52 protein-coding genes, 1 tRNA gene and 3 riboswitches (1 of these 56 running past the window's edge) are annotated in these 55858 nt (G+C 67.2%); of the genes, 18 read left to right on the forward strand and 35 right to left on the reverse strand.

Features of this window, described 5'->3' with window-relative positions; genetic code table 11:
* On the forward strand, window positions 1-117 hold the 3' end of the coding sequence (locus AC50X9_RS02495) for an SRPBCC family protein (RefSeq protein ID WP_494889833.1). It extends 366 nt beyond the left edge of the window; only the last 117 of its 483 coding nucleotides appear in the window; its start codon lies beyond the left edge, outside the window; it ends in the stop codon at window positions 115-117.
* Between the two features lie 190 nt (window positions 118-307).
* Here AC50X9_RS02495 and sucD read toward each other — a convergent pair whose 3' ends face one another.
* The 6 genes from sucD to AC50X9_RS02525 all read right to left on the reverse strand — a co-directional run bounded on the left by sucD (window position 308) and on the right by AC50X9_RS02525 (window position 8323).
* On the reverse strand, window positions 308-1210 hold the full coding sequence (gene sucD / locus AC50X9_RS02500) for a succinate--CoA ligase subunit alpha (protein WP_018776033.1): 903 nt from the start codon (window positions 1208-1210) through the stop codon (window positions 308-310).
* A 12-nt stretch (window positions 1211-1222) separates the two neighbouring features.
* Window positions 1223-2392, reverse strand: coding sequence for an ADP-forming succinate--CoA ligase subunit beta (gene sucC / locus AC50X9_RS02505; RefSeq protein ID WP_494889835.1), 1170 nt, complete (start codon window positions 2390-2392; stop codon window positions 1223-1225).
* Window positions 2393-2616: 224 nt separating this feature from the next.
* Window positions 2617-2961 carry a hypothetical protein gene (locus AC50X9_RS02510; protein WP_494889837.1) on the reverse strand — a complete coding sequence of 115 codons (345 nt, stop codon included), beginning with the start codon at window positions 2959-2961 and terminating at the stop codon, window positions 2617-2619.
* 299 nt (window positions 2962-3260) lie between these two features.
* On the reverse strand, window positions 3261-4595 hold the full coding sequence (locus AC50X9_RS02515) for a glycosyltransferase (protein WP_494889839.1): 1335 nt from the start codon (window positions 4593-4595) through the stop codon (window positions 3261-3263).
* A 165-nt stretch (window positions 4596-4760) separates the two neighbouring features.
* Entirely contained in the window at window positions 4761-7277 is a 2517-nt protein-coding gene (gene pcrA / locus AC50X9_RS02520; protein ID WP_494890178.1) for a DNA helicase PcrA, read from the reverse strand.
* A gap of 188 nt (window positions 7278-7465) precedes the next feature.
* On the reverse strand, window positions 7466-8323 hold the full coding sequence (locus AC50X9_RS02525; RefSeq protein ID WP_494889841.1) for an inositol monophosphatase family protein: 858 nt from the start codon (window positions 8321-8323) through the stop codon (window positions 7466-7468).
* Window positions 8324-8446: 123 nt separating this feature from the next.
* Here AC50X9_RS02525 and AC50X9_RS02530 point away from each other — a divergent pair, with 123 nt between their 5' ends.
* Window positions 8447-9100 (forward strand): hypothetical protein, encoded by a 654-nt coding sequence (locus AC50X9_RS02530; RefSeq protein WP_494889843.1) that lies wholly within the window; start codon window positions 8447-8449, stop codon window positions 9098-9100.
* 109 nt (window positions 9101-9209) lie between these two features.
* Here the strand turns inward: AC50X9_RS02530 and AC50X9_RS02535 are convergent, their stop codons facing one another.
* On the reverse strand, window positions 9210-10232 hold the full coding sequence (locus tag AC50X9_RS02535; protein ID WP_494889845.1) for a hypothetical protein: 1023 nt from the start codon (window positions 10230-10232) through the stop codon (window positions 9210-9212).
* Window positions 10233-10442: 210 nt separating this feature from the next.
* On the opposite strand from AC50X9_RS02535, the gene AC50X9_RS02540 reads away from it, so the two are divergent.
* Window positions 10443-10595 carry a hypothetical protein gene (locus AC50X9_RS02540; RefSeq protein WP_494889847.1) on the forward strand — a complete coding sequence of 51 codons (153 nt, stop codon included), beginning with the start codon at window positions 10443-10445 and terminating at the stop codon, window positions 10593-10595.
* Window positions 10596-10692: 97 nt separating this feature from the next.
* Here the strand turns inward: AC50X9_RS02540 and AC50X9_RS02545 are convergent, their stop codons facing one another.
* The 4 genes from AC50X9_RS02545 to AC50X9_RS02560 form a co-directional block, all read right to left on the reverse strand.
* A complete protein-coding gene (locus AC50X9_RS02545) occupies window positions 10693-12228 on the reverse strand; it encodes a putative bifunctional diguanylate cyclase/phosphodiesterase (protein WP_494889849.1) in 1536 nt (511 codons plus the stop codon).
* A complete protein-coding gene (locus AC50X9_RS02550; protein WP_494889851.1) occupies window positions 12218-12682 on the reverse strand; it encodes a DUF7793 family protein in 465 nt (154 codons plus the stop codon). Before AC50X9_RS02550 ends, AC50X9_RS02545 begins: the two co-directional genes overlap by 11 nt.
* Window positions 12679-12816, reverse strand: a complete 138-nt coding sequence (locus AC50X9_RS02555; RefSeq protein WP_494889853.1) for a hypothetical protein — start codon at window positions 12814-12816, stop codon at window positions 12679-12681. The genes AC50X9_RS02550 and AC50X9_RS02555 overlap by 4 nt, the downstream gene beginning before the upstream one ends.
* Before the next feature lie 168 nt (window positions 12817-12984).
* The gene (locus AC50X9_RS02560; protein WP_494889855.1) at window positions 12985-13800 is read right to left on the reverse strand and encodes a DUF998 domain-containing protein; all 816 of its coding nucleotides are present in this window, start codon (window positions 13798-13800) and stop codon (window positions 12985-12987) included.
* 86 nt (window positions 13801-13886) lie between these two features.
* Here AC50X9_RS02560 and AC50X9_RS02565 point away from each other — a divergent pair.
* The 3 genes from AC50X9_RS02565 (at window position 13887) to AC50X9_RS02575 (ending at window position 14859) form a co-directional block, all read left to right on the forward strand.
* A tRNA-Arg gene (locus tag AC50X9_RS02565) sits at window positions 13887-13959 on the forward strand.
* A gap of 1 nt (window position 13960) precedes the next feature.
* Window positions 13961-14458, forward strand: coding sequence for a DUF6314 family protein (locus AC50X9_RS02570; RefSeq protein ID WP_494889857.1), 498 nt, complete (start codon window positions 13961-13963; stop codon window positions 14456-14458).
* On the forward strand, window positions 14455-14859 hold the full coding sequence (locus AC50X9_RS02575; RefSeq protein WP_494889859.1) for an NUDIX hydrolase: 405 nt from the start codon (window positions 14455-14457) through the stop codon (window positions 14857-14859). Before AC50X9_RS02570 ends, AC50X9_RS02575 begins: the two co-directional genes overlap by 4 nt.
* On the opposite strand, the gene AC50X9_RS02580 is transcribed toward AC50X9_RS02575, so the two are convergent.
* On the reverse strand, window positions 14856-16769 hold the full coding sequence (locus AC50X9_RS02580; protein ID WP_494889862.1) for an ABC transporter ATP-binding protein: 1914 nt from the start codon (window positions 16767-16769) through the stop codon (window positions 14856-14858). The genes AC50X9_RS02575 and AC50X9_RS02580 overlap by 4 nt on opposite strands.
* Complete coding sequence (locus AC50X9_RS02585) at window positions 16766-18436, reverse strand: ABC-F family ATP-binding cassette domain-containing protein (protein ID WP_494889864.1); 1671 nt, start codon at window positions 18434-18436, stop codon at window positions 16766-16768. Before AC50X9_RS02585 ends, AC50X9_RS02580 begins: the two co-directional genes overlap by 4 nt.
* A 241-nt stretch (window positions 18437-18677) precedes the next feature.
* Here AC50X9_RS02585 and AC50X9_RS02590 point away from each other — a divergent pair, with 241 nt between their 5' ends.
* Window positions 18678-19424, forward strand: coding sequence for a hypothetical protein (locus AC50X9_RS02590; RefSeq protein WP_494889866.1), 747 nt, complete (start codon window positions 18678-18680; stop codon window positions 19422-19424).
* The gene (locus AC50X9_RS02595) at window positions 19421-20149 is read left to right on the forward strand and encodes a hypothetical protein (protein ID WP_494889868.1); all 729 of its coding nucleotides are present in this window, start codon (window positions 19421-19423) and stop codon (window positions 20147-20149) included. The genes AC50X9_RS02590 and AC50X9_RS02595 overlap by 4 nt, the downstream gene beginning before the upstream one ends.
* A gap of 419 nt (window positions 20150-20568) precedes the next feature.
* On the opposite strand, the gene AC50X9_RS02600 is transcribed toward AC50X9_RS02595, so the two are convergent.
* From AC50X9_RS02600 to AC50X9_RS02640, 9 genes are all read right to left on the reverse strand, one after another.
* A complete protein-coding gene (locus tag AC50X9_RS02600) occupies window positions 20569-23592 on the reverse strand; it encodes an alpha-mannosidase (protein ID WP_494889870.1) in 3024 nt (1007 codons plus the stop codon).
* A 102-nt stretch (window positions 23593-23694) separates the two neighbouring features.
* Window positions 23695-24570, reverse strand: coding sequence for a formate dehydrogenase accessory sulfurtransferase FdhD (fdhD, locus tag AC50X9_RS02605; RefSeq protein WP_494889872.1), 876 nt, complete (start codon window positions 24568-24570; stop codon window positions 23695-23697).
* A 76-nt stretch (window positions 24571-24646) separates the two neighbouring features.
* On the reverse strand, window positions 24647-26152 hold the full coding sequence (locus tag AC50X9_RS02610) for a molybdopterin molybdotransferase MoeA (RefSeq protein WP_494889874.1): 1506 nt from the start codon (window positions 26150-26152) through the stop codon (window positions 24647-24649).
* Complete coding sequence (locus AC50X9_RS02615) at window positions 26149-26436, reverse strand: DUF6457 domain-containing protein (protein WP_494889876.1); 288 nt, start codon at window positions 26434-26436, stop codon at window positions 26149-26151. The genes AC50X9_RS02610 and AC50X9_RS02615 overlap by 4 nt, the downstream gene beginning before the upstream one ends.
* Window positions 26420-27175, reverse strand: a complete 756-nt coding sequence (mobA, locus tag AC50X9_RS02620; RefSeq protein ID WP_494889878.1) for a molybdenum cofactor guanylyltransferase — start codon at window positions 27173-27175, stop codon at window positions 26420-26422. Before mobA ends, AC50X9_RS02615 begins: the two co-directional genes overlap by 17 nt.
* Window positions 27176-27282: 107 nt before the next feature.
* Window positions 27283-27783: an HNH endonuclease gene (locus AC50X9_RS02625; protein ID WP_494889880.1), complete on the reverse strand. Its 501-nt coding sequence runs from the start codon at window positions 27781-27783 to the stop codon at window positions 27283-27285.
* Between the two features lie 217 nt (window positions 27784-28000).
* Window positions 28001-28765: an NlpC/P60 family protein gene (locus AC50X9_RS02630; protein WP_494889882.1), complete on the reverse strand. Its 765-nt coding sequence runs from the start codon at window positions 28763-28765 to the stop codon at window positions 28001-28003.
* A 309-nt stretch (window positions 28766-29074) separates the two neighbouring features.
* Window positions 29075-29233: riboswitch (cyclic di-AMP (ydaO/yuaA leader) on the reverse strand.
* A gap of 146 nt (window positions 29234-29379) precedes the next feature.
* On the reverse strand, window positions 29380-30198 hold the full coding sequence (locus AC50X9_RS02635; RefSeq protein WP_494889884.1) for a M23 family metallopeptidase: 819 nt from the start codon (window positions 30196-30198) through the stop codon (window positions 29380-29382).
* 2 nt (window positions 30199-30200) lie between these two features.
* Window positions 30201-30416, reverse strand: a riboswitch (cyclic di-AMP (ydaO/yuaA leader).
* A gap of 145 nt (window positions 30417-30561) precedes the next feature.
* Complete coding sequence (locus AC50X9_RS02640; RefSeq protein WP_494889886.1) at window positions 30562-31257, reverse strand: iron-dependent transcriptional repressor DtxR; 696 nt, start codon at window positions 31255-31257, stop codon at window positions 30562-30564.
* 260 nt (window positions 31258-31517) lie between these two features.
* Between AC50X9_RS02640 and serC the strand changes: the two genes are divergently transcribed.
* Window positions 31518-32645 carry a phosphoserine transaminase gene (gene serC / locus AC50X9_RS02645; protein ID WP_494889888.1) on the forward strand — a complete coding sequence of 376 codons (1128 nt, stop codon included), beginning with the start codon at window positions 31518-31520 and terminating at the stop codon, window positions 32643-32645.
* A gap of 27 nt (window positions 32646-32672) precedes the next feature.
* Here serC and AC50X9_RS02650 read toward each other — a convergent pair whose 3' ends face one another.
* Genes AC50X9_RS02650 through AC50X9_RS02660 form a run of 3 tightly spaced genes read right to left on the reverse strand, consistent with a single transcriptional unit; the run spans window position 32673 to window position 35154 of the window.
* On the reverse strand, window positions 32673-34022 hold the full coding sequence (locus AC50X9_RS02650) for an MFS transporter (protein ID WP_494890180.1): 1350 nt from the start codon (window positions 34020-34022) through the stop codon (window positions 32673-32675).
* A gap of 44 nt (window positions 34023-34066) precedes the next feature.
* Window positions 34067-34762: a DUF3027 domain-containing protein gene (locus AC50X9_RS02655; RefSeq protein WP_494889890.1), complete on the reverse strand. Its 696-nt coding sequence runs from the start codon at window positions 34760-34762 to the stop codon at window positions 34067-34069.
* An 8-nt stretch (window positions 34763-34770) separates the two neighbouring features.
* Window positions 34771-35154: a cold-shock protein gene (locus AC50X9_RS02660; RefSeq protein ID WP_494889892.1), complete on the reverse strand. Its 384-nt coding sequence runs from the start codon at window positions 35152-35154 to the stop codon at window positions 34771-34773.
* A gap of 178 nt (window positions 35155-35332) precedes the next feature.
* Here AC50X9_RS02660 and AC50X9_RS02665 point away from each other — a divergent pair, with 178 nt between their 5' ends.
* The 6 genes from AC50X9_RS02665 to AC50X9_RS02690 all read left to right on the forward strand — a co-directional run bounded on the left by AC50X9_RS02665 (window position 35333) and on the right by AC50X9_RS02690 (window position 42565).
* The gene (locus AC50X9_RS02665; protein ID WP_494889894.1) at window positions 35333-35566 is read left to right on the forward strand and encodes a hypothetical protein; all 234 of its coding nucleotides are present in this window, start codon (window positions 35333-35335) and stop codon (window positions 35564-35566) included.
* Between the two features lie 10 nt (window positions 35567-35576).
* Window positions 35577-38069, forward strand: coding sequence for a helicase-associated domain-containing protein (locus AC50X9_RS02670; protein ID WP_494889896.1), 2493 nt, complete (start codon window positions 35577-35579; stop codon window positions 38067-38069).
* Complete coding sequence (locus AC50X9_RS02675) at window positions 38066-39712, forward strand: DNA repair helicase XPB (protein WP_494889898.1); 1647 nt, start codon at window positions 38066-38068, stop codon at window positions 39710-39712. Before AC50X9_RS02670 ends, AC50X9_RS02675 begins: the two co-directional genes overlap by 4 nt.
* Before the next feature lie 184 nt (window positions 39713-39896).
* Window positions 39897-40607 carry a response regulator transcription factor gene (locus AC50X9_RS02680; RefSeq protein WP_494890182.1) on the forward strand — a complete coding sequence of 237 codons (711 nt, stop codon included), beginning with the start codon at window positions 39897-39899 and terminating at the stop codon, window positions 40605-40607.
* Window positions 40608-40612: 5 nt separating this feature from the next.
* Entirely contained in the window at window positions 40613-42109 is a 1497-nt protein-coding gene (locus AC50X9_RS02685) for a sensor histidine kinase (protein ID WP_494890184.1), read from the forward strand.
* A 168-nt stretch (window positions 42110-42277) separates the two neighbouring features.
* Complete coding sequence (locus AC50X9_RS02690; protein ID WP_494889900.1) at window positions 42278-42565, forward strand: WXG100 family type VII secretion target; 288 nt, start codon at window positions 42278-42280, stop codon at window positions 42563-42565.
* A gap of 27 nt (window positions 42566-42592) precedes the next feature.
* Here AC50X9_RS02690 and AC50X9_RS02695 read toward each other — a convergent pair whose 3' ends face one another.
* The 6 genes from AC50X9_RS02695 to AC50X9_RS02720 all read right to left on the reverse strand — a co-directional run bounded on the left by AC50X9_RS02695 (window position 42593) and on the right by AC50X9_RS02720 (window position 48621).
* The gene (locus AC50X9_RS02695) at window positions 42593-43612 is read right to left on the reverse strand and encodes an RNase H family protein (RefSeq protein ID WP_494889902.1); all 1020 of its coding nucleotides are present in this window, start codon (window positions 43610-43612) and stop codon (window positions 42593-42595) included.
* Between the two features lie 231 nt (window positions 43613-43843).
* Window positions 43844-45481, reverse strand: coding sequence for a chaperonin GroEL (gene groL / locus AC50X9_RS02700; protein WP_160667642.1), 1638 nt, complete (start codon window positions 45479-45481; stop codon window positions 43844-43846).
* A 315-nt stretch (window positions 45482-45796) separates the two neighbouring features.
* A complete protein-coding gene (locus tag AC50X9_RS02705) occupies window positions 45797-47062 on the reverse strand; it encodes an ABC transporter substrate-binding protein (protein ID WP_494890186.1) in 1266 nt (421 codons plus the stop codon).
* Window positions 47063-47169: 107 nt separating this feature from the next.
* Window positions 47170-47385: a cold-shock protein gene (locus AC50X9_RS02710; RefSeq protein WP_494889905.1), complete on the reverse strand. Its 216-nt coding sequence runs from the start codon at window positions 47383-47385 to the stop codon at window positions 47170-47172.
* A 184-nt stretch (window positions 47386-47569) separates the two neighbouring features.
* Window positions 47570-48220 carry a LytR C-terminal domain-containing protein gene (locus tag AC50X9_RS02715; protein ID WP_494889907.1) on the reverse strand — a complete coding sequence of 217 codons (651 nt, stop codon included), beginning with the start codon at window positions 48218-48220 and terminating at the stop codon, window positions 47570-47572.
* A gap of 83 nt (window positions 48221-48303) precedes the next feature.
* Window positions 48304-48621, reverse strand: coding sequence for a DUF3263 domain-containing protein (locus AC50X9_RS02720; RefSeq protein WP_494889909.1), 318 nt, complete (start codon window positions 48619-48621; stop codon window positions 48304-48306).
* Window positions 48622-48714: 93 nt separating this feature from the next.
* Between AC50X9_RS02720 and AC50X9_RS02725 the strand changes: the two genes are divergently transcribed.
* Entirely contained in the window at window positions 48715-49539 is an 825-nt protein-coding gene (locus tag AC50X9_RS02725; protein WP_494889911.1) for a uracil-DNA glycosylase, read from the forward strand.
* A gap of 10 nt (window positions 49540-49549) precedes the next feature.
* The gene (locus AC50X9_RS02730; protein WP_494889913.1) at window positions 49550-50389 is read left to right on the forward strand and encodes a siderophore-interacting protein; all 840 of its coding nucleotides are present in this window, start codon (window positions 49550-49552) and stop codon (window positions 50387-50389) included.
* Between the two features lie 9 nt (window positions 50390-50398).
* Here the strand turns inward: AC50X9_RS02730 and AC50X9_RS02735 are convergent, their stop codons facing one another.
* Both AC50X9_RS02735 and AC50X9_RS02740 read right to left on the reverse strand, forming a co-directional pair.
* On the reverse strand, window positions 50399-51895 hold the full coding sequence (locus AC50X9_RS02735; protein ID WP_494889915.1) for a threonine/serine exporter family protein: 1497 nt from the start codon (window positions 51893-51895) through the stop codon (window positions 50399-50401).
* A gap of 30 nt (window positions 51896-51925) precedes the next feature.
* Window positions 51926-52999 (reverse strand): lipid II:glycine glycyltransferase FemX, encoded by a 1074-nt coding sequence (locus AC50X9_RS02740; RefSeq protein ID WP_494889917.1) that lies wholly within the window; start codon window positions 52997-52999, stop codon window positions 51926-51928.
* A gap of 184 nt (window positions 53000-53183) precedes the next feature.
* On the opposite strand from AC50X9_RS02740, the gene AC50X9_RS02745 reads away from it, so the two are divergent.
* Window positions 53184-53669: a TspO/MBR family protein gene (locus AC50X9_RS02745; RefSeq protein WP_494889923.1), complete on the forward strand. Its 486-nt coding sequence runs from the start codon at window positions 53184-53186 to the stop codon at window positions 53667-53669.
* Window positions 53670-53710: 41 nt separating this feature from the next.
* On the opposite strand, the gene AC50X9_RS02750 is transcribed toward AC50X9_RS02745, so the two are convergent.
* Window positions 53711-55117: an L-serine ammonia-lyase gene (locus tag AC50X9_RS02750; protein ID WP_494889925.1), complete on the reverse strand. Its 1407-nt coding sequence runs from the start codon at window positions 55115-55117 to the stop codon at window positions 53711-53713.
* A gap of 117 nt (window positions 55118-55234) precedes the next feature.
* Complete coding sequence (locus tag AC50X9_RS02755) at window positions 55235-55480, reverse strand: hypothetical protein (protein ID WP_494889927.1); 246 nt, start codon at window positions 55478-55480, stop codon at window positions 55235-55237.
* Between the two features lie 158 nt (window positions 55481-55638).
* Window positions 55639-55736, reverse strand: a riboswitch (glycine riboswitch).
* Window positions 55737-55858: the final 122 nt, after the last annotated feature.

Here is a 55858-nt window from a genome sequence, read left to right on the forward strand (position 1 = left end):
CACGGGGTCTATCCCAGCATGGAGGCGCGCGACGGCATGGCGCAGTCCGGCATGGAAGACGGTCTGTCAGAAGGCTACGAGCGGCTCGACGAACTGCTCGCCGGCGCCAAAGTCTGAGGCGCAGCCTCACTGAGTGGCAAGATACGACGGCGGCCGGCCACCTCCCCGGGTTCGCCGGGGATGGCGACCTGCCGCCGTCGTGCCTAAACAGCAAAACGATTAAACAGCAACGCGGGGCCACTTCGGGCCCATCCCGGGGTGCGGGACGGGCCGTAAGTGACCCCGCGTTGTGCTTGGTGCTTGGAGCCTAGAGGGTTGCGAAGACTTCGCGCAGGAGCTTGGCGGTCTCGGACGGCGTCTTGCCGACCTTGACGCCGGCAGCCTCGAGGGCTTCCTTCTTGGCCTGGGCGGTGCCTGCGGAACCCGAGACGATGGCGCCTGCGTGGCCCATGGTCTTGCCTTCCGGAGCGGTGAAGCCTGCCACGTAGCCAACGACGGGCTTCGTGACGTGTGCCTTGATGTAGTCAGCGGCACGCTCCTCTGCGTCGCCGCCGATTTCGCCGATCATGACGATCGCCTTGGTTTCCGGGTCCGCTTCGAAGGCCTCAAGGGCATCGATGTGGGTGGTGCCGATGACCGGGTCGCCGCCGATGCCGATGGCGGTGGAGAAGCCGAGGTCGCGCAGTTCGTACATCATCTGGTAGGTCAGGGTGCCTGACTTGGAGACGAGACCGATGGGGCCCTTGCCGGTGATGTTCGCCGGGGTGATGCCAACGAGGGCCTCGCCCGGGGTGATGATGCCGGGGCAGTTCGGTCCGATGATGCGTGTGACCTGCTTGCCGTTGGCGTCAACCTTGGACTGGGCCAGTGCCCAGAACTCCGCGGAGTCCTGGACCGGCACGCCTTCGGTGATGACGACGACCAGGCCGATGCCGGCCTCGATGGCTTCGACGACGGCGTCCTTGGTGAAGGCCGGCGGCACGAAGACGATGGAGACGTCAGCGCCGGTCTCGGCCATGGCTTCCTTGACGGTGCCGAAGACGGTGATCTCGGTGTCGCCGTGCAGGACGGTGGTGCCGGCCTTGCGGGCGTTGACGCCGCCGACGACGTTGGTGCCGGCCTTGAGCATCAGGGCGGTGTGCTTGGTGCCTTCGCCGCCGGTGATGCCCTGGACGATGACCTTGGAGTCCTTGTTCAGATAAATAGACATAGTCGGGTCCCTTTACTTCGCTGCGTTGGCGAGCTCGGCGGCCTTGTCGGCGCCCTCGTCCATGGTGGCGGCCAGGGTAACCAGCGGGTGGTTGGCCTCGGCCAGGATGCGGCGGCCTTCCTCAACGTTGTTGCCGTCGAGGCGGACTACCAGCGGCTTGTTCGCGGAGTGGCCCAGCTCGGCCAGTGCACCGACGATGCCCTTGGCGACGGCGTCACAGGCGGTGATGCCGCCGAAGACGTTGACGAAGACGGACTTGACCTGCGGGTCGCCCAGGATGACGTCGAGGCCTGCTGCCATGACCTCGGCGGAAGCTCCACCGCCGATGTCCAGGAAGTTGGCGGGCTTGACGTTGCCGTGGTTCTCTCCGGCGTAAGCAACGACGTCGAGGGTGGACATGACCAGGCCGGCACCGTTGCCGATGATGCCTACGGAGCCGTCCAGCTTGACGTAGTTGAGGTCCTGCGCCTTGGCCTTGGCCTCGAGCGGGTCCGCAGCGTCCTTGTCTTCAAGGGTGGCGTGCTTCGGGTGGCGGAAGCCGGCGTTCTCGTCGAGGGAGACCTTGCCGTCGAGGGCAACGATGTCACCGGCGCCGGTCAGAACCAGCGGGTTGACCTCCACCAGGGTGGCGTCTTCCTTCTTGAAAACGTCCCAGAGCTTCAGGATGACGCTGGCGACCTTGCCGCGCAGTTCCTCGGCGAAGCCTGCAGCGGCGACGATTTCGTCGGCCTTGGCCTGGTCGATGCCGACGGCCGGGTCGATTGCGATCTTGGCCAGGGCTTCGGGGCGCTCAACGGCGAGCTGCTCGATTTCCATGCCGCCTTCTACCGAGCACATGGCCAGGTAGTTGCGGTTGGCCCGGTCCAGCAGGACGGAGAAGTAGTATTCCTCGGCGATGTCCGCACCCTGGGCAATCATCACGCGGTGGACGGTGTGACCCTTGATGTCCATGCCGAGAATGTTGGTGGAGTGTTCAAACGCCTCGTCAGCGGTCTTGGCGACCTTGACGCCGCCGGCCTTGCCGCGGCCTCCGGCCTTGACCTGAGCCTTGACGACCGTTACGCCGCCGATTTTCTCGGCAGCTGCCTTTGCTTCTTCAGGGGTGTGCGCCACGATGCCAGCAAGCACGGGTACACCGTGCGCCTCGAACATATCGCGCGCCTGGTATTCAAACAGGTCCACGGTTTAGTGTCCTTCTACGTCGAAGTAGTTTCTGTACAGCCGGACCCCGCGTTATCGCGGATACCGGGCTGCGGAATAAACGCACCCTGCAACTAGCTTGGAAACGAGCCACACGGCGCAATGCTCCTCTCGGAACTCTAGCCCTTTCTTGAGACCGGCCCGTTCCAGACTACCCGTAATGTGAGTAAGGACACTATTCTATTGAGCGTAGAAAAACCGCTAGATTACGGGGTTTTTGGGGCTTCAGAAGCTGTCTCGGAGACCTGTTTGCCGGCGTCTGAGATCAGTTCGTAATGGTCGCGTGAGACAAAGAAGGCGCCTCCGGCGGGGACGTTTCCGCAGGCTACCCCTCCGTTGAAGGCCGAGCAGCGCAGGCCGTTGCGCTCCAGGTTCTGGCCCTCGTCGAGGACAGGCAGTTGCGAACCCGGGCCTGACCGGGTCCCACTGGGCCCGAATTCGGCCTCCTGCTGTGTGACGCCGGAGCGGCACTCGCCGTAGCTGGCGCGCTCCGGAGTGAGCAGCGCGGCTCCGCCGAGGTAGCCGAGCCCGGTGCCGCCGCAGTCATCCACGGCGTCTTTCGCCTCGGGTTCGGGGTACCGCGAGCCCGCAGTGCGCCACCGGGACGGTCGCCAGCTTGTTGTTGGCGGAGTCTGACTAGCCGTTTTGCTCACAGGGAGGGTTACGTGCGCGCCCCTTGCCGAGGTCAGCGAGCAGAAGGAGGACAGCCCGGCCCCCGGAATTGTCCGTCCCCTGGGCTCCATTCAGCCCGCATGGCTGGTGGGCCGCGTCCGGCCGCCGGCGTCCGACGTCAGCGTCCGACGGCCGGCCTCAGCGTCCGACCGCCGCCGTCAGCGTCCGGCTGCCGGCTTCAGCGTCCGACGGCGGGTGTCCCACCGGAGGCGGCGGCTTTGATCACCTCGACGGCGGCGCCGACGCTGTCTTTCGCTTCGAACTGTCCGCGCATCGCCTCCGCCCGTGCCCGCCATGACGGGTCCCCCAGCACGGTGTCGACAGCGGAGCGGACCGCCGCGCTGCTGGGCGTCTCGGTCTTCAGGTTCACCCCGACACGGGCGTATGCCACCCGGGCGTTGACGTCGCTCTTGCCCTCGTTCAGGCCCGCGGTCACGAGCGGGACCCCGTGGGACAGGCTCAGCAGCACCCCGCCGAATCCGCCGTTGGTGACGAAGACGTCCGTGGACGGGAAGACCCGGGCAAAGTCGATGTAGTCCTCGACCACAACGTTGGGCTGCGGATACCGCCGCCGCAGTTCCTCTGTGCCCATGCCGCCGGTGGCCACGATGATGCGGGCCTCCGTGTCCTTCAGGGCCTCGATGGTGGGGATCATCAGTTTCGCCGGGTCCCTGTTGTCCACCGTTCCCTGGGTGACGACGACGGTCCGGCCGTAGCTCCTGCCCGGTTTCGGCTGCCGGGTGTCCGCGGCCGGAACAGTGGCGGTGTCCTGTTCCGCTTCGGCACCCGCCCGGTGCGGGAGCAGGGCGCCAACATAGTGGACTTTCGGATTCACGTACCGCCGAGGGAAGTCCAGCGAAGCAGTGCCCGTCTGGATCACCGCATCCGACCACCGGTAGGTCTCGTCGGTGATGGGCGTCCCCCGGCGGGTGTGGAGACCGTAGCCCTCCAGCTGCCGCGCGTAGCTGGCCCGCGCGGGCTTGGTCACAAACTGGTCCGAGACCAGCCGCGCCCCGGCATGGAGGATTTTGTCGGCCGTCGTCCGCGCCGGGGAGAAGCCGAAGAACAGCGGGGGCACCAGCGGATCGCTTTCCATGTTGGCGATGGCGACGACGCTGACCACCGGTTTTCCCAGCACCTCGGCGACGAGCCGCTGGATGAACATGCTGCTGTCCATCACGACGGCGTCGAATGGGAAACGCTGGTGTATTTCCCTGATGTCTTCGAAGAAATTGGTGACGTTGCTCGCGAAGAGGCGTTCGCCGTCGAACCGGATGGCCAGTGGTCCCTTGAGCCTGGCGCGTTCCGGGTAAAGCACGTTGAGGTTGTCCCCGGTGTGCTCAATCGCCCGATCGAACGGGTAGTGCCGTATAGCCAGCGCCTCCAGTTTGCCGGCGAGCGTGCGGCCGGTGTACCAGCCGACCTCGTGGCCCTCGTCCCTGAGACGGACGCCGATGCCCGTCATGGGATTGAAGTGCCCGGCGATGGCCTGGCTGGCAAGCAGAAGCTTCACGCCCACGCCCATCGGTCGTTGGAGTCAGCGCCGCGGAACGGAAATTCCACCGGCGCCCGTGCTCAGACTGTAGGCGGGCTGGGCCCGCGGCACAATAATCCGGGACAGATTCCGGGCAGCGTCATCGCTCCGGACCAGCCGCCGGTCGCTGCCGGACGCGTCGGCCTAGGCGTCGAGCTTGGTCAGCGGGGCGTAGCGGAGCAGGAGCCGCTTCTCGCCGACACTGAATTTCACCTTCGCGACCGTCTTGTCCCCTGCACCCTCGACAGCCAGCACGGTGCCGTTGCCAAAGCTCGTGTGGTTGACCTTGTCGCCCACGCTGACGGCGACGATCTCCTTTTGCGGCTGCACCCGGTTCTTGGCGATGGCCGCCGGAACATCGGCGTTGAAGCCGGCGGACGGGCTGGCCTCGGTGCCGCGCGCGGTGCCGGCTCCCCAGAAGGATCCGCCGTAGCGGCTGGAGCCGATGGAGGCGCCGTTCCCCCATCCGCCGGTCTGGCGCGTCGAGCCTTCGCGTTTCCATTCGACCAGTTCGGCCGGGATTTCCTCGATGAACTGGCTGGCGGGGTTGTACTGGCTCTGGCCCCACATGCTGCGGACCTCGGAACGGGTCAGGTACAGGCGCTTCCGCGCCCGGGTCAGGCCGACGTAGGCAAGCCGGCGTTCCTCGGCCAGTTCCTTCGGGTCGGTGGCTGAGCGTTGGTGCGGGAACAGCCCATGTTCCATGCCGGTCAGGAACACCACCGGGAATTCCAGTCCTTTGGCGGTGTGCAGGGTCATCAGGGTGACGACGCCGAGCCGTTTGGCTTCGGCGACGGCGGCCGCGAGCTGGTCCGGGGATCCCGCCGGGGCGTCCGGGATCTGGTCGGCGTCGGCCACGAGGGAGACGCCTTCCAGGAAGGCGCCGAGCGATCCTTCGGGGTTGTCACGCTCGTATTCACGCACGACGGCGACCAGTTCGGCGAGGTTTTCCACCCGGGACTCGTCCTGCGGGTCGGTGCTGGAGCGAAGGGTTGCGAGGTAGCCGGTTTGTTCCAGAACCGCTTCCAGGGCGGCCGAAGCGCCCGAGCCGGTGGCCACCTCGGCGAGGTCGTCAAGCAGCTTAACGAAGCCCTGGACCGCGTTGACCGACCGGGTGGCCATCCCGGGGGCCTCGTCGGCGCGGCGGGCCGCGGCCATAAACGAGATCCGGTCGCGCTGCGCGAGGGACGCGACGGCACCCTCGGCCCGGTCGCCGATGCCGCGTTTGGGCTCGTTCAGGATGCGGCGCAGGTTCACGTCGTCGTCCGGGTTGACCAGGACCCGCAGGTAGGCCAGCGCATCCTTGATTTCCTTGCGCTCGTAGAAGCGGGTCCCGCCGACCACCTTGTAGGGCAGTCCGACGCGGACCAGGACATCCTCGATCGAGCGGGACTGCGCGTTGGTGCGGTAGAAGATGGCGACGTCGCCGGGGCGGAGGTCACCCTCGTCCTGCAGCCGGTCGATTTCCTTGGCGATGAACTGGGCTTCGTCGTGTTCGTTCTCGCCGACATAGCCGACAATCTTCTCGCCGTCGCCTTCCGCCGTCCACAACCGCTTCTCCGGCCGGTTGGGGTTGCGGGAGATGACCGAGTTGGCGGCGCTGAGGATTGTCTGGGTGGAGCGGTAGTTCTGCTCGAGCTTGATGGTGCGGGCGTCCGGATAGTCCTTCTCGAACTCCACGATGTTGCGGATGTCGGCCCCGCGGAAGGCGTAGATGGACTGGTCCGAGTCGCCGACGACGGTCAACTCGGCGGCGCCGGGGCCCTCCCCGACGATCTCCCGCACGAGGGCGTACTGGGCGTGGTTGGTGTCCTGGTACTCGTCGACGAGGACGTGCCGGAACCGGCGGCGGTAGGACTCGGCGAGCGCGGGAAACGCCCGGAACATGTAAACCGTCTCGGCAATCAGGTCGTCGAAATCCATGGCGTTGGCCTGGCCTAGCCGCTGCGTGTAGCCGTTGAAGACTTCGGAGACGGCCTGCTCGAAAGGGTCGTTATGGTTGGCGCTGGAGGAGTAGCTGTCAGCGTCGATCAGTTCGTTCTTGAGCGCCGAAATCTTATGCTGGATGGCCTTGGGGGCGAACCGCTTCGGATCCAGGCCCAGGTTCTTGGCCACGAGGTTGATAAGGCGCAGCGAGTCGGCGGAATCGTAGATGGAGAAGTTGGATTTCAGGCCGACATTCTTGGCTTCGCGGCGCAGGATCCGGACGCAGGAGGAGTGGAAGGTGGAGACCCACATGGTCTTGGCCCGCCCGCCGACCAGGGCCTCGACCCGCTCCCGCATTTCGGCGGCAGCCTTGTTGGTAAAGGTGATGGCCAGGATCTCGCCGTGGTGCGCGCGCCGCGTGGCGATCAGGTAGGCGATCCGGTTGCTGAGCACACGGGTCTTTCCGGAACCCGCGCCGGCGACAATCAGCAGGGCGCTGCCGGCGTGCTTGACGGCTTTTTCCTGTTGCGGGTTCAGTCCCTCGAGGAGTTCGGCCGGGCCGGGGAGCCGCGGATGGTCCAGGTCCCCGGACGGGCTGTGCCCGGGGCTGTTATGGGACCCGAGACTGCCCGCGGAGTTCACGGCCGCCGTACCGGTTCCCGCGGGCGTTTTCGTGCGCACCGCCGTCTTCGAGGCAGCTTGAAAGGGTCCGGCGGCGTAAGGGTCAAACAACATATCCATGGTGTTAACAAGTCTAGGCGGTGCCGCTGACACCGGCCGCCGCCCCTCGGGACATGCCCTCCCCTGCCCGTGGCCAGCCGACATAACGCCGACATGTCCACTCGGCGCGGCCAACAAGGAGCATGTCCCGCGGCGGACGGGGCGTGCGCCCTACCCCGCGGCGGCAGGGTGTGCGCCCGGACCTACCCCGCGGAGCCGGATTCAAGGGCGGCACGGAGCTGGCGGACCGCCGTCGCACCTCCGGCCACAAACCAGTCCAGTCCGTTGACCCGGACGACGTCGGCCGCGCCGCCGGCCGCGAGGACGATCGCCTTGCCGGGCAGCCAGTCCCACTCCGGGCAACTGTGTTGGAACCAGCAGCCCAGCTCGCCGTCGGCCACGCGGCTGAGGTCGCAGGAGCCCGAGCCGAACATGCGCAGCGCGGCGGCGGCGGTCGCGGCGGCGTGCCACGGCATCGCGCACATCGGGTCGGCAAGCCAGCTGGGGTGGATGTACGTGGCGGCACCGAGCTCGGACAAGGGGATGTCCGAGCGGCTGGGGCCCGGGATTGCATCGGGTCGGAAGGTGGTCAGCCGTTCGCCGTTGAGGCTTGCGGGCCGGTCGGTTCCCCCGAGCCAGAGCTTGTCCTCCTCCGGCTGGTAGATCGCGCCGAGCAGCACCCCGGAGGATTCCTTGAGGGCAATGGCGGAGCACCAGTACGTGGAGCCGTGCAGGAAATTGTAGGTGCCGTCGACCGGGTCGATGACCCAGGTCCTGCCGCTGGTGCCCGTCACGGAGGTCCCCTCTTCGCCGAGGATGCCGTCCTCCGGGCGGCAGCGCTGGAGCTGTTCCAGCACATACGCCTCGGCGGCGTGGTCAGCGGCAGTGACGACATCGGACACCGAGGTTTTTTGCCTGCCCTCCAGCCCGGCCTGCCGCATAAGAAGCGCCAGGGTCCCGGCCTCGCGCACGAGCGCCTCGGCGAGCTGGAAGTCGTCCAGGGCGGGGTTCAGTTCGGCGGTGCTGTGCCGGCCGAGCCGGTGTTTTCCAAGTTCAGTCACGCACTCCAGCCTATCGGCGCCCCCCGGCAGTGAACAGGCGGCAGGTATCCGGCGGCCGGCAGGCGTTGGCGGCCTGTGTGCCGGCCGGCGTCCGATGCCCGGGGGCCGGGCCATAATGGAGCCATGGCCAAGACACCCGCACAGCGAATCAAGAAGCACGGCGCCAACGCGACCGTCCCTCAGCACCACCTGCCGTCGGTGATCAACCCAAGCACCACGCGGACCCCGAAGAAGGCGCAGAACAACAGCAACCTGATCCTGATTGCCGGTGTCGTGGCCAGCCTGTTCCTGTTCTGGTACCTCCACCTGCTCACGCTGAACCAGCTCACCCAGCTCAGCGGCGGCCTGGCCATGCCGGACTCCCTGATCGGGGGCTTTGACCAAGGCTTCGTGGAGAGCCTGCGGACCGCCATGGACGAGGACGCCCGCGGGCAGCTCAACTACGTCCACAAGACGGCAGGCACGCTCTTTCCGCTGATCTTCGGTTTCACCTGGCTGCTGCTGATCGGCACGAACGTGGCACGGAAAGGACTGCGCTGGGCACTGTGGGCCGTTCCCATGCTTTACGCGGCGGTGAAGTTGTGGGGCAATGCCGCCATTGACTCGATGATGTCCGCGGAGACGGTCGACGCCGGCCAGGTTGCCCTGGCATCGGGCCTCACCGTCGCCGGCTGGGTGCTATTGGTCCTGAGCCTGCTGGTTGGCGGCGCTTCACTCTTCCTGGGCCGCAAGCCTGCCGCCGCCGCTCCCCCCGCCGCGGGACATGCCCAGCCCTAGCCGCGGCCACTGGACATAGTGGCACTGTGCCCATCCCCCGCCGAACCCGGAGGGCATGTCCCACACCGGGGCGCACACGGGAACCGCTGGACCGCCCAGCCAGCCGGGCTCACGCCTCGTTGGCGAGGTACTCCCGGGCCTGGTCCGCACGCTGCTGAGCGCCCGACGCCTCAAAATGGTCTGCTGCCCGGAGTAAGTTCTCTCTGGCTGCGTGGGAATTACCAATGGCAGAATGAGCCCGGCCCAGCAAGAGGCACGCCTCGCCAAGGATTTGGGGGGAAGGTTTATCCGGGTCCGCACAAATCTGATCCAGCAGCGTGATACCGGCTTTTGCGTCACCGGCCAAAAAGTTCCAATGGGCCCGGTTGAGCTTCATCAGCAGGTAGTCGTTGGCGCTTCCGCCGATCACGTCCGTGGCCAACTCAGCCCGTTCGATGCAGCGCAAGGTGTCGGCATCCGCGATTTCGGCCGCGAGCCGCATGGCTGCCGATGCTTTGTTGAACTTTGCCCAGACGTCAAGGTTCCTGGCCGGAGAAAACGTCGCCGCTGCGAGCTCGTGATATTCCAGCCCTTCCTGCACCTTGTTGCAGAGGAACGCGACATTGCCGATCACCCAGTAAACCTTGCCGATAAGTTGGTCGTCGACCTCGGTAGAAACCGCATCTGCCAAGGCTAGACATTCGATCCAGGCCTCCTCCAGCCTTCCGCTGTCTGCCAGGGCTGCGATCAGGGCCTGATGCGCTTTGACGAGGATCTCGACGTCTTCGTCGGACACGAGTTCAGAAGCTGCCCGGGCGGCGTCCGCCGCCTCTTCCAGCAAGCCTGCACCTTGCCTGGCTTTGGCGACCAGAATGTAAGTCAGCGCCTTGGCCTGCGGCTCCATCGTTGCATATTGGCCACCAATGAGGTCCTCGGCGAGTGCTGCGCAGGCCCCAAACTCCTCGGCATCCAAGAGATTCTCGGCTTGCACAAAGGTCATGTTCCACCAGGATTCCAGGTCCCCGTCATTGCGGGCAATTTCGGCCGCTTCATGTGCGCTGCGGGCTGCCTGAACGAAATCATGGTTGGTCCGGAGCTCGTATGCGCGCAATTCTGCGGCGGCGTATAACGGCGAAGCGGAGTGCAATGGCATGCCTCCATTATCCGTTGCCGCCGAAGCAGATCTGGACACGCCACAAAAGCAACGGATGCACAGGTTTAGCGCAGGAATTCCTCAGCTTCGCGCGGATAACATATTTATGGGCGAGGCACGTGGATTGTTCCGTCACGGCGTGTCTTATGCCCCTATACTGAACCAGCACCACATGAGAAACATCAGCCACTTACGTATCAGGAGCACTCAATGAAGAAAACCCTTGCAACACTCCTCGTCGCCGGTGCGCTGGCCGCCGCCGGCCTTTCCGCAACCTCGGCAATCTCTGCGTCCGGCGAAAATGCCGGTCAGGGTTCCGTGCAGGCGGTCAACTGGTGGCCGAACTCCACCCCGCGCTACTAAGAAGAGCAGCGTGCGAGGCGGGCACCGGACTCCACGTCCGATGCCCGCCTTAGTCTTGATCAGAGGATTTTCGCCGGACATCCGCGCCCGGCCCCAGCTACTCCGAGCCCCGAGCCTCCGGCCCGATCAGGGACTCGACCTGCGCCGCCGGCACGGGCCGGCCGAAGTAGTAGCCTTGGCCGCTCGCGCAGCCCAGCCGGAGCAGTTCGGCCGCCTGCTCCGCCGTCTCGATGCCTTCGGCAACGGCCTTGAGCCCGCAGGCGTGGATGAGGTGCAACACCGCCGCGACGAAGTTGCTCTGCTCCTCGTCTGTTCCCAGCCCGGCGATCAGGCTCTTGTCGATCTTGACCACGTTGACCGGCAGTCGCCGCAGGTAGCTGATCGATGAATAGCCGGTGCCGAAGTCATCGATTTCGAGCTGCACTCCCAGTCGCCGCAGCCCGCTCAGTGAATACCTGTCCACGTCTCCGCCGTTGATGGCCATCGACTCCGTGAGTTCGACGATGAGGTTGGCGGCGTCCACCCCAGTTTCCTGGAGGATGTCTCGGACGTGGTCGATCAGGTCGAGGTTCTGCAATTCTGTCGTTGAGATGTTGACGCGGACGTTGAATGTGTCGTCCACGTTCAGTTCCTGCTGCCAGCGCCGCAGTTGGCGCACTGCGTTCTGCAGGACCCAGTGGCCCAGGTCCACGATCATGCCGGTCTCTTCCGCCAGCGGGATGAAGGAGTCGGGCATCAGGAGGCCACGCTCCGGGTGGTTCCAGCGCACCAGCGCTTCCACACCTTCAATCCGGCCGGTGGCAAGGTCCACCACGGGCTGGTAATGCAGGGTGAGCTGGTCCTGGTGGATCGCCTCGCGCAGTTCGGTGATCAGCACGCTCTGCAGCCTGCGGGCATAGAGCAGCGCCGGTTCGAACACCTTAATGCTGCTGTGCGGCTGGGCTTTGGCGGCGTACATCGCAGTGTCTGCCTCCATGACCAGATCGTCGACAGACTGTCCGGGTTCCGCGACCCGCAGCCCGATGCTGGTACCGCAGGTAATGCGGAGGTCCCCGATTTCCAGGCTCTCGCCGAGCGACTTGAGGATCCTGTTGGCGACCCGCCGGGCCCTGACCAGGTTGGACTTCGGCAGCATCACGGCGAATTCGTCGCCACCGAGGCGTGCGACCGTGTCCGTCTCGCGGACGGCCTGCTGCAGCCGCCGCGAGATCACCCGGAGGACATCGTCACCGGCGCTATGGCCCAGGGTGTCGTTGATGCCCTTGAACGAGTCGAGGTCAAGGACCAGCAGGGCCGGCGGCAGTTCGCCCCGGGTCGTCTCTGCGAGCGCGTGACTCAGGACCGAGTTCAGCGCCGTCCGGTTGGCCAGCTGGGTCAGCGGGTCGGTCAGCGCCATCCGCTCCAGCTCGACCTGGGCGTCGCGCAGCATTGCCGTCCGGCTTTCGACCCGTTCCTCGAGTTCCTGGTAAATGGTCTGCAGGTCGTCCGCCATCAGGTTGATCCCGGCGATGACCGCGGCGACGTCGTCCCTGGCCCCGGATTGGGGAATCCTGGTGGTCAGGTCACCACTGGCGATCCGGACGATGCCTTCAACGAGGGCGTGCAGCCTGGGGTCCGGCGGATCAGTCTTCACGCGTGTAGTGCCCTAACCAGTCGATGGCCTCGGCTTCGGACTTAAAGAACTGCGCCGGGATGGTCTCGGTCTTGGACCGCAACAGATAATGCGCGATCACGCGGTCCACGGGGCTTTCACCCACGAGGGCAAACGCGGACGCCGCAATGGAGCTGCTGTAGACGTGCCGCGCGTCGGGGCTGATGCCCACCACCCCCGTGATGACCAGCAGCACAGGCATGCGCCGGCCCTTGGCCAGGGCCCTGACCGCGGCTCCGGCCACCCGGGCCTCGGGTCCCTCGATTTCCGCGTCGGTGGGAAGTTCTATCTCGATGATGCCGCCGTCGCGCAAACGCACTCCGATCGCGGCACGGGTGAGTGACGGCATCCCGGCGTCCTCCGTGGTGGCCGGTTCCGTGGCGGCAGGCTCTGCGGGGGTCAGTTCGTCCGGTTCGGCCAGGGCATCGATCGTCATCGGAAGTCAGTCCAGCGGTGGGCCGGAACAGCCGGTTTACGGGCCAGGCCGGCGTCGTCGTCGACAATGCCCTCCCCCATGCCCGCAAAGGCAATCGCCGCCCTGGAGCGCCGCAAGCCTAGCTCATCAGACATTCGTCCCCATTGGACTCCGACGTCGGCCACTCGTCGTGCGCGGGAGTCGCGTCGCGCACGCCGCACCGGAGTGTTCCGGTGAATGCCCCCATGATAATCGAAGGTCAGGCGATTGTGAGACACAAGACACCCCCGAACTGATCTGCCCATCCAGTCCGGAGCCCTGCCTCAGACGGCACCGCGGGCCGCCGCCGTCGCCCGCGCCCTGGCCAGCCGCCGGACCGTGCGCTCCTTGCCCACCCGCTGCGCGACCACCAGCCCGACGGCGGACGTGCCGATCGTGATGGGATATCCCATCAGCCGCTCCAGTGCGCCGGGCTCCGGCACCTCCATCCCGGTCACGCCGCCGGCGATCAGGGCGCCGAGGGACACGACGCCGCACACGAGGATGAACCGGCTCAGCGGCGTCTGCCGCAGCCAGAGCCACCCCAGCAGCACCAGCGCCAGACCCCCTGCCGCGAAGTACAGGATGGCGCCCACCGCATGCCACGCGGAGCCGGCGTCCTCGGGAACCAGCCCCACGATGACGGTCCCGAGGCCGCCGGCGGCGGTGAACGCGCGCGCGGCGATCGCCGTTGCCCACGGGATCCGGCCGCCGGGAACCGGGGTGGACCGGCCGCCGGGAACCAAGGTGAACCGTGCGCCGGGCCGCGCCGCTGTGCACAGCACCGGCACGCTGATAAGCAGCGCGCCCACCATCATGCCAATCCCCTGGACCACGAAGGAGGCGTTCATCAGCACGTGCGCCGGCGAGCAGACGTCCCGGCCGTCGAAAACCCCGCAGCCGACGGCGCCCAGGTCGCTGATGAAGCCGGTCCGGCGGCTGTACGGCTGCCTGCCCGCCCACGCTCCGATCACGGCCGCCTCCGCCACGAAATACTGCAGCACGCTGAGCAGAGCCAGCGCGCCCGCGTAGAACCTGGTGGACGGCAGGTCCGGGATGTAGATGATGTCCTGGGAGGGCGGGCCAGCGGGGGCGGTCATGCCAAGAGCGTAGTACGGCCCGTCACCTTGTATGCTTATATCCGTGTCCGAACGGGCCGGCCAGCGGCCGGCCAGCGCGGACGCCCGCCCTCGTAGCTCAGTGGATAGAGCACGGCTCTCCTAAAGCCGGTGTCGTTGGTTCGATTCCAATCGAGGGCACTTGAACCCCCAGTCCCCGGACGACGCTCCGGATTTCGATCTCCGTGCCTACCTGCTGTGCGACTGGACCGTGCAACGTACCCTCCTGGACCGGTCCACCGGCAGCCGGGGGACCTTCACCGGCGTCGTCCGCTTCACCGAAACACTCGACGACGGCGGCCTCCGTCTCCGCGAAGAGGGCACCGTTTCCTGGGCGTCAGTCCCCGGCGGTCCGGCCGGCACACCGTTCACCGGTCCCGCCAGCCGGGAGTACCTGCTCCGCCCCGCCGGCGCGCCGGACTCGATGGACATGTCCTTCCCGGACGGCCGGCCGTTCCACCGCATCGGCTTCGGCCCGCAGAGCAGCCAGGACCAGCACTGGTGCGACCCCGACACCTACCGCGTGCGCTACACCCGGATCGGCCCGGACGAGTTCCGCTATGAGTGGGATGTCACCGGGCCGGCGAAGGACCAGCTGCTCACGTCGGTCCTGCGCCGCGCCACGGGCTCCGCGGCATGAACCCGCTCATCGTTGTCTCCGCGGTCTGTGTCTTCGACGAGGCAGGACGCCTCCTGACCGTCCGCAAACGGGGCACGGACAAGTTCATGCATCCCGGTGGTAAGCCCGAGGCGGGCGAGACCGCGGCCCAGACGGCCGCCCGGGAACTGGCCGAAGAAGTCGGGATTGTCCTCGCGGCGGACGAACTGGTGCTCCTGGGCATCTGGTTCGCGGACGCCGCCAACGAGGCCGCGACGCAGATCCAGGCTACGGTCTTTACGGCCCCTGGGGTCTGGCAGGCCCATCCGTCCGCGGAGATCGTCGAGATCCGCTGGCTTGACCTGGCCGGGGAGCTGCCGGACGATCTCGCCCCGCTGCTCACCGACCACGTCCTGCCCGCCCTCGCCGGTCAGCCCGGCTAGGTTCCCGGAACGGCGTCTTCGGCCACAGCGCTGGCCTCGCTGAACTGGGTGCGGTACAGCTCGGCGTACCGTCCCTCGGCGGCGAGCAGTTCGGTGTGCGTGCCGCGCTCGACGATCCGGCCGTCCTCCACCACCAGGATGGCGTCCGCGGCCCGGATGGTTGAGAGCCGGTGTGCGATCACGACGGCGGTGCGGCCCTCGAGTGCCGCGCCCAGCGCCTCCTGGACCGCGGCCTCATTGGTCGAGTCCAGGGCCGCGGTGGCCTCGTCCAGGATCACGACGCGCGGCTGCGCAATAAGCAGCCGGGCGATGGTGAGCCGCTGGCGTTCGCCGCCCGACAGCCGGTAGCCGCGCTCCCCCACCACGGTATCCAGGCCGTCCGGAAGCGAACGGATCATGTCTTCCAGCCGGGCCTGCCGCAGCACGTCCCACATGAGCTCGTCGCTGGCCTCCGGACGGGCCAGGCGCAGGTTGGAGGCGATGCTCTCGTGGAACAGGTGGCCGTCCTGCGTGACCATGCCGAGGGTCTGCCGCATCGAATCGAAGGTCAGGTCACGGACGTCCACGTCGGTTCCAGGCGTGCTTCCGCCGAAGCGGACGGCGCCGGAATCGACGTCGTACAGGCGCGAGAGCAGCTGCGCGATGGTGGACTTGCCGGCCCCCGAGGAGCCCACCAGGGCGACGGTCTGCCCGGGTTCCACGCGGAAGCTGATGCCGTGCAGCACCTCTTCGCCGCCGCGGGTGTCGAGCGTGGACACGTCCTCCAGGGAGGCCAGCGAGACCTTGTCCGCCGCGGGGTAGGAGAAGCGGACGTCGTCGAACTCCACGGACAGCGGCCCGGCCGGCGAGGTCACCGCGTCGGGCTTCTGCTGGATGAGCGGCTTGAGGTCCAGGATCTCGAAGACGCGTTCGAAGCTGACCAGGGCGCTCATGATTTCGACCCGGGCGTTGGAGAGCGCGGTGAGCGGCGCGTACAGGCGGGTGAGCAGCAGGGCCAGCACGACGACGTCGCCCGCGGCCAGCTGCCCCTGCAGCGCCAGGAAGCCGCCCAGGCCGTAGACCAGCGCAAGGGCCAGCGCCGAAACGAGCGTCAGGGCGGTTACGAAGGTGAACTGCAGCATCGCAGTGCGGATGCCGATATCCCGCACGCGCCCGGCGCGGACGGCGAACTCCCGGGATTCCTCGTCGGGGCGGCCGAAGAGCTTCACCAGGGTGGCGCCCGGTGCGGAGAATCGTTCCGTCATCTGGGTGCCCATGGACGCGTTGTGCTCGGCGGCTTCACGGCGCAGGTCGGCCAGCTTGGAGCCCATCCGGCGGGCCGGGATCAGGAAGATCGGCAGCAGGATCATGGCGAGCACGGTGATGAGCCAGGACTTCCCCAGCATCACCACGAGGGTCAGGGCGAGGGCCACGACGTTGCTGACGACCCCGGACAGGGTTCCGGCGAACGCCGACTGCGCGCCGATCACGTCGTTGTTCAGCCGGCTCACGAGTGCCCCGGTGCGGGTGCGGGTGAAGAAGGCGATCGGCATTTTCTGCACATGGTCGAAGACCTTGGTGCGCAGGTCCACGATCACACCCTCGCCGATGGTGGAGGACAGCCAGCGCGTGACGAGTCCCAGCCCGGCTTCGGCCACCGCCACGATGGCGATCAGCACGGCCAGCCAGACCACGACGTCGGTGCCCGCCCCGGCGATGATCGCGTCAACCACCTGGCCGGCGAGGACCGGGGTGGCGACGGCGAGCACGGCCATCACGATCGACAGCAGGACAAAGGCGATCAGCTTGCCCTTGTGCGGGCGGGCGAAGCTGAAAACCCGCTTGAGCGTCTCCTTCGAGAACGGCTTCGAGCCGCTCGAGGCCCGCGTGATGTTGTAAAGGGAGCTCCAGGCTACCCGGTCCATGCTCATTTTTTGTTGCCTTTCGGGGCGGTATGGCCCAAGAGCTCGGTGACGGCGCCGTTGTCCACGTCCCAGCGCGCGTCAAGGCGCACGTTTTCCAGCAGCCGGCGGTCGTGCGTGACCAGCAGCAGGGCGCCGTCGTAGCTTTCGAGGGCTCCCTCGAGCTGTTCGATCGCCGGCAGGTCCAGATGGTTGGTGGGTTCGTCGAGTACGAGCAGGTTCACGCCGCGGGCCTGCAGCAGGGCCAGGGCAGCACGGGTCCGCTCCCCCGGCGAGAGGGAATCAACCGGGCGGGACGTGTGGTCGGCCTTGAGCCCGAACTTGGCCAGCAGGGTGCGGACTTCGGCCGGGGTTTGGTCCGTCAGCACGGCTTCGACGGCGTCGCCCAGTTTCAGATCGCCGGCCAGCAACCCCCTTGCCTGGTCGATCTCACCGACGGCGACCGAGGCGCCCCTCGAGGCGTCGCCGGCATCGGGCCGCTGGACGCCCAGCAGCAGGCGGAGCAGGGTGGACTTGCCCGCGCCGTTGGGCCCGGTGATGCCAATCCGTTCCCCGGCGTTGAGCTGCAGGTTCACCGGTCCGAGCGTGAAGTCCCCCTGGTGCACGACGGCGTCGCGGAGCGTCGCCACGACGGCGCTGGAACGCGGGGCCTGGCCGATGCTGAACTGCAGCTGCCACTCCTTGCGGGGTTCATCGACCTCCTCGAGCCGGGCGATGCGGGATTCCATCTGGCGGACCTTCTGGCCCTGCTTTTCGGAGGACTCGGTGCTGGCCGCGCGCCGGATCTTGTCGTTGTCCGGGTTCTTCTTCATCGCGTTGCGGACACCCTGGGAGCTCCACTCGCGCTGGGTACGGGCCCGGGAGACGAGATCGGCCTTGGTGTTGGCGAACTCCTCATACCGTTCGCGGGCATGCCGGCGCGCCACGGCCCGCTCCTCCAGGTAGGCCTCGTAGCCGCCGTCGTAGACCGCCACGGAGTTTTGCGCGAGGTCCAGCTCCACGATGGTGGTCACGCAGCGGGCGAGGAACTCCCGGTCATGGGACACCAGCACCACGCCGCCGCGGAGGCCCTGCACGAACGCCTCGAGTTTGGCCAGACCGTTGAGGTCCAGGTCGTTGGTGGGTTCGTCCAGCAGCACAATGTCGAAGCGGCTCAGCAGCAGCGCCGCCAGCGCCACGCGGGCCGCCTGGCCGCCGGAGAGCCCGGTCATGTCGGCGTCCTGGCCGACTTCGAGGCCCAGGTCAGCCAGCACGGCCGGGACGCGGTCTTCCAGGTCCGCGGCGCCGGAGGCCATCCAGCGGTCGAACGCGAGGGAATAGTCGTCGTCGGAGCCCGGCGCGCCAGTGCCCAGAGCCTCGGCCGCGGACTCCATGTCCCGGGTGGCCTGGGCGCAGCCGGTGCGCCGGGCGATGTAGCCGCCGACCGTTTCGCCCTCGATCCGCTCGTGTTCCTGCGGGAGCCAGCCCACAAACGCGTCTGCCGGGGAAAGGCTGACGGTTCCCTCCTGCGGCGCGTCGACGCCGGCCAGCAGCCGGAGCAGCGTGGATTTGCCCGCACCATTGGCTCCGACGACGCCGACGACGTCCCCCGGCGCGACGGTCAGGGAGAGTTTGGAGAAGAGCGTGCGGTGGTCGTGGCCACCGGTGAGGTCCTTGGCAACAAGGGTTGCAGTCATTAGTCCATCCTCTCACCGCGGCCCAAAACGGGTGGTCCAAAACGGTCCGCCGGCGGGCAATCCAGGCGCCAGGAGACGCCGGGCATGAAAGAACCCGCTGGTCCGGACTTGGGGGGTGTACGGACCAGCGGGTTCGAGCATTTAGCATAGTTGAATCAGCACCTCCCGTAAAATCAACGAAGTCGGCGCTCCACCGAACCTCGGAAGCCGCGCCGGCATTCGACTCTGCAGGAAGCCATAAATGCCCTTACCCGCCAAGGCGTTTCAACTCTGGCTCCATGTCGTCGCCCCCACCGCTAGCACCTCCGACATCTGCAGGATCTCCGGGATCAAGCGCACCACCCTCGCCCAGCAGCTGGTCCGCGGAAAAGTCGCCGAAACCACCCTCGTCAGCATCAGCCGGGCCCTGAAGCTGAGTCCGCTCGCCGAACTGGCCGGCTTCGGCGCCTACGCCGAGCTGGCCGGGCAACCGCAGCCGCCGACCGCCGCCGAACTGGTCAGCCAGGTTGCCACCATGGATCTGCTCCGCGCGGTCATATCCCGCTCCTCGCCCGCGTACGGAGGCTACGGCGATGACGGCAGTGCCTTGACGCCCGACCTCGGGCCCGCCCCCCATGCCACCTCGGTCCGGAACTGGGTGGACGCGATCGACGACGGCGAGCTGCGGCACCGGGTCTCCGCCGCCACCGGTGTCGCGCCGCAGAACTATTCGGCCCAGTTGACCGCCAATCGGCTCTCCCCGGAGCTGGCGGTCGCGACCGCCCGCGCCGCGGGCGTAGGATTCACTGGCGGACTCGTCGCCACGGGCTTGATCACGGAAGCCGAGGCCGGTTGGCCGCCGGAAGCTAAACAAGCCGCGCTGGACGCGCTCTCCGATGGCGAGCTCACGGCCCTGGCCGGCGAGCGCCTGCAGTCCCTCGGTAAATCCCTGCGCCGGCAGGAACACGAACACGAACAAACAAAAAAGATATGGGAGAACCTCGGGTGATCGCGATCCTTCAGTGGACTACGCTCGCGGTCTGCGCTCTTGTCGCGGTCGCACGGATTCCGAGCGCCCTCCGGGGTGAGAATCGATCGCTGTTCTTCGCCTACGCGTTAATGACTGTGGGAATCTTGTTGAGCATCGATGCACCCTATCTGGAAGTGGACCGGGTCGTCGGCGGCGTGAACATCGCCAACCTCGTGCTGCGCTTCATCATTTTCGGTATTATCTTCATCCTCGGACTCAGAATCGCCCGCGCCTTCGGTGCCGACGACGCCCTCCGGCTGATCACCGGCCCCGCCGGGATCACTATTGCCGGAGCGGCAGCGGTGACGGTCGTTGTTGTCTTCCTGATGATGGACACCGTGGGTTCGTCCGCCGGATTAGTCAGCGTTTCCGCCAAAGATGCCTACAACGGAGCGCTGGTCGAATACTACGGCGCCGCTGGGCGCCTCTATCCCGCGTACATCACGCTAGCCCTTTTGCCCGCCATGGTGAGGACGGTCCGCAGCACGCTGCCCGGCCTCGTGCGGCTCGGCGCTGCCTTGTTGGCTACGGGTTCGGTTGCCATGACTTTCAGCCTCCTGTCGCCGGTAATTCCCGCGTCGCTGGGATACCTTCGGTTCGTCCTGAACTACGGCGCGGTGCTGTGCCTCGTCGCCGGGCTTGCCGCGATCTGGCTGTCTAAGATCGTGGCAGCTAAGACGTCGCAGACTAAATTGACCGGATAGGCACTGTGGCATCCTCATTACCGGCGCCCTGTTCGCGGTTTTGGGCATTCCTGTATATTTCGCGCCGGGCAGCTGGGCCGGGGCACAGCACTTCGTCAACTACGCAGCGGCTCTGGGTTATGTCCCTGGCCTCGCCGCGTTCTGGTTCTCCGGGCTGATCGCGGACACATCAGGTAACGCTAAGGCAACGTTACGTCAGACTACCCTCCAGGCATTCACAAAATCATTAGACCGTGAGAGAATCATGAATGTGTGAAAGCGGCAGTCGTTTCGTGAACGGGGAGGATCCGTGCGAGGCCGAGGCAGCCGCCTAAGCGCCATTGGGGGGATGAGTGGTAGCGGTCCAGCTGGACCGCTCCCACTCAGCCTGGTTAAAGCTCCTTTGCCGGCGCGGTGTGAGTTTCCCCGGGCCGCCGGCCTCAGCGCACGAATCTCAAAGTGACCAGCTGGAAGGGCCGAAGCGCCAGGTCCGCCGAGTCCCCCGACGCCGTGACGCCCGGCGCCGCGGCCGGACGCTCCAGCAGGTCCACCGGGTGGACGCCGCCGGCGCCGAATCGGGCCGTCACGAGTCCAGCGGAGCGCTCCCCCAGCGATTCGTAGATCCGCACGATCACATCGCCTGAGCCATCCTCTGCCAGCTTCACGGCTTCCACAACGAGGGCCGGGTTGGACACCGTGATAATCGGTTCCACGCCATGGGCGCCCTGCAGCACCCTCGGCGCCAGGTTGGAGCGGTAGCCCTCCTCGACCGCGTCGGCGATACCGGCGCCGGGCCGGATGGTGACGTTCAACTCGTGCCGGCCGCGGTCCGCGCCGGGGTCCGGAAACTTGGGGGCGCGCAGCAGCGAGAGTCGCACCGTGGTGGTCGTCCCGCCGTCGTCCTCGCGGATGGTCCGGGTGACGTCATGGCCGTAGGTCGATGAGTTGGAAACCGCCACCCCGTAGCCCGGCTCGGCGACGTGGATCCACCGGTGCGCGCAGATCTCGAACTTCGCGGTTTCCCAGGAGGTGTTGAGGGTCGTCGGGCGGAAGACGTGGCCGAACTGCGTCTCCGAGGCCGAGCGGTCCGCCCGGACGTCGAGGGCGAACCCGAGCTTGAGCAGCTTTTCGCTTTCGTGCCAGTCTACGGCCGTGGAAATCGCGAGCGACGCCGCTCCGGGCTCCAGCGAGATCCGCTGGGTCACCGCGGAAGCGCCCGCCAGCCGTTCAACTACGACGGCGGCGCCCCGGCCGCTGCGCTCGACCCCCACCGACCTTGCAGCGGTCAGCCGGACGACGTTGCGGCGGTAGAAGGCGTCGATGTCCCACGCATCCCATTCGTTGGGTGTGTCCCGGTGCAGCTCCAGCAGGTTCCCGAACTGCCCGGGGGCGATCGCGTCGCGCCCGCTCGCATAGTCGACCAGGGATTCCAGCAGGCCGTCGGCGTTGATGGCGGCGCGGATAATCCCGTTGTCGAGGATGTAGCCGCCGCCGGCTTCGGTGGCCTGCACCGGCTGGCCGGGGACGACCGGTTCTGCCGCGCCGAGCGGGGCGACGCCGTGCCGCGGGTGCGGGGCTGCATTGAGCAGGAATTCGGTGTCTCCGGCACCCAGCACCGCAGCCGCGGCATCGGCGATGATCGCCTCAAGTTGCGTGCCGACGGCGGCGTAGTTCCGCTCGGCGTCCTGGTGCACCCACGCGATCGAGCTGCCCGGGAGGATGTCATGGAACTGCTGCAGCAGGACCAAACGCCAGAGCCGCTTGAGCTCTGCCGCCGGGTAGCTGAACCCGGCGCGCACCGCCGCCGTGGCGCACCAGAGTTCGGCTTCGCGCAGCAGGTGCTCGCTGCGCCGGTTACCCAGTTTGGTTTTGGCCTGGCTGGTGTACGTGCCGCGGTGCAGTTCGAGATACATCTCGCCGACCCAGACCGGAAGTACCTCGTACTCGGCCTGCGCGCGGGCGAAGAAGCTGGCGGCGGAGCCGAGCTCCACTTTCGGCGATCCCTCGAGGTCAGCGGTGCGGCGCGCCGCCGCGAGCATCTCGCGGGTGGGCCCGCCGCCGCCGTCGCCATAGCCAAACGGGACCAGCGACCTCGTGCCCCGGCCGTGGTCCCGGTAGTTGCGCTCGGCGTGGGCGAGCTCCCGGCCGCTGAGCTCGGAGCTGTAGCTGTCCACCGGCGGGAAATGCGTGAAAAGCCGGGTGCCGTCGATCCCTTCCCAGTTGAACGTGTGGTGCGGCATCCGGTTGACCTGGTTCCAGGAGATTTTTTGGGTGAGGAACCACTTGCTGCCGGCGGCCTTGACGATCTGCGGCATGGCCGCCGAGTAACCGAAGGTGTCTGGAAGCCAGGCCTCCTCGCATTCCATGCCGAATTCGGCCAGGAAGAAGCTCTTGCCTTCCAGGAACTGGCGGGCCATGGCCTCGCCGCCGGGCATGTTGGTGTCCGACTCGACCCACATGCCGCCCACCGGGACAAACTGGCCGGTTCTGACCTTCTCCCGAATCCGTTCGAAAAGCTCCGGGTACTGCTCCTTGATCCAGGCGAGCTGCTGGGCCGAGGAGCAGGAAAACACGAACGCGGGATCCTCGTCCATCAGTGCCAGGACGTTGGAGAAGGTGCGGGCGCACTTGCGGATGGTTTCACGGACCGGCCAGAGCCAGGCGGAGTCGATGTGCGCGTGCCCGGTGGCGAGCAGGTGGTGCGCGGAGGCGTACGCCGGGCGGGCCAGGACGCCCGCGAGGGCCTCACGGCCCGCGGCTGCCGTGCCCGGGACGTCATCAGGATCCAGGACGTCCAGCATGCGTTCCAGCGCCCGCAGGATTTCATGACGGCGGGGAAGTTCCATCGGCAGCTCGTGCATCAGGCCATTGAGCGTCCAGATGTCCTGCCGCAGCTCCCAGACGGTCTGGTTGAACTCGGCGATGGCGATCAGGCCGAGCCGGTATTTTGGTTCGTTTCCGGAGGTCGCCTTGTCGCCGTAGGGCGTGGCCGCGAACGTCCACCCCTGCGACAGATCGGGGTTGGCGGCGGCCTCCACGAAGAAATCGACGGACATTCCGCTGCCGAGGAGCTTCAGCGGGATGTACTGGTTCCGCGGCGAGATGGCTTTGATGATGGTTCCATCCGGCCGCCAGGCGATTCCCTCACATTGAAAGCCGGGAAGGTCGCTGCTGAAACCGAGGTCCACGATGATTTCCACCGAGGTGCCGGGCGCCGTTCCCCAGGCGTCCGGAATCTGTCCCTGCAGGCGGAGCCATTTGGTGCTCCACGGCCGTCCCCAGGCAGCTCCGTGGTCCTGGGGCGTGAACTGCTGCCGCAGCGCCTCCGTGGCGGGCACCGGCTCATTCGGGACGTCCCAGCTGCTCAGGGTGAGCGGCACACTGCGCGGGTAGACCGCAGGGACGATGCGTTCGCGAACAAATCGGTCGAGCCGGACTTCCGTGAGACGGCGGTCGTCGTGCAATGAGTTCCTCTTAGCGCTGCGTGGATGACACTGAAATGCATCCAATCGTTGGATAAAATTTACTTTGCCGCGCCGCCCAAGCCAAGGGGCCTCCAGTTGACGCTAGCTGCCGACGGGCGCGGGCACCCCGGCCACACGCCGGGCACCGGCGTACACATTCAGCGACGTGCCGCGGCTGAACCCGGCCAGCGTGATGCCGCTGGCATCGGCCAGTTCGACGGCAAGGCTCGACGGCGCGCTGACCGCGGCGAGGGCGGGGATCCCGGCCAGGGCGGCCTTCTGCACCAGTTCGAAGGACGCCCGCCCGGAGACCTGGAGCACGGTGCCGCGCAGCGGCAGCAGGTTTTCGCGGAGGGCCCAGCCGACCACCTTGTCCACGGCATTGTGGCGTCCCACATCCTCGCGCACGCACAGCAGGTCGGCGGAGCCGTCCTCGGCGATCCGGAAAAGTCCGGCCGCGTGCACGCCGCCGGTGACGTCGAAGACTGCCTGGGCTTCCCGCAGCCGGTCCGGGAGGGACGCGAGCGTGGCCAGCGGGACTGTCAGCGGGTCCTCGGCGGGGCTGTAGTGGGAGGACTTGTGCACGGCTTCGATTGAGTCCGTGCCGCAGATGCCGCAGGAGCTGGAGGTGAAGATGTTCCGCCCGGTGTCCGGGCGGACGACGTCGGGCCTCAGCTGGGCTTCCACCACGTTGAAGGTCTGGACGCCGTTCTCGTCCTCCCCGGCGCAGAACCGCAGCGAGACGAGCTGTTCGGGGCTCCAGATGATGCCCTCGGAGACGAGGAAGCCCGCGACGAGGTCAAAGTCGTGCCCGGGGGTCCGCATCGTGACGGAGAAGGACAAGCCGCCGAGCCGGATTTCCAGCGGCTCCTCGACGGCCAGCACGTCCTCCCGGTGCCGGACGGGGAATTCAAGGGCCTGCGGCGACCCGTCCAGGACATACTTGTGCACCTTGCGGCGCTGCGTGAGGCGGCCCATCAGGTACTCCTAACCAACATAACTCCATCATGGCAAGCACTGGGCCGGGTGGCCAGCGCGCGTTCCAGGCCGGGCATTACCCCAGCAGTTCGCTCCAGTCCACCGGGCCGCCGGTGCCGGCGGGCTTCCGGGCGGTCCGTTTGGGGGCGGGCTTGTCCTTCACCGTGACCGGCGCCGGGAGGGGGGTACGCCAGGGTAGGGCGAAGGCAGGGACGAGTTCGCCCAGCTGCACGCCATGCGGCGGGACCACCAGGACGCCGTCGGCTGCGGCCAGTCCGCGCATCATCCCCGGGCCGGTGTGCTGCGCCGGGGAGGCCATGCCGTAGAGGAGCCGGAATGGCATCAGCCGGGTCCTGCCGGGGTCGGGTTCGATCATGGAGCCGCAGTGAACCTCGGTCACGGGCGGCAGGGTCCGGTGCCCCAGCGCCGCAAGCAGCGGGGCCCCGATGGTTGACAGTGCCATCATGGCCGCGAGCGGGTTCCCCGGAAGCCCGATAATGAACCTGCCGTCCGGCAGTTCAGCCAGCACGGCCGGATGGCCCGGCCGCATGGCAATGCCGTCGATGAGCAGGCGTCCACCGAGCTCCGCGACCGAACGGCGCAGGTGGTCGGTGCCGGACCGGCCGGTGCCGCCGGTGGTGATGACGACGTCGGCGGGCAGCAGTTCCGCGGCGGGACCGGGAGTCTGCGTGGCTGGAGCCGCGCCGTTTTCCGCCGCAGGGTCGGTGTCCTCGAGGGCGGTCAGCCATTCGGCGTAGCTGTCGCCGATTTTCGTTTCGCCGGTGCAGATTCCGCCGAGCATCTCCACGACGCCTGCGAGCTGGGGGCCGAAGGTGTCGCGCACCTCCCCCGGCTGCGGGATCCCCGCCGTGACCACCTCCGAGCCGGTAAACACCAGCCGGACCAAGGCTTTGCCCAGCACCGGGAGGGCGTCGTGACCGCCGACGGCAGCGAGCGCGAGGTGGGCAGGGTTGAGGATGGCGCCGGCTTTGATCAGCACTTCGCCGGCGGAGGCTTCCTCCGCGGCCTTGCGGATGTGTTCGCCGTTCCGCGGCTCACCGGGTTTGGCGCCGCCGCCGAGGCGCAGGACCGGCAGTCCGTCCTCATCGCTGGCGATGGTGCCGCTTTCGCTGCGCAGCACGGCCTTCGCCCCGGGAGGAATCAGTCCGCCCGTGACAATCGGACTGGCCTGGTGGGGTGCCAGCCGCTGGCCGGGTTCCGCGAGGATCCAGGGTCCGCTGCCGTTGACGGCCCAGCCGTCCATGGCGGAGGAGGCGTAGTGCGGCAGGTCCACGAGTGCCTCCACATCGGCGGCCAGTGTCCGGCCCAGGGCCTCGCGCAGGGCAACGGGTGCGGCGGGGATCGGGGCAGCACAGTCGAAGGCGAGCTGCCAGGCTTCCTGCCAGGTGTGCGCCAGGTGCCGATGCGGTGCCTCCGCCTGCGGCGCCTCGCCCGCGGCGTCGGGGGCCGGCCCAGCGGAAGTCTCGTCCGGATGCCCGGGTGCCGGGCCGGCGTCGGGGGTGGTCGTTGCAGGCTCGTCCCCGGCGGCAGCTGGGCTGCCGTGAGGGGGTGCAGCTGTCATGCCCCTGAGGCTTCGCTGGCTGCGTAGTCCGTGGCGAGTTTGCGGGCTACGCCCATCGCGGCCTGCATGGAGGTGGCATCCGAGGCCTGTCCGGAGCCGGAGGCCAGACCAGCCGCGAAGCCGGCGATGAACGTCGTCAACGGTGCGGCCGGGCGCACCACGGCGTGCGCCGCCACTCCGGCGAGGGCAAGGACCTCGTTCACGTCAACCTCGACGTCTTCCAGTTCCAGGGCCTGAAGCAGGGCACGGCACCAGTCTTCGAGTGTTTCATCCTGGCTTTTCACCGTTTGCCTCCAAGGTTGAGTTCAGCTGGGGATCCCCGGGCCGGATGCCACGGTCTCGGCCGTCCCGATCAAGACTGTCTCGTTCGGGACGGTCGTGTTCAGGACGGTCGCTGCCATGCCGTTCCGGCGGGCGGGTAACCCCTAATGCGGAGGCATCGTCCCAAGTGTCCACATCATCCGTGGACCCCTCGGGGACGCTTACTTCCCGCACCTCCAGCCTAGCAAGAAGCGCGAATACCGAGGCGTTTTCGAGGGCACCGCGCCGGGCCGCATCGGCCGCGCGCTGTTGTAGCACGGCTGTGCTATACAAGCCCACAAGGGGTTGACGCCGTCCATCCCGCGACAGTGCCATAAGCCCGTCGTGCCCAGTGGCTGCGGCGACCGCGCCGAGCAGCGCCCGGACGGCGGCGTCCGCCCGGGGCATGTCGCAGGCAAGTACGAGGGTGAAGGGCGCGGCGGCAGGGTGGCGCGGGTCGTGGGCGCGGTTCCGTTCCAGGGCGGCAAGCCCTGCCGCGATGGCGGCGGCAGGTCCGGCATAGGGCGGGTCCTCCCGGCAGCTGACCACACCGTCCGGCAGGTCTCCGGGGTCGGGCCCGACGACGGCGACCGCTGCCGCGCCGCGGACGGCCCGAAGGGCGTGCTCAAGGAGGGTGGCGCCGTCGTGCATCAGGCCGGACTTGGGCACGCCGCCCAGCCGGGATGACCTCCCACCGGAGAGGATGACAGCATCAAATTCCACCCGCCCAGCCTAACGCGGTCCGGCAGGCCGCCACTCCGGCCGGACCGAACGCGCGATCGGACCGAACACGATCGGACCGAATCGCCGGCACGAATCGCCGGACCGGTTCAGGCAGCAGATTCCGGCAGCAGGAAAGGGTCCCAGGCCGGCGTCGGCTTCTCCAGTTCCTTGATCTGCCAGGTTGTCCCGCGGGGCGGCGCCGGGCTGAAGCTCAGCTTCCAGCCCATTTCACCCGGCGTATGGTCCCCTTTGGCATTGTTGCAGCGCAGGCAGGCAGCGACGAGGTTCTCCCAGGAATCCGCACCACCCCTGGATTTGGGCTGGACATGATCAATGGTGTGGGCCGCCTTCCCGCAGTACGCGCAACGGTGTCCGTCCCGGCGAAGCACGCCGCGGCGACTGACAGCCGTTATGTTGTTGTACCGGGGCCTGATGTAGCGATTCAGCAGAATCACCGAGGGCCGGCCAAGGACGTCCTGGGGCCCGACGACAGGATTGTCGCCTTCCGCCACGACGCTGGCCTTTCCGGTCAGCACCAGCACGAGTGCCCGGCGGAAAGTGACAACCGCCAGCGGTTCATATCCAGCATTTAGAACGAGAGTGCGCATCCGCATACCTCTTCACGGCCGCACCCGCCAGGGGCACGAGGGCCGGCTGCCCTCTGCTTGGTCGGGCTATGGACAAAACAAGAGTAAACACGGAGGTGCCGATTTACCGAATATTTTTATCGCGCCACGACCGCAGCCCTCGAAAGTTCACCCGGCGGCAATGCAAAGGGACCCCCGCCAAACGGCGGGGGTCCCTTCGGTTTTCGTTGCTGTGGTCTTAGCCGCCGATGCGGATGAAGACCGGGCCGGAGCCGACGTTGACGCTCTGCAGGGACGTGGTCCCGCCGTTCCAGCCGCCGTGGACGGCCATGCCGTTGCCGACGTAGACGGCGATGTGGGCCATGCCCGAGCCGCCGTTCTGGTAGTACGCGAGGTCGCCGGAGCGTGCCTCGGCGGCGCTCACGGTGCGGCCGAGGGACAGGTAACCTGCCGGCCAGCCGTGGTAGTTGATGCCGGCAGCAGCCAGCGCGTTCGTGGCGAGGGCGGTGCAGTCCTGGCCGATACCGAGCTGGGCGTAGGCAGCCGCGGCGATGGTCGCGCCCATGCCACTGGAAACGGCAGGTGCCTTGGTGGCAGTCGAGGCGGCAGTCAGGGTGGCGCCTCCGACCTGGGTGCCGGCGGTCTTGGCGGCGGGAGCTTCCTCGACCTTGACGACAGGCTTGGGGGCCTCGACGACGGGGGCCGGGGAAGTGGTGACGGCCGGCTTCTCGTAGGAGATGGCGATCGTGGAGGCGGCCGAGATGGTCGCCGGGGAAGCAGCCTGAACCTCGAGGGTGGAAGCGGAGGTGGCTTCGCGCTGGACGTTGGTCTCAGCAGCGTTGGCTGCGATACCGCTGGTCAGGACGAGGCCGGAAGCAGCAGCGATAACGGCTGCCTGGCGACCCATGCCGCCGGCGTTGTCGCCGACAGCCTTGGCAATGACGGCCAGCGAGTTGGTCTTGGTGACCTCGGCGCGGTGCCGTGCGTTTGCACGAGTAGTCATTCAGTTCTCTCTTTCGTGATCCTGGGTCCGCGCTTTTCAGGCGCGGTCTGAGGACGCTCCGGCATCTTGGGGGTACGCCGGATCGCCCCGAAATGGGTTACTTAGCGAAGGGTGTACTGCGAAGACGCGCCAAAAGCGGGAACTGCTTGCAGGTGCATGGCCTGCGGGCCGGACTCAGCAGAGATTGAGTCGGCGGAGTGGAATCCGTTCCGGGCGCCGGCAAGGACGACACGGAGGTTGGATTTCAGCGGGCTCGTAAGAGCCGCGCCAGCGCGGTGAAGCGCAGCATTGTGGCGTGAAGACACGAAAGTAGCCTCTCCCAATGCCTGCGAGGTGAGCTGTCGGATTCGGATGGGAGTCACCCGGCCGCGCTGCTTCCTGGGAAGCTTTGCGACTTAACCCCAAGGTCTTCTTGCGAAGACCAAAATTGGTTCCCCCGCCCCTGCCAGACGATGTCATGCGAACGGACCTTGAGCGGTGGCAGAGCTAGGCAATCCACTCAAGAGCGCCAACTTCGGAAAAGTTGGCGTAGGTCAAACGGTACAGCAGTTGGGAGGCAATGTCACATTCAGATCACGGCGTGTCACAAGAATGCGAGAGCGCCCCATCAGCTTTTAGAGCCAGCCGGTCGGGTCGACGACTTCGCCGTTGACCATGACTTCAAAGTGGAGGTGGCAGCCGGTGGAGGCACCGGTGGTGCCGGACATTGCCACGACATCGCCGCGGGAGACCTGCTGGCCCACCTTGACGGTGGCCGAGGACAGGTGGTTGTAGGTGGTCTCCAGGCCGTTGCCGTGGTCGACCACTACCCGGTTTCCTCCACCGTAGGGATGCCATCCGGTGAACGTCACCGTGCCGCTGGCAGCCGCCAGGACGGCGCTGCCGCACTGGGCGGCATAGTCCTGGCCGCGGTGGAACTCCCCGGAGCCGCCGGTGATGGGGCTGACGCGGTAGCCGAAGGGCGAAGCCGTTTTCAGCTGGGCGAGGGGCGCCCCGAGGCTGCCTGCGGAGGCTGCACGGGTGATCGACCCGGCGGACTGCGCACTCAGCAACTGCTTGAGCTTTCCGTCCGGGTCACCCTGGGTGGTGACGGCGCTACGGCTGAAGTCAATCTTGGCTTCGGCGGCCGTGATGTCGGGCTGGACCGCGGCGGAGATGGAACCGGCGGCGGAGGTGTCCGTGGCCATGACCGGGCCCGTCGCGGGGACGGTGACAGTGAGGACCAGTCCCGTGGCGGCCAGGGCGAGGCCGGCCTTTTGCCCCACGCCACTGGCGGCCGCGAAGTCAGTTACCTGGCGGAACGGACTGCGGCGGTCCCGGCGTGCGTCGCGGTGCGCGTCACGTGGGCGGTCTGCCAGCAAGGCGACGGCCGGACGGGACTCCGGAGCGGGACCGGTCGCACGACGGCGGCCCCTGGCGGTCTGGGTGGTCAAAAGGTTCCTCTCTGGAGAGCCTGCGAAGTTAGCTGTCGGATTCGGGTCAGAGAGATCAAAGACCCGGTCCGCCGTGGCAAGAATCCAGGCACAAAGGGATCCAAAGGGTCCGTTGGTGGAGGGTACTCGCCGCTGACGGACTTCACCCCAAGGCTGTTGAAACAGCCGGAAGTGGTTCCCCCGCCCCTGCCAGAAAGGTGGTTCTGCTACTGATCCGCTGGCAGAGCTCGGCTTCGGATCAGGTAACGCTTTGGTATCGGTACTAGAGACCAACTATAGGCGATTAAGCCATTCAGAGATAAATCCGTTATCGAAGCTGTGCACAACTCATGGGTCGTCGCATCAGCTGTCAGTTAGTGCCGGCTAATCGACGGTAACAAAGACGTGGGCTGCAACCTCGGGTGGCAGCTCCAGGGCGCCTTCGATCTCCGGCACTCGCACCGAGATGTACTCCCCTACCCGCTCCAGCGAAACACTGGCGCCGGGGCGGATGCCTCCCTCGTCCAGTTGGACGAGCAGTTCCGGTTCCACCTGGATGGGCTCGGCGAGGCGGCTCACCCTGATCCGGGAATCCGGCCCGTAGCCGGCCATGGCTTCGAGCAGGTTCACGACGCCCGGTGCGTGGGGCTCGGAAGCCAGTCCGCCCAGTTCCGCGAGGCCGGGAATCGGGTTGCCGTACGGCGAGACCGTGGGGTGGTTTAGCAATTCGAAGATCCGCCGCTCCACCCGTTCGCTCATCACGTGCTCCCAGCGGCAGGCTTCCTCATGGACATACGCCCAGTCGAGGCCGATCACGTCGGCAAGCAGCCGCTCGGCGAGGCGGTGCTTGCGCATCACCCCAATGGCACGTTTCCGGCCGGTTTCGGTCAGTTCAAGGTGCCGGTCGCCGGTAACAACCACCAGGCCATCGCGCTCCATGCGTCCAACGGTCTGGGAAACGGTGGGCCCTGAGTGGCGCAGTCGCTCGGCGATCCGGGCGCGCAGGGCGACAATGTTTTCTTCTTCAAGTTCGAGAATGGTCCGGAGATACATCTCGGTTGTATCGATCAGGTCCGTCATTCAGCTCAGCTCCTCGAGCGCCGTCCTTACGTGATTCCCACGGTACCGCCTGCGGCTGGCGCCCTGGCGGGGTCCGCTACGTTCGCAGGCCAGCTTAGCCTATTTTGAATTACTCCGGATAATCTCAATGACCGGACTGTGACGGTCCCTTTTCCCCGCCCCGCCCGGCAGTCAGGCAGAATGAAACGGTGGCTCCGCCGCAGCCATCCTGCCGGGCCACCCCGAGCCGCACCTCGAACCTGCCGAAAATTGGAGCCACAGTGAGCGACACCAGCATCACGATTCCCGCAAACCTCCTGCCCAAGGACGGCCGGTTCGGCGCCGGACCTTCCAAGGTCCGTCCGGAACAGCTGGCGGCCCTGGCCGCGTCGTCGAAGCTGCTCGGCACCTCCCACCGGCAGGCGCCGGTCAAGAACCTCGTGGGATCGGTCCGGACCGGGCTCAGCGAGTTTTTCCGCGCCCCGGAGGGCTACGAGGTCATCCTGGGCGTCGGCGGGTCCACCGCCTTCTGGGACATCGCGAGCTTCGGCCTGGTCGAAAACAAGGCACAGCACTTGTCCTTCGGCGAGTTTGGCTCAAAATTTGCCGCCGCCACCAACAAGGCACCGTTCCTCGCGGACTCCTCCATCATCAAGTCCGAACCTGGCACACGCCCGGCAGCCCGGGCCGAGGCCGGCGTCGACGTCTACGCCTGGCCCCAGAACGAAACGTCAACGGGTGTCGCTGCTCCGGTCCAGCGTGTAGCCGGTGCCGACGCGGACTCCCTCGTCCTGGTTGACGCCACCTCGGCTGCCGGCGGGCTCGACGTCGACGTCGCCGAGGCGGACGTTTACTACTTCGCCCCGCAGAAGAACTTTGCCTCCGACGGCGGCCTGTGGCTGGGTTTGTTCTCCCCGGCAGCGCTGGAGCGCGCGGCGCGGATCAAGGCCGGCGGACGATGGATCCCGGACTTCCTGGACCTGCAGACGGCGATCGACAACTCGCGGCTGAACCAGACCTACAACACGCCGGCGCTGGCCACGCTCGTCACCCTGGATGCCCAGGTGCAGTGGCTCAACGCCAGCGGAGGGCTGGACTTCGCCTCGTCACGGACCGCGGATTCCGCCGGCCGCATTTACCGCTGGGCCGAGGCATCGGAGTACGCCACCCCGTTTGTCGCGAACGCTGAGGAACGGTCCAACGTCATCGCCACGATCGACTTCGATGACTCCATCGACGCCGCGGCGATCGCCAAGGTGCTTCGCGCCAACGGCATCGTCGACACCGAGCCGTACCGCAAGCTGGGCCGCAACCAGCTCCGCATTGCGACCTTCGTGGCGATCGAGCCCGACGATGTGTCGGCGCTGCTGGAATGCATCGATTTCGTTGTGGGCGAGCTGCAGAAGTAGCTCCGCGCCCATCCCGGCGCTGAAGCGTCAGCGGTCGACGGCGTCGTCGGGTTTTTGTCCCCGGCCGGCGCCGTCCCCGTCGGATGCGTTTTCGTCGGGGCCGGTTCCGCCGCGGGCAGCGGCGGATACCACGCGGAAGTGCCGCAGCCCGCGGGCGCGGCGGTCGAACCGGATCCGCAGCTGCCGGGCCCTGACAATCCACACCAGGCCGATCAGGGCCGCGACCAGGCCGGAGGCCGCCGCGACGCTCAGGGACCAGCGGGGGCCGGCGACGTTGGCGATCCATCCCACGAACGGCGCCCCGATGGGTGTGCCGCCCATAAAGATCGCCATGTACAGCGCCATCACCCGGCCGCGCATCACGGGGTCCGTGGTCGTCTGGACGTAACCGTTGGCGCTGGTCAGCATGGTGATGGCGAACAGCCCCACCGGAACCAGCGCCACACCGAACCAGAAGTAGCTGGGGGCCAGCGCGGCGATGCCCGAGGTCACGCCGAAGGCTCCGGCAGCCCCGAAAATGATCCGCAGCCTGGGCTTTTTTCGCCCGGCGGAGAGCAGGGCCCCGGCGACGGAGCCAATGGCCATGATGGAATTCATCAGACCGAAGGCGCTGGCGTCCAGGCCGAATTCTGTTCCGACCATGGCCGCGATGAAGAGCACGAAATTCAGTCCGAGGGTGCCCACAATAAAAACGGCGACCAGGACCACGACGATGTCCGGGCGGAACCGCACATACCTCAGGCCCTCGCGGATCCGGCCCTTGCCAGCCGCTGCCCGGGGGAGCTGGCGCAGCGACGCCGTCGGAATCCGCCACAGGCTCAGCAGCAGGGCGACGAAGGTCAGGGTGTTGATCAGGAAGACCCAGCCGGGCCCGACGGCGACCGTGAGGATGCCGGCGACTGCGGGCCCGATCATCCTGGCGACATTGAAGGACGCACTGTTGAGGGCCACCGCGTTGGGCAGGTAATCGTCACGGACGAGTTCGGAGACGAAAGTCTGGCGCACGGGGGCATCGAGGGCGGACACAACACCGAGCAGCAGGGCGAAGCCGTAAACATGCCACAGCTGCGCCGCCCCGGAAACCACCAGGATGCCCAGGCCCGCGCTGAGCAGCGCCATCGCAGACTGGGTCAGGACGAGCAGCTGTTTGCGGCTGAAACGGTCGGCCACCAGCCCGGCCACGGGGGCGAGGAAGAGCTGCGGGCCGAGTTGCAGGGCCATGGTGAGGCCCATGGCGCTGGCATCGTGCTCGGTCAGGTGGTCAAAGACCAGCCAGTCCTGGGCAGTGCGCTGCATCCAGGTCCCGATATTGGAAATGACGGCCCCGATGAACCAGATCCGGTAGTTCAGGATATGCAGTGACTTGAAGGTGGACATCATGTCCAGCCCTCACCGTGCAGGCCCCCGGATGGTTCCAACCGCTAGTCAGCCTGCGCTGAGGGCAATTCGTCGCCCGGGGCGGCTGCGGAGTCGTCTTCGGCGTCAGCGTCGTCGTCAGCATCGTCGTCGTCAACATCGTCGGCGTCGTACTCGTCGCCGGCTCCATCGGCGTTTCCATCAGCGTCGTCGGAGTCGTCCTCCGGCGTGTCCGCGGAATCGAGGGCGCTGTCGGAATCGAGGGCGCTGTCGGCGTCGGGTTCGCCGGCGTCGGGTAGGGGTGCAGCGGGTGCGGCGTCCGCGAGTTCATCCTCGCCCTGTTCGTCGCCCGGGCGCACACGCTCGGCCCACGGGATCCAGTCCGGCGCCAAGATCGAGTCTTCGGAGGGCAGCAGGCCCAGCTCGTCGACCGTAACGACCTTGGACCGCGAGTTGCGCGTGAGCACGGCGTACCACTGCCAGCCGCCGTAGCCGGCCAGCCTTGACTCGAAGAGGTGGGTGACCAGGCGGTCGCCTTCGCTCTTGGCTGCGAGGTGCGGGCCGATCTGTTCGGCGGGGGCGATCCCTTCAAGGGCGGCACGGGCAGCGTCGACGGAGGCAGCCAGGAAAGCATCGGGCTTGCCTGTGCGCCAGACGGGAACCCCCGGGCGCGGCTTGGAGCCTTTGGTGCCGGCGTTCGTGTCCCCGGCGGCTTTCGTGTCCCCGGCCCGGGGCGCGTTCTGATCAGATTCCGGAGTCATCGCGAGACCTACGCGTCCAGCTCGTCGGCAACCTTACGCAGGGCGACGGCGATCGCCTTGCCCTTGTTGCCTTCCGGGTATTTGCCGGCGGACAGCGTTCCGGACAGGTTGTCCAGCACGGAGACGAGGTCCTGCACCAGCGGCGCAAGGTCTTTCGGGCTGGGCCGCTTGGCCTTGGCGATGGACGGTGTCTTGTCCAGCACACGCAGGCCCAGGGCCTGGGCGCCCTTGCGCCCGTCGGCCACGCCGAATTCGACCCGGGTGCCGGCTTTGAGTTCGGTTACGCCCACGGGCAGCGCGGATTTGGGCAGGAAGACCTCCTGGCCGTCCTCGCCCGCGAGGAATCCGAAGCCCTTTTCCTTGTCATACCACTTGACCTTGCCGGTAGGCACGTAATCAACCTTCTTCGTTCTGCTGGTGACACGGCCGACCGCCACCGCATCCGCATGGATATACGGGTTCAGGGTATGACTGTCCGGACCGTGTTGGTCTGTTCCTTCAAGGTTATCCTGCCAATCCCACTTTGGCCGTTTGGGGCGCGGAGCAGGCCGGACTGTTAGCGTTAGCACCATGACACCATTGCGTTTCCGGCAGCCACTATTGATCGCTGCGGCCGTCTGTGCCGTCCTGTCGCTCGCGGCAGTCGGCGTCGTGATGGCGATGGCGTTCAACAACGCCGTGTCCCCCGTTTGGATCACGTCCACGGCCCTCTACGGGCTTCCCGTCGCTTTCCTGCTGATGCTCCTGCTCGTAATTGATGGTGTGGCAGCCCGGCGACGGACCCGACGGCCCGACGAAAGGTAGCGTTGCACTGATGTCCCTGATCCGCGCGCTCAGCAAGGAACTCCAGGCACGCAGCGACGATGCGTTGCGGGCCCTGTTCGCCGCGCGGCCGGACCTCATCTCCCCCGGCGTGCCGGACTTCGCTGCCCTCGCCGCCCGGGCCAGCGGCCGCGTCAGCGTACAGCGTGCCCTGGAGCGGCTCAACCGCCCGCAAATGCAGGTCCTCGAGACCCTGCACCTGTGCACGAACACGGACACCGGGCACAGCGCCTCCGCCCCGATGCTGAAAAAACTCGTCAACGGCGCCACCCTGAACTCAATTGAAAAGATGCTGCAGTCGCTGCAGGAGCTGGCCCTGGTCCACCGGGCGGAACCCCCGCACGGCACCGCACCTGCTTCCGGTGCGAAGCTGCGGTATTACCTGCCGGTGGGCAGCCTCAAGGACGTGATCGGCATCTACCCGGCCGGGCTGGGGCGCAGCTACACCGAACTCGTACGGCTCCAGCCGGCCTTCGCCCAGCGTGTGGTCCAGCTCGTCGGGGAACTGCACCGGAGCGGAGCGGCGATCTCCCCGGCGACCACGCCGATGGAGGCCGCGTTGTCGCTGCAGCACTGGACCGCCACCCCGGAATCCCTCCAGCAGATCCTGGCCGCCGCCCCGGAGCGCACGGCGGCGCTGCTCGCACGCTTCGGCAACTGGGCCATGGGCGCCGTCCCGCAGGCGCAACGGCGCGCCTCCGTCCTGCACGAGCCCGCCGACGTCCGGCCAGTGGACTGGCTCCTGGCCCGCGGCTTGCTGGTGCCGCTGGACGCCGCCCACGTGGAGCTTCCGCACAGCGTCGGCGTGTCCCTGCGCGGCGGTTACGTGATCGAAAAGTTTGCCCTGACTCCCCCGGTGCCGCGGCTGGGTTCCACGACCGCCGCGCTGCGCCGCAACGCCGCCCTGGGCGCGATCGCCGAGACCCTCCGGCTTGTCGGCGAACTGCTCTACGCCATCCGGGAACAACCCCTCGTCACCCTGCGCAGCGGCGGTGTGGGCGTCCGGGAGCTGAAACGCCTGGCCGACGCGCTGCGGCTCGGGCTGCACGACGCCGGGGTGCTGGCGGAGTTATGCGCCCTGTCCGGCCTGATCCGCCTGGACGTGGATAATTCCGCCTGGGTCCAGCCCGCGCAGCTCGAATGGTTGACGCTTCCGCGGCAGGAGCAATGGCTGTGGCTCGTCAACGCCTGGCTCGCCAGCGAGCGGGCGCCCTCCCTGGTCGGCCTGCCCGTCAACGGCCAGGCGGTGGTCCCGGCCCTTCACAGGGGTGCGGCCGGGAATACCATCAACGCGCTGTCGGCCGAGGCGCAGCGGCCGGACGCCCCCGTGGTCCGGAAGCGGATCCTGGAAATTCTTGCCGAGCTGACCGGGGAGGCCGCGGCGGCGGACGGGCAGGCGCCGGTATTGGACGCCGCGGCCGTGCTCGAGCGCGCCGACTGGACCCAGCCCCGGATGGCACGGCGTTTCAGCTCGCTGATCGGGGGTGTCCTGGCCGAGGCCGAAATGCTTGGCCTGATCGGCTCCGGCGCACTCAGCCAGATCGGGGCGGCCATCGCCGCGGAGCGGCCCGACGAGGCGATGGGGATCCTGGGCGACCACCTGCCGGCGGCCCTGAACCATGTCCTGCTCCAGGCGGATCTCACCGCCGTGGCGCCCGGCTACCTCGCCCCGGAACTGACCGAAAAGCTCCTCACCATGGCCGACGCCGAAGGCCAGGGCCCGGCAACGATCTACCGTTTCTCCGTCGCCTCGGTCCGGCGGGCGCTCGACGCGGGCCAGGACGCCCAGACCATGCTGGATTTCCTGGACCTGCACTCGGCCACCGTGATTCCGCAGCCGCTGAAATACCTGATCGAGGACACCGCCTCCCGCCATGCCAAGCTGCGGGTGGGGACCGCCGCGACGTTCATCCAGAGCGACGACGAAACCGCGCTCCTGGAACTGCTCAACACGCCCGGCGCCTCCACCCTGGGTCTGGTCCGGATAGCACCCACCGTGTTGATCTCGCGTGCGGGGCCGCGGGAAACGGCGCAGGTCCTCCGCCATCTTGGCCTGTCCCCTGCGGTGGAAGAATCCGATGCAAGCGGCGTCCGGCTGCGACGCACCACTGCGGTGTCCGGCAGCGCGCGGCCGGTCTACAGCGCTCCGCGCACCGCCCCTCCGGAAGCCGACGTCGATGCCCAGCTGGCCGTGCTGCGCAGCGAACGGCCCGCCGGGAGTGGCAACGGGCGCGGTGCCGTCCTGCCGGGCAGTGAGGAAGCGACCCAGCTGGGGCTGGAAACCCTGCAGAAGGCGATCCGGCTCAAGCAGCGTGTGGTGATCAACGTCGTCGACGGCCTGGGGAATGCCGTGCGGGAAACGGTTGTTCCGGTAGCTGTGAACGGCGGACGGGTGCGGGTGTTCGATCCGGCGAAGGAAACCGAACGCGTCCTGTCCATCCACCGGATTATTGACGTTGAAGCCGCAGAGGAACTGCTCCAGTGAACGATGGACCGCTGATCGTCCAGAGTGACAAAACCATCCTGCTCGAAGTCGACCACGAACTCGCCACCGAGGCGCGGCATGCCATCGCGGCGTTCGCCGAGCTGGAACGCGCCCCCGAGCACATGCACAGCTACCGGCTCACTCCGCTGGGCCTTTGGAACGCCCGGGCCGCCGGCCTCGACGCCGAAAAGGTGCTGGACACGTTGCTCAAGTACTCCCGTTTCCCGGTTCCGCACTCGCTGCTGATCGACGTCGAAGAAACCATGTCCCGTTACGGCCGGCTGCGGCTGGAAAAGGATCCCCAGCACGGCCTGGTTATGCGCACCTCCGACTATCCGGTACTGGAGGAGGTCAGCCGGGCAAAAAAGATCGCCCCGCTCCTGGGGCCAAGGATCGACGGCGAAACCGTCGTCGTGCACTCCTCCCAGCGCGGGCAGCTCAAGCAGCTGCTGCTCAAAATCGGCTGGCCGGCTGAAGACCTGGCCGGCTACGTGGACGGGACGCCGCATCCGATCATGCTCGACGAATCCGGCTGGAAGCTCCGCCCCTACCAGCAGCTGGCGATGGAGAATTTCTGGGCCGGCGGCAGCGGCGTCGTCGTGCTCCCCTGCGGGGCCGGCAAGACCCTGGTCGGTGCCGCCGCGATGGCCACCAGCTCCACCACGACGCTGATCCTGGTGACCAATACCGTTTCCGCCCGGCAGTGGAAGGACGAGCTGCTCAAGCGGACCTCCCTCACCGAAGAGGAAATCGGCGAATACTCCGGCTCCGTCAAGGAGGTCCGTCCCGTCACGATCGCCACGTACCAGGTGCTGACCACCAAGCGGGGCGGGCTCTACCCCCACCTGGAACTGGTGGACGGCAACGACTGGGGACTCATCATCTATGACGAGGTCCATCTGCTGCCCGCCCCGATCTTCCGGATGACCGCAGACCTGCAGGCGCGCCGCCGGCTCGGGCTGACCGCCACGCTGGTCCGCGAAGACGGCCGCGAGGGCGAAGTCTTCAGCCTGATCGGACCAAAGCGCTACGACGCGCCGTGGAAGGACATCGAGGCGCAGGGCTACATCGCGCCCGCCGACTGCGTCGAGGTCCGGATCGACCTGCCCCGGGACGAACGCGTGGCCTATGCCATGGCCGAGGACGCGGACAAATACCGGCTGTGCGCCACGTCCGAATCCAAAACCCTGGTGGTGGAACAGCTCGTGGCCGAGCACGCCGGCGAGCAGCTGCTGGTGATCGGCCAGTACATCGACCAACTGGACGAGATCGGCGAGCGCCTGCAGGCGCCGGTGATCAAGGGCGACACGTCCGTCAAGGACCGGCAGAAGCTCTTTGCGGCGTTCCGGGCCGGCGAGGTCCAGACCCTTGTGGTGTCCAAGGTCGCCAACTTCTCCATCGACCTGCCCGAGGCTTCGGTCGCCATCCAGGTCTCCGGCTCCTTCGGCTCCCGGCAGGAGGAGGCCCAGCGCCTGGGCCGGCTGCTGAGGCCCAAGAAGGACGGCCGCGCCGCCCGCTTCTACTCCCTGGTGGCCAGGGACACCCTGGACCAGGACTTTGCAGCCAAACGCCAGCGCTTCCTTGCCGAGCAGGGCTACGCCTACCGGATCATGGACGCGAAGGACGTGGGGACAGTTAGCTGAGGCCCGCTGCCCGAGCTCAACGCCCAGACCGAACGCAAGCGGGCAGCCTCCCTGGGCCCGCAGCGCTACCGGGAACTGCGGCGTGCCCTCCGCAACGTCAGCCTGCTGGCGCCGTGAGTGCCGTCCACCCAACACACACCTGCCATTCAGAAAGCTCCCAGAGTCTGGGAGCATGATGGGAACTATGAAGAAGAACGGTCCCGAAGCCAAGCTGCTCGTCGTCGATGATGAACCCAACATCCGCGAGCTGCTCTCCACGTCCCTGCGCTTTGCCGGCTTCGAAGTCGTCTCGGCGTCCAACGGGCGCGAGGCTTTGGCCGCCGCCGACCTCCACGCCCCTGATCTGGCCGTGCTGGACGTCATGCTGCCGGACATGGACGGTTTCACCGTCACCCGGCGGCTGCGCGCCGCCGGCAAACACTTCCCGGTGCTTTTCCTGACCGCCAAAGATGACACCGAAGACAAGGTCATGGGGCTGACCGTCGGCGGTGACGACTACGTCACCAAGCCGTTCAGCCTCGACGAGGTCGTGGCACGCATCCGCGCCGTACTGCGCCGCACACAGCCCCTGCAGGATGACGACGCGGTCATCCGGGTCGATGACCTGGAGCTCGACGACGACGCCCACGAGGTTCGCCGCGGCGGCACGGTGATCGAGCTGTCCCCGACCGAGTTCAAGCTGCTGCGCTACCTGATGCTGAACCCCAACCGGGTCCTGTCCAAGGCCCAGATCCTGGACCACGTCTGGGAATACGACTTCAGCGGAGATGCCTCGATCGTGGAGTCCTACATCTCGTACCTGCGCCGCAAGGTGGACATCGATCCCGATGCCCCGGCCCTGATCCAGACCAAACGCGGCGTCGGCTATGTGCTGCGGACGGCCGAGAAGCGCTGACCTTGTTGCTCCAGCGCTGGCAGTCGGCGTCGCTCAGGTCGCAGCTCGTCGCCATCATGACCGCCCTGATGCTGGTGGCTCTCACCGCCACGGGCGCCGGGACGATGACCCTGCTGCACAGCTATCTGCAGGGGCAGGTCGACGACAAGCTCCGGGCTGCGGTCGCCTCGGTCCGCCACCAGCAGTCGTTCAGCCAGCTGCAGGTCCAGAATGAGAGCATCCCCACCGACTACTCGCTGATGCTCTTTACACCCGGGCAGCCGCCGATGCCGTTCGGCGGCGACAAGGAACTCCACCCGGACATCAGCGGCATCAGTGCCGCGGAAGCCGCGGACCGCCAGCAGGTCCCGTTCCAGGTCCGAGGCACGGACGGGCGCAACTGGCGGGTCGTCGCACTCAACGTCGTGGACACCAACCAGCGCAGCTCGGTGGTGGTCATCGGGCTCCCGCTGTGGCCGGTAGATTCCGTGATGGAACACGCTGTCCTGGTGGTCGTCGGTGTCGGGTTGCTGACCCTCGTCCTGGCCTTTTTCATCGCCACCTGGAGCATCTCGCGGTCCTTCCGGCCGCTGGCCCGGGTCGAAAAGACCGCCGCAGCAATTGCCGCCGGCGACCTCTCCCGGCGCGTCGAAGTCGAAAACCCCCATACCGAGGTGGGCCGGCTGGGCAGTTCCCTCAATGCCATGCTCGCCCACATCGAGACGGCCTTCGCCGCCCGGATGGCCTCCGAGGAGCGGATGCGCCGCTTCGCCGCGGACGCCTCGCACGAATTGCGGACCCCGCTCGTGACGATCCGTGGGTTCTCCGAGCTGTACCGGCACGGCGCGCTGGCCACGCCGGAGGATGTCTCAACCGCCATGGGCCGGATCGAAAGCGAAGCCAAGCGGATGGGCACCATGGTGGAGGACCTCTTGCTGCTCGCCAGGATCGATGAACAGCGGCCGCTGCAGCAGAAGCCGGCCGACCTGCTGCTGATTGCCAACGACGCCGTTGTGGACACGCAGGCGAGCGACCGCGGCCGCGCCGTTGTGCTGACCGGTCTCGACGGCGGTCCCCCCGGGCCGGCTCCCGTGCTCGGCGAGGAAGCCAAGCTCCGCCAGGTCGTCGGGAATCTGGTGGGCAACGCCCTGCGCTACACCCCGGACGGCACGCCCATTGAGCTGGCCGTCGGCGTCCGGACCGCCGGGGACGGTACCCGGCAGTCCGTCATCGAGGTCCGCGACCACGGTCCCGGTGTTCCGGACGAGGAGGCCGCACGGATCTTCGAGCGGTTCTACCGCGCCGACACGTCCCGCACCCGGGAAACCGGCGGCAGCGGGCTGGGGCTGGCAATCGTCGCAGCCATCGTCGGCTCGCATTCGGGCACCGTCAGGGTCGCGCAAACCGACGGCGGCGGCGCCACTCTCGTGGTCAGCCTGCCGTTCCTGGACGAGGGCCCCGAAGACAGCGATTCACGGGCCGACTCGCGTTCACGGGCCGGCTCCGACGCGGACGGGGCGTAGGGCTACCGGGCCGCGGACCTCCGGGGGTCACGTGCTTCCGGGCTTACGGCTGCCGGGTCCCCGGAGGTTTTCCACATATCGGAAACCGGCCGTTCCCCGGGCCCCCCGGCCTGCCTACGCTCGGAGGGTCCGGAGAGTCCGGACCAGGCACCGTCGAGAGGCCACCCCATGAGCATCATCTCCGTCGACACGGAACTCCTCCAGCTCAAATCAGCGACCGTCAAGGCCACGGTCGACCGGATCAGCGCTGACGTCCAGGCCATGAAGCGCGGCCTCGACGAGCTGCAGGCCACCTGGCGCGGATCGGCCGCCACCAACTTCCAGGCCCTCGTCTCCGAATGGACCCTGACGCAGGGAAAGGTCGAGGCCTCCCTGGCCTCGATCAACCTGGCGCTGGACTCAGCAGCCGCCAGCTACGCGCAGGCCGAACTGCACAACACCCAACGTTTCAGCTGACGGGCGCTGAACGGCCCACAGGCGAGCTCAGGCTTCGGGTGTGCCCTGGTGGAAGCGGAGCCGCCACTGGGCGCCGTCATGGACCCACAGGGAGCTGCGCACGGCCGTTCCCGCTCGGGTGCGGCTGCGGTACGTCAGCAGAACCGTCCCCTCGCCCAGCCGGTCCGCGGCCAGGATCTCCAGCTCGGCGGGGCCGGCAGGTTCCTCGACAAGCGACATCATCATGGCGTCCCGGGTCCAGATCCGGCCCGAGCTGCCAATTTCAGTGAAATCCGGGTGCAGCAGCACGCCGGTGCGTCCGAGGTCGGCGCGCGTTTCCGGCCGGAGAAGTTCGCGTTCCAGTGACTCGACGATGGCTTCCGGGCTAGCGTCGGTGCCGGGCGCGGGCGTGGTGTCCTCGTCGAGCTCGCTGAAAAGGTCGGGCTCGTCGAAGAGCGTGGGCTCCCCGAAGAGCTGCCGGGAGGACTGCGCCGCCGCCTGGGGCGCCGGCGGTGCCGCCGGTTGTGCCGCCGGTTGTGCCGCCGGCGCGGATGCGGATGCGGCTGCCGCTGCGGCCCGGGACCCCTGACCTGCGCCGGCCGTGGCGCCGAAGCCGGGACCCTGCCGCACGGCTACACCTTGCTGGTAGGCCGTGGCGGCGGCCCTGGCGCGGTCATCGGCTGCCTCATTGAGGTCGTGCCCGGCGTGGCCCCGCACCCACTCGAATTTGTATTTACGGCCGTCCAGCTCCTGGTCGATCTCCTTGAGCAGCTCGACATTCATCACCGGCTTGCCGTCGGATTTTCGCCAGCCCTTGCGCTTCCAGCCTGGCATCCACTTGGTGACGGAGTTGATGACGTACTGGCTGTCGCAGAGGATGTGCAGATCCTCGCCGGGCAGATGCGCAGTGCAGCGGAAGAGATCCAGCACGGCCATCAGCTCGCCCATGTTGTTGGTGCCGTGCGGCCATCCGCCGGCCCGCCAGCAGTCGTCGTTCACGTACCAGGCCCATCCGGCCGGGCCGGGATTTCCTAAAGCCGAACCGTCGGCTGCCGCTGTAATCGTCACTGCACTATCCTGCCAGACCGCGCTGCCACCAATGTCACCGCCCGGCTCCCGACCCGGCTCCCATCCAATCGCCCGTCCGGCTCCCCCACCTAGCCTCCCCGCCCGTCGTTGTCGAGTTGGCGTGTTTCAGTGTCTGGGGGAACGCCGACGGCGGCCCCACCCGAAGGAGGGACCGCCGTCGTTGAACTGGACGTTCAGCGCTGAACTGCTCAGCGCCGGAAGCAGGGGTGGTTAGAAACCGCCCATGCCGCCCATGCCGCCCATGTCGTCGCCGCCGCCCATGGCCGGGGAGTTCTTCTCCGGCTTGTCGGCCACAACGGCCTCGGTGGTGAGGAACAGGCCGGCAATGGAAGCCGCGTTCTGCAGGGCAGAGCGGGTGACCTTGACCGGGTCGTTGATGCCGGCAGCCAGCAGGTCGACATACTCGCCGGTTGCCGCGTTCAGGCCGTGGCCGGCGGGCAGGCCGCGGACCTTGTCGACGACAACGCCCGGCTCCAGGCCGGCGTTGAAGGCGATCTGCTTCAGCGGGGCGTCGATGGCAACGCGGACGATGTTCGCACCGGTTGCCTCGTCGCCTTCGAGCTGCAGGTTGGCGAAGGCCTTGGCGCCGGCCTGGATCAGGGCAACGCCACCGCCGGCGACGATGCCCTCTTCGACAGCAGCCTTGGCGTTGCGGACAGCGTCCTCAATGCGGTGCTTGCGTTCCTTGAGCTCAACTTCGGTTGCGGCACCGGCCTTGATGACTGCAACGCCGCCGGCCAGCTTGGCCAGGCGCTCCTGCAGCTTCTCGCGGTCGTAGTCGGAATCGGAGTTCTCGATCTCGGCCCGGATCTGGGAAACGCGGCCAGCAATCTGGTCAGCGTCACCTGCGCCCTCGACGATGGTGGTCTCATCCTTGGTGACGACGACCTTGCGGGCGCGGCCGAGGAGTTCGAGGCCGGCGGTCTCAAGCTTGAGGCCGACTTCTTCGGAGATGACCTGGCCACCGGTGAGGATGGCGATGTCAGCGAGCTGCGCCTTGCGGCGGTCGCCGAAGCCCGGAGCCTTGACGGCGACGGACTTGAAGGTGCCGCGGATCTTGTTGACGATCAGGGTGGCCAGGGCCTCGCCCTCGATGTCCTCGGCAATGATCAGCAGCGGCTTGGAGGACTGCATGACCTTTTCGAGGACAGCAACCAGTTCCTTGACGTTGGAGATTTTGGAGTTGACGATCAGGATGTACGGATCCTCAAGGACCGTTTCCTGGCGCTCAGCGTCGGTGACGAAGTAAGCGGAGATGTAGCCCTTGTCGAAGCGCATGCCCTCGGTGAGTTCCAGCTCCAGGCCGAAGGTGTTGGACTCCTCGACGGTGATGACGCCTTCCTTGCCGACCTTATCCAGGGCCTCGGCAATCAGTGCGCCAATTTCGTTGTCACCGGCAGAGATGGACGCGGTGGCCGCGATCTCTTCCTTGGTCTCGATTTCCTTGGCGGAGGCCAGGAGCTCGCGGGTGACGGCTTCGACAGCCTTTTCGATGCCGCGCTTGAGGGACAGGGGATCAGCGCCGGCCGCGACGTTGCGCAGGCCTTCCTTGACCAGGGCCTGAGCCAGCACGGTTGCGGTGGTGGTTCCGTCGCCGGCGACGTCATCCGTCTTCTTGGCAACTTCCTTGACCAGCTCGGCGCCGATCTTTTCATAAGGATCGTCCAGCTCGATCTCCTTGGCGATGGAAACACCATCGTTGGTGATCGTGGGGGCGCCCCACTTCTTTTCGAGGACGACGTTGCGTCCACGCGGACCGAGGGTGACCTTGACGGCGTCGGCGAGGATGTTCAGGCCCCGCTCAAGACCGCGGCGTGCCTCTTCATCAAATGCAATGATCTTGGCCATAACGGCAGTAGTCCTTTCGGGACAGTCGTTAAGAATGAACCTTGCTGCGGTGCCCGCGACGGACGATCCTTGCCCTGCGGCCTCTGTATGCCGCCGGGCCAGGATCTCACCCCAGCCAGGTGTTTCTTTCGCTCCTGGATCGCCTGCTGCAACTTCGCTGCCGGGCAAACCGGGCGTTGTTTTAGCAGTCAATACTCGGGAGTGCTAACTCAATAATTAGCACTCCCCCGGGGAGAGTGCAAGCAGCGGGCGTGCCGGACGGCGCCGCTTCGGCCCGCTGGCGGCCCGCGGCACGACGCAATACGCTACGGGCGATTAACTGCCGCTGCTGTTGGCCGTTTCGCTGCCGCTCATCGTGGCCCTGTTGTCTGCCCCATAGCGGTAGACAACGTAGTTTGCGCTGCTGACGTCGCCGCGGGAGTCGAAGCTGATCCGCCCGGATTCCCCGTTGTAGTCGGGTTGCTTGCCGGCCCGGATGACGTCGAGGCACTCCTGGTAGTTCTTGCAGACTGTGGCTTCGCCGGCGGGGCTTGCGCTGCCGGCAGCCTGGACCTTGCCGCCGGAGACGGCGATCAGGCGGGCGGCGATGGAGGTTCCGGCGTCGTCCTGGGCAGCAGCGGCAGCGATGGCGGCGAGGTTGACGGCGTCGTATGCCTCGGCGGCAAAGGTCATGTCCTTCAACCCGGGATCCACGGCGACCAGTTCGGCCTGGAAGTGTGCGGAGGCAAATGTCCCCGGAAGGATGCCGCGTGCACCGTCGAGGGCACCGGAACCGAGGCCCGAACCGTATTGGCTGACCGCACCGTCGCTGAGAATGAGCTTCGAGCCGGCGAGTCCGGCGTTGTTCAGCTCGGCGATGGCGCCCTGGGCACCTGCGCGGGAAACCAGCACGACGGCGTCCGGGGCCGCCGCCTTCGCGGCCGCGGCCGCCTGCTGCGCCTGGCCGGGCGCGAAGCCTGCTACAGCGAGGGTCCCGACGCCTGACTCCTTGGCTGCCGCGGCGACCGCGGTGGACACGTCCTTGCCGTGGCTGCCTTCCTCGTAGACCACGGCAAGGGTTGCCGCGCCGCTGTCCTTGGCGAGCTTCACGAGAACGGGGGCCTGCGCCACATCGGCTGCCGCGGTACGGAAATAGTAGCCGCGGCTCTCGTAGCTGCTGAGGCCGCCGGCGGTATTTGCGGGGGAAATCATGGCGATCCTGGCGTTGGACAGGACATCGATGGCGGCGGGCGCACGGCTGGAATCCGTCGGGCCGATGACGACGTCGGCTTTGGCCGCCACGAGCGCCTTTGCCTGCGCTGCGGTGTCGCCGCTGATGGTCTCCGGGAGCAGCTCCACCGGCTTGCCCTTGTGGCCGCCCGCGGCGTTGATTTCCTTGACCGCAAGCTTCGCGGCGGCCAGCTGGGGGGCGTTGAGGAAGTTCTGCGGGCCGGTGTTGTCGAGGAGCAGCCCGATGCGCAGGGTGCCGTCCCCGCTCGCGTCGGCCTGCTGCACGCGGGCGCCCCCTGTTGGCCCCAGGCATGCGGTGGTGGTCAGCGCCGCAACCACTGCCACGGCCACGGCCCGGCCGGGCCGTGGCACGCCCGCCCCGCGCCGGACCGCGCTGCCGGCTCCCTGCCGGGCGGTGTGCGCTGCGGCGGGGGCCTGCACGGCGGGGTCGCGCGGTGCATGTGCTGCGGGGGAAAAGATCACGGGGCGGGCCGGACGCTTTCGGCCTGCGGGCCCTTTTCGCCCTCGCCGATTTCAAGTTCTACGCGCTGCCCCTCGGTCAGGGCACGGTAGCCTTCCCCGGTGATGGCCGACCAGTGCACAAAAACGTCGTCCCCGGACCTGTCCACGGTGATGAAGCCGTAACCCTTTTCGGCGTTGAACCATTTGACGGTTCCCTGTTCCATGGGGTCCATCCTTTCAGTCGGCCTGCGGGCGGCCACCACAATGTGGGCCGCGGAATGCAAAACGCAGCAGGACACGGATGCGGGACAACGAATGCAAACGCAGCCCGCAAATACTGTACCCACAGCCTCCGGCCGGGGCGCAGGGCCCGGGCGGGCGGGGCTGCCAATAGTTATTCAGGCGTAACCGGGTGAGCTACTGGAAGCCCGGGCCCAGCACCACGACGAGGGGCAGTTCGAAGTCGGCCGAGTCAACCACGGTCGTGATGCCCAGGAGTTTTCCGAGCGCTTCGGCGTTAGCCTTCTGCGCGGCGCCGCCGTAGAAGATGACGGAGCGCTGCTGTGCCACACCGCCCCAGTTCCCGAGCGTGCCGACGGTCCAGCCGGCGCTGGAGACGGTTCCGCCCACGCGGTTCGCCAGACCGGCGGTGGTGGTGGCGTTGAAGACCCCCACCGGCTGGGCCTTGTCGACGACGGCGGCTGCCGCCGAGGGCTTGGTCACCGCCGAGGGCGTGACGACCGCGGATGGCGTGGCTGCCGCCGACGGTGCCGCACTGGCGGCAGGGCTGGCCGGTGCGGGGCTGGAGGCTGTGGGCGCCGGTGACGCGGCGGCACTGCTGCCGCCCTGCTCTACTGATACCGCCTGGGTGCTGCCGGCGGAGGAGAGTCCGAGTTTGGGCAGAACCAGGAAGGACAGGAGGCCGACGGCCAGCGCTGCGGCGCCGACCGCCAGGATGGGAACCAGCCGGCGGCGGTGGCTCCGGGATGCGGCGACTGCCCGGTGAACACCCTGACGAGTGGAGGTCTCCGGGACCCGATCAAATTCATCCCGAGCGTATTTGGTCATGGTTAAACGACGTCCTTGCTGATTTCTAACGATTTTGGGCACGCTGCCTTCGGCGCGGAGATCCGCACGTCCGGTTTTGCTTTTTACGCGTCCGAGCCCAAGCGGCGGGCAGTACGCGCACGTTGGCGTGACGTACGTAGTCTACGCAGTCTCTTCACCAACATCGGATCGTGGGCCAGCGCATCCTCGTTGTCAATGAGGGCATTGAGGATCTGGTAGTAGTGCGTCGCGGAGAGGTCGAAGAGCTCCCGGATCGCCTGTTCCTTGGCTCCGGCGTACTTCCACCACTGCCGTTCCAGCGCCAGCATCTGCTGGTCCCGGCTGCTGAGCGGCGACTCCGGGTCGGTCGCGGCGGACAGCGATTCGGTCGTCGACAGGTGCTCCTGCGCTTGTTCGGCCACAACACACTCCCTGGCTGGATCCGGTCAAAAGTCTTTCCCATGTTACGGGCGAATAACAGGCTTGTCATTTGCGACCCTGCGAGAATGGTCCCTGTGGTTACCCCTGACGCGCTTGGTTCCGATGCCCTGTTCGAGCTGCAGCCCCCGTCGGCTGGAGCTGCTGGCTACGCTGAGCTGGCTCGCCTACCGTTGCACGAGCTCGTTGCTCCGGACTGGGCCGAGGCGCTGGCGCCGGTGGAACGGCAGCTGCGGGATGTCCTTGCTTTCCTGGGCCGGGAAGTTGCCGGCGGCCACGCAGTCCTGCCAGCGCCGCCGAACGTGCTCCGGGCATTCCGGCAGCCGCTGGCGGATGTCCGGGTACTGATAGTGGGCCAGGACCCGTATCCGACCCCGGGCCATGCCGTCGGGCTGTCCTTCGCCGTGGACGGCGCCACGCGGCCCATCCCGCGCAGCCTCGCCAATATCTACAAAGAACTCGCCGCCGATCTTGGCCTTCCCCCGCGGATCCACGGCGATCTCAGCCGCTGGGCGGACCAGGGGGTGCTGCTGCTTAACCGGGTCCTCAGCGTCCGGTCCGGGGAGGCCGGCTCGCACCGCAACAAGGGGTGGGAGACCATCACGGCCGCGGCCATCAGCGCCGTGGCGAACCGCGTCACCGCCGCCGGCTCCCCCGCGCCGCTCGTGGCCGTCCTCTGGGGCAAGGATGCCGGGACCGTCCGGCCGCTGCTGGGCACCGCGCCGGTGATCGCCAGCGCCCATCCAAGTCCGCTCTCGGCTGCACGGGGTTTCTTTGGCTCCCGGCCATTCAGCCACGCCAACGCGCTGCTCCAGGAGCAAGGGGACGGCACGGTTGATTGGGAACTGCCGCCGCTTCCTCCGCCGCTTCACAGTCAGGGACCGCGCAGACTTCTTGGCTAATCTTGACTTCATGACCACAGTCCCAGCTGCCACCGCGGCCACCCGGAAATCACGCCCGCAGACCAACCTGACCGTCCTGCGCCGCGAACAGCTCTCCCCGCACATGGTTCGGATCATTGCCGGCGGCCCGGGCTTCGCGGGCTATGCCAACAACGCCTTCGTGGATCGGTACGTCAAGATCCTGTTCCCCCAGCCCGGGGTCAACTACGCGGAGCCGCTGGATTTCGCCGCCATCCGGGAATCCCTGCCGCGGGATCAGTGGCCGCTTACCCGGACCTACACCGTCCGCTGGGTCGACGAGGCCGCCGCGGAGCTGGCCATCGACTTCGTGATCCACGGCGACGAAGGCCTTGCTGGACCATGGGCCAACTCCGCCCGGCCCGGCGATGCTTTGATCTTCACCGGCCCGGGCGGAGGCTACAACCCGGAACCGGCAGCGGACTGGTATCTGTTCGCGGGCGATGAGTCCGCGCTGCCGGCCATCAGCGCCGCGATTGAATCGCTGCCGGCGGATGCCCGCGGGTTGGCGTTCCTCGAGGTGGACAGCGACGCCGACATCCAGGCGATCGCCGCGCCGGCGGGTGTGGAGCTGCGCTACCTCCTGCGCGGCGGCGTGCCGGCCGGAGCCAGCGAACTACTGGTCACCGCGGTGCGCGACACCCCCTGGCCGGAGGGCCGGGTCCAGGTCTTTGCGCACGGCGAGCGTGGCTACATGAAGAGCCTGCGGGAAGTGCTCTTCGTGCAGCGTGGACTGGAGCGCTCCCAGGTCTCGCTCTCCGGCTACTGGGCGTTGGGACGGGTCGAGGACGATTTCCAGGCCGAGAAAAAGCTGGCCATCGGCAAGATCTAGGGGCCAGGTCTAGCGGCGCCGTGCCCGCCGTCGTTCGTTGCTGGCCAGGCTGCGGGTCAGAGGCCGGGCCAGCGTGTCGCCGAGCACGATGCCGGCGGCGACGCCGAACACGATTGCGCCAGCGTTCAGCATCCCCCCGGCACCCAGCAGGAGGTCCGATTCCTCCACCGTCAACACATACATGGATCGGAATATGGTGAGGCCGGGCAACAGGATCAGCGCGGCTGGAACGGCCACCACCAGTTGCGGAGCTCCCATTCGGAGTGCCACCACCCGGCCCAGCAAACCGATGACGACGGCGGCCAGCGCGGGGGAAAAACGGGGCCCGACGCCTAGGGCATCCGCCCCGATCAGGACCAGATAGCCCACCACGCCCACGGCAGCGGTCGGCAGCAACAGCGCCACACTGGTCTGCTCGGTGATGCCGATCATCAGCACCGCGACGGCGATCAAAATGACCAGCACCCATAAGTCATACGCCGGCGGGAATGTTTTGGTGACGTCGATCCGTTCCATACCGGTCACGTCCCCGACCACGAAGCCGATTGCAATGCCCGCTACGAGCGCTCCGAAGGTCAGCATGGTGGAAAGGAAACGGCCGGCCGCCGTGACTGGGAATCCGTTGATCGCGTCCTGAACCGAGGAGACGAGGCGCCCGGTTGGCAACAGCAGGAGGATGCCGCCGACCACCACGATCTCGGGGGCGATCTGGATCCCTACCAGCCCGCCGAACCGCCAGAGGAGCAGTGCGACGAAGGTGACCAGGAAGGAGCAGGACGCTGTGATGAAGAAGTCCGGGGTGCGCCACCGCCCCAACTGCCGTGCCAGCAGGCTGATCAGCAGGTTGGAGAGGAAGGCGACCGCAGAGGCTCCGGGGCCGCCGCCGAGTACACCGACGAAGACGGCGGAGAAGACCCCGTACGCCACGGTGACCATCCAGCGCGGGAACGGTTTGGCGCTGCGCGTGATCTCCTCGAGCCGGCGCACCGCCTCCTCGCGGCCCACGCCGCCGGCCACAATTTCAGTGACCAGCTGGTGTACCTGCGAGAGCCCCGCGTAGTTGTTGGTCCAGGACCGGACCACCCGCAGCAGCGAGATGGGAGTCTGGTCCTTGGGTGCGTAATTAATGGCAACGGACTGGTTGGTGATGTCCACCTCGATGTGCTTCAGGCCCAGCGCGGCCGTGATGGCGATGATGCTGGTTTCCACTTCGAGGGCGCCGGCGCCGTACCGGAACATGGACTCGGCCAGGTGCAGCGCGAAGTCGATGGTCTTGCGGGCGGAGGCGTCCACCCCGCCCACCTGGATCATCGGGTTGGCGTAGGGGCTGCCGGCGAGGCGGTCCACGATACTCATCGGGGCGGTCGGCGGGTTCTCGCCTTGGACGAGCCGGCGCAGCATCCGTTTGCCCGCGGCATTCTGCCGCACCTGCGCAGCCGACATCGGTTCGGTCCTGGGCAGTGCGTTGGTGTGCGGCCGCTGGCGGCCGTCGGGTTCCTTGGTCATTCCGGCGTCCTTAGTCTTCGTGGCAGCCGATTAGTAGAACTGCTGGCCCGTGCGGCGGGTGTAGAGCTGGCGGGCAACGCGTTCCCCCGCAGCCATCCAGACCTTGTACTTCAGCGGGCTCAGCACCTGGTCGTAGCAACCAACGAAGTCGGTCACCTTTTTGCTGAAGCTGGTCTTGAACAGGCCCAGCCCGTGGAACGGGTTGGACGTGTCCTTCAGCTGGTCGCTGGGGGGCGTGCCGCAGAAGTCGTATTCGGTGCAGCCCAGGGCCTTCAACTGGCTGATCGCCGTCCACTGCACCAGGTGCGAGTCACCGTACTGGCCGCGTTTCTGCAGCGAGCCGCCGTCCTTGTACGTGCCCTTGTGGCCGTAGTTGATAACGAAGGCGCCCACCGACGGCACATCATTCTCGTAGACGAACAGCAGCCGGCCCTGGCCCCGGCTGATGAAGTTGGTCCAGAACTGCCGGTAGTACTCGTATTCACGGACCCGGACCTGGGACTTGGCTTCCACCGTATCGGTCATCAGGGCGTACATGGCGCGGAAGTTCTCTTCGGTGGGCTCCACCTGGTGCACTTCCACTCCCTCGCGGATGGCCCGGCGGACGGCGTTGCGGCCGCGGGAGTGCAGGTTTCGCAACAGCTGGTTCTCTTCCGGGGAGATGTCCAGCAGTGCCGTCGAGTCGTTGGGCTGCAGGTTGTGGGTCTTGACCAGACCGGCGCCTTCGATCACGCGGCTGGCTTCCTCGGAGCGCACGATGTCAGGCTCGATCTTGATGGCGAAGACGCCCAGGCGGGCTCGCTTGACGAACTCGGCGTTGGCCTCGGCGATGCCGGGGATGTCCTCGACGGAGGCCACATCCGGGCCCTTGATCAGGTACCAGAGCTTGCCGAGGAACGGAAAGGACTTCTCGAGGATGAGGTTGTAGCTGGTGTAATCGGCCGTCTCGTACACGAGGTGAAGCGGTTTCCAGCCAAAGTGCTGCTTAACCTCGGCGAAAGCCTCCGATTGCAGGAGATTGCCGCCATTGGGGTTCGCAGTGACAAGGGTATCCCAGTTGGCGATCTCTTCGGCGGCGGCAAAGCGGGCAGTGAATTCACGCAAGGGTGCGGCATCCAATCATTGCGGTACGAGCGTCGGCGGCATGCGGACATGCAGGTTCAAGTCTATCCGCCCGGCCCTATGCTCCTGCCCTGGGCGGAACGGCTACGCTGGAAGCATGCCGTCTGACCAGCAAGCACTTGCCGCAGGATCCGGACGCCGGGGACACGCTGCCGGTAGGCGTGCGATGGGCACCCAACTACTGGTGCTCCTGGGCTTTCTCGCGGCCTCCGCGCTGGTCGCCGGGCTCGGCGGACTGGCAACCGCCTCCAACGTCAACGGCTGGTATGCCACCGCCGACAAGGCGCCCTGGTCGCCGCCGAACTGGGTGTTCGGACCGGTCTGGACCCTCCTCTACATCGCCATGGCCGTAGCCGCCTGGCTGGTCTGGCGCCGCCGCGCCGAAGGCACCCGGCCTGCCCTCACTGCCTACGCAGTGCAGCTGGTGCTGAACCTGCTGTGGACGCCGGTGTTCTTCGGCCTGTACCCGCGGCTCGGCTCCTCGGCCCTCTGGGTCGGCTTCATCATCATCGTGTCACTGGCCATCGCGGTGGCTGTCACGGTGCTGCGCTTTGGCCCGATCAGCCGCACCGCCGGGCTCCTGATGCTCCCCTATTTGTCCTGGCTGGTGTTCGCCTCGTCCCTGAACCTGTGGGCGGCGCTGAACAATTAGGGACCACGACTGGGCCCTCAAGAAGCAGGAGCGTTAGGGAATCAGCATTCGACGACGTTGACGGCGAGGCCGCCCATGGCGGTTTCCTTGTATTTGGAGCTCATGTCCTTGCCGGTTTCGCGCATGGTGATGATGACTTCGTCGAGGGAGACGCGGTGGGTGCCGTCGCCCCAGAGGGCCATTTTGGCGGCGTTGATGGCTTTCGCGGCGGCGATCGCGTTGCGTTCGATGCAGGGGATCTGCACGAGCCCGCCGATCGGGTCGCAGGTCAGGCCGAGGTTGTGTTCCATCGCGATTTCCGCGGCGTTTTCGACCTGCTGCGGGGTGCCGCCCATGACTTCGGCCAGGCCCGCGGCGGCCATCGAGGACGCCGAGCCGACCTCGCCCTGGCAGCCGACCTCGGCCCCGGAGATCGAGGCCTGTTCCTTGTAGAGCACCCCGATCGCCGCGGCGGTCAGCAGGAACTTCACCACGACGTCGTCACGGTCGGTTTGGGTGGCTTTGTCCATGCCGGGGGCGAAGTGCAGTGCGTAGTAGAGCACGGCGGGGATGATCCCGGCGGCGCCGTTGGTCGGGGCGGTCACGACGCGCCCGCCGGAGGCGTTTTCCTCGTTCACGGCCAGCGCGATCAGGTTCACCCATTCCTGCCAGTACTTCGGGTCCCGGTCCTTGTCCTCCTTCAGGAGCCGGTCGTGCCAGTCCGGTGCCCGGCGGCGGACCTTCAGCCCGCCCGGGAGCAGGCCCTCGCGGCCCAGGCTGACCTGGACGCAGGCCTCCATCACGGAGTAAATGTGCAGCAGCCCCTCCCGGATCTGGGCTTCGGTGCGGGAGGCGCGTTCGTTGATGAACATGATCTCCCCGATCGAGAGGCCCTTGGCCTGGCAGCGGCCCAGCAGTTCCGCGGCGGTCCGGAACGGCAGCGGGAGTTCCTTCTTGGATTCATCGAGTTCCTTCAGCGCCGCGTCCTCCTCGCCCTCGCGGACGATGAACCCGCCGCCCACGGAGAAGAACGTCGCCGTGTGCAGCACCGCACCGGCGGCGTCGGAGACCGTGAACGTCATCCCGTTGGTGTGCCGCGGCAGGATCGTCAGCGGCCGCAGCACCATGTCCTGCACCCCGTACGGCAGCGCCACCCCCGCACCGGCCCCGGCGAGTTGCAGGGTGCCGGTCTCCGCGATCGCCGCGAGGCGTTGCTCCACCTCCGCCGGCAGGATCAGCTCCGGGTGGAAGCCTTCCAGGCCCAGCAGGATCGCCGTCATCGTGCCGTGCCCGTGCCCGGTCGCGGCCAGCGACCCGTACAGATCCACCCGCAGTCCCGCCACCCGGTCCAGCACACCGGAGGCCTTCAACTCCTCAGCGAACACCGCCGCGGCCCGCATCGGACCGACAGTGTGCGAACTGGACGGCCCAATCCCGATGGAAAAAAGATCGAAGACTCCAACAGCCATGGTGAATACCTTTAGTGAGAACAACTTGTGCGAACGACGGCGGCGGACTACCGGTCAACGGCCGGGGTGGTACCGGTTCCGGTCCCCCAAGAACCGGGACCGGTACCACGTTGAGGGCTACTCCGGCAGCGGGATCTTGAGATCCGCGGGACCGGGGTAGAGAGAGTGGGCGGCGAAGCCGGTGCCCGGCTTGGTGGCCGATGAGCTCGCAGTGGTGTCGACGTCGGCCTGGCGGCGGGCGGCAGTGTGGCGGGCGCTGGTGACGCGGGCGCCGGTGGGGCGGGCGGCAGTGACGGGGGCGCTGGTGACGCGGGCGCCGGTGAGGCGGCCGGCGAATGTCGACGGGCAGGACTGGTTCGTCACGCGGGAACTCCATATTTCAGGCGGCACCAAGGGCGCCACTTTGAGTAGGGTTCCTCCCCGCTCTGTCTGTGACCTGAGAGTTTCCGCGGACCCTGATGTTGCAGAGTTCCGCTTGCACCTTCGGTGAGCCCGGTAACCGGACTGCTTTCCAGAGTTGCCTCGCCGCGGCGGTACGTGGGCCTGAGAGATTCCTGGGGAGGATTTGCTCCTACGGCGCCTGCCGAACGTACCGGCAGGACTCTCCCGCCGCAGATCAAAAGCATGTGTCTTTTGTGGGTGACACACCTCACACTGTAGCTGTTGCGTGGACCACATACCAAAATTACGCCCGCACGCAGGAAATGTTTCCTAGCCAGCAAAGTGGATGCGGCCCGGGGA

The sequence above is a fragment of the Pseudarthrobacter sp. HLT1-3 genome, assembly GCF_059383535.1.

What these genes read in the sequence shown, in the direction of transcription:
- AC50X9_RS02550 (WP_494889851.1), bottom strand. Translation starts at nt 12,682, where the DNA reads ATGACGATCGATGCCCTGGCCGAACCGGACGAACTGACCCCCGCAGAG.
- AC50X9_RS02580 (WP_494889862.1), bottom strand. Translation starts at nt 16,769, where the DNA reads ATGAGCATGGACCGGGTAGCCTGGAGCTCCCTTTACAACATCACGCGG.
- pcrA (WP_494890178.1), bottom strand. Translation starts at nt 7,277, where the DNA reads ATGTTGTTTGACCCTTACGCCGCCGGACCCTTTCAAGCTGCCTCGAAG.
- AC50X9_RS02710 (WP_494889905.1), bottom strand. Translation starts at nt 47,385, where the DNA reads ATGGACCCCATGGAACAGGGAACCGTCAAATGGTTCAACGCCGAAAAG.
- AC50X9_RS02560 (WP_494889855.1), bottom strand. Translation starts at nt 13,800, where the DNA reads ATGACCGCCCCCGCTGGCCCGCCCTCCCAGGACATCATCTACATCCCG.
- groL (WP_160667642.1), bottom strand. Translation starts at nt 45,481, where the DNA reads ATGGCCAAGATCATTGCATTTGATGAAGAGGCACGCCGCGGTCTTGAG.
- fdhD (WP_494889872.1), bottom strand. Translation starts at nt 24,570, where the DNA reads ATGGGCCGCCTCACGCAGCGCCGCAAGGTGCACAAGTATGTCCTGGAC.
- AC50X9_RS02555 (WP_494889853.1), bottom strand. Translation starts at nt 12,816, where the DNA reads ATGTCTGATGAGCTAGGCTTGCGGCGCTCCAGGGCGGCGATTGCCTTT.
- AC50X9_RS02535 (WP_494889845.1), bottom strand. Translation starts at nt 10,232, where the DNA reads ATGCCATTGCACTCCGCTTCGCCGTTATACGCCGCCGCAGAATTGCGC.
- AC50X9_RS02655 (WP_494889890.1), bottom strand. Translation starts at nt 34,762, where the DNA reads ATGACTCCGGAATCTGATCAGAACGCGCCCCGGGCCGGGGACACGAAA.
- AC50X9_RS02715 (WP_494889907.1), bottom strand. Translation starts at nt 48,220, where the DNA reads ATGACCAAATACGCTCGGGATGAATTTGATCGGGTCCCGGAGACCTCC.
- AC50X9_RS02735 (WP_494889915.1), bottom strand. Translation starts at nt 51,895, where the DNA reads ATGACCAAGGAACCCGACGGCCGCCAGCGGCCGCACACCAACGCACTG.
- AC50X9_RS02690 (WP_494889900.1), top strand. Translation starts at nt 42,278, where the DNA reads ATGAGCATCATCTCCGTCGACACGGAACTCCTCCAGCTCAAATCAGCG.
- AC50X9_RS02575 (WP_494889859.1), top strand. Translation starts at nt 14,455, where the DNA reads ATGAACCCGCTCATCGTTGTCTCCGCGGTCTGTGTCTTCGACGAGGCA.
- AC50X9_RS02630 (WP_494889882.1), bottom strand. Translation starts at nt 28,765, where the DNA reads ATGACTACTCGTGCAAACGCACGGCACCGCGCCGAGGTCACCAAGACC.
- sucD (WP_018776033.1), bottom strand. Translation starts at nt 1,210, where the DNA reads ATGTCTATTTATCTGAACAAGGACTCCAAGGTCATCGTCCAGGGCATC.
- AC50X9_RS02530 (WP_494889843.1), top strand. Translation starts at nt 8,447, where the DNA reads ATGGCCAAGACACCCGCACAGCGAATCAAGAAGCACGGCGCCAACGCG.
- AC50X9_RS02640 (WP_494889886.1), bottom strand. Translation starts at nt 31,257, where the DNA reads ATGACGGACCTGATCGATACAACCGAGATGTATCTCCGGACCATTCTC.
- AC50X9_RS02670 (WP_494889896.1), top strand. Translation starts at nt 35,577, where the DNA reads ATGTCCCTGATCCGCGCGCTCAGCAAGGAACTCCAGGCACGCAGCGAC.
- AC50X9_RS02610 (WP_494889874.1), bottom strand. Translation starts at nt 26,152, where the DNA reads ATGACAGCTGCACCCCCTCACGGCAGCCCAGCTGCCGCCGGGGACGAG.
- AC50X9_RS02680 (WP_494890182.1), top strand. Translation starts at nt 39,897, where the DNA reads ATGAAGAAGAACGGTCCCGAAGCCAAGCTGCTCGTCGTCGATGATGAA.
- AC50X9_RS02745 (WP_494889923.1), top strand. Translation starts at nt 53,184, where the DNA reads ATGGGCACCCAACTACTGGTGCTCCTGGGCTTTCTCGCGGCCTCCGCG.
- AC50X9_RS02665 (WP_494889894.1), top strand. Translation starts at nt 35,333, where the DNA reads ATGACACCATTGCGTTTCCGGCAGCCACTATTGATCGCTGCGGCCGTC.
- AC50X9_RS02625 (WP_494889880.1), bottom strand. Translation starts at nt 27,783, where the DNA reads ATGCGCACTCTCGTTCTAAATGCTGGATATGAACCGCTGGCGGTTGTC.
- AC50X9_RS02650 (WP_494890180.1), bottom strand. Translation starts at nt 34,022, where the DNA reads ATGTCCACCTTCAAGTCACTGCATATCCTGAACTACCGGATCTGGTTC.
- AC50X9_RS02730 (WP_494889913.1), top strand. Translation starts at nt 49,550, where the DNA reads ATGACCACAGTCCCAGCTGCCACCGCGGCCACCCGGAAATCACGCCCG.
- AC50X9_RS02750 (WP_494889925.1), bottom strand. Translation starts at nt 55,117, where the DNA reads ATGGCTGTTGGAGTCTTCGATCTTTTTTCCATCGGGATTGGGCCGTCC.
- AC50X9_RS02585 (WP_494889864.1), bottom strand. Translation starts at nt 18,436, where the DNA reads ATGACTGCAACCCTTGTTGCCAAGGACCTCACCGGTGGCCACGACCAC.
- AC50X9_RS02590 (WP_494889866.1), top strand. Translation starts at nt 18,678, where the DNA reads ATGCCCTTACCCGCCAAGGCGTTTCAACTCTGGCTCCATGTCGTCGCC.
- AC50X9_RS02540 (WP_494889847.1), top strand. Translation starts at nt 10,443, where the DNA reads ATGAAGAAAACCCTTGCAACACTCCTCGTCGCCGGTGCGCTGGCCGCC.